This window comes from Flavobacteriales bacterium, from assembly GCA_025210295.1.
GTDB lineage: Bacteria > Bacteroidota > Bacteroidia > Flavobacteriales_D > Parvicellaceae > S010-51.
Map to the genome: position 1 here is coordinate 1 of JAOASC010000020.1, position 57,671 is coordinate 57,671.

Annotated in this window: 49 protein-coding genes (1 of these 49 running past the window's edge); 27 read left to right on the forward strand and 22 right to left on the reverse strand. The window is 32.7% G+C overall.

Going from position 1 to position 57,671, the window contains the following annotated elements:
* Positions 1 to 644 precede the first annotated feature (644 nt).
* The 3 genes from N4A35_06000 to N4A35_06010 form a co-directional block, all read right to left on the reverse strand.
* Positions 645 to 4,172, reverse strand: coding sequence for a hypothetical protein (locus N4A35_06000; protein ID MCT4580952.1), 3,528 nt, complete (start codon positions 4,170 to 4,172; stop codon positions 645 to 647).
* A 73-nt stretch (positions 4,173 to 4,245) separates the two neighbouring features.
* Complete coding sequence (locus N4A35_06005) at positions 4,246 to 4,842, reverse strand: hypothetical protein (protein ID MCT4580953.1); 597 nt, start codon at positions 4,840 to 4,842, stop codon at positions 4,246 to 4,248.
* 23 nt (positions 4,843 to 4,865) lie between these two features.
* Entirely contained in the window at positions 4,866 to 5,534 is a 669-nt protein-coding gene (locus N4A35_06010) for a hypothetical protein (GenBank protein MCT4580954.1), read from the reverse strand.
* Positions 5,535 to 5,744: 210 nt separating this feature from the next.
* On the opposite strand from N4A35_06010, the gene N4A35_06015 reads away from it, so the two are divergent.
* The 3 genes from N4A35_06015 (at position 5,745) to N4A35_06025 (ending at position 8,614) form a co-directional block, all read left to right on the forward strand.
* Positions 5,745 to 6,542, forward strand: a complete 798-nt coding sequence (locus N4A35_06015; protein MCT4580955.1) for a hypothetical protein — start codon at positions 5,745 to 5,747, stop codon at positions 6,540 to 6,542.
* A 4-nt stretch (positions 6,543 to 6,546) separates the two neighbouring features.
* Positions 6,547 to 7,725, forward strand: a complete 1,179-nt coding sequence (locus N4A35_06020; GenBank protein ID MCT4580956.1) for a toxin-antitoxin system YwqK family antitoxin — start codon at positions 6,547 to 6,549, stop codon at positions 7,723 to 7,725.
* 82 nt (positions 7,726 to 7,807) lie between these two features.
* Positions 7,808 to 8,614: a universal stress protein gene (locus N4A35_06025; GenBank protein MCT4580957.1), complete on the forward strand. Its 807-nt coding sequence runs from the start codon at positions 7,808 to 7,810 to the stop codon at positions 8,612 to 8,614.
* A 48-nt stretch (positions 8,615 to 8,662) separates the two neighbouring features.
* Here the strand turns inward: N4A35_06025 and N4A35_06030 are convergent, their stop codons facing one another.
* The 6 genes from N4A35_06030 to N4A35_06055 all read right to left on the reverse strand — a co-directional run bounded on the left by N4A35_06030 (position 8,663) and on the right by N4A35_06055 (position 14,120).
* Positions 8,663 to 9,805, reverse strand: coding sequence for a cytochrome-c peroxidase (locus N4A35_06030; GenBank protein MCT4580958.1), 1,143 nt, complete (start codon positions 9,803 to 9,805; stop codon positions 8,663 to 8,665).
* Between the two features lie 67 nt (positions 9,806 to 9,872).
* Positions 9,873 to 10,733: a hypothetical protein gene (locus N4A35_06035; GenBank protein MCT4580959.1), complete on the reverse strand. Its 861-nt coding sequence runs from the start codon at positions 10,731 to 10,733 to the stop codon at positions 9,873 to 9,875.
* 10 nt (positions 10,734 to 10,743) lie between these two features.
* Positions 10,744 to 11,676: a transporter gene (locus N4A35_06040; protein MCT4580960.1), complete on the reverse strand. Its 933-nt coding sequence runs from the start codon at positions 11,674 to 11,676 to the stop codon at positions 10,744 to 10,746.
* Between the two features lie 62 nt (positions 11,677 to 11,738).
* The gene (locus N4A35_06045) at positions 11,739 to 12,029 is read right to left on the reverse strand and encodes a hypothetical protein (GenBank protein ID MCT4580961.1); all 291 of its coding nucleotides are present in this window, start codon (positions 12,027 to 12,029) and stop codon (positions 11,739 to 11,741) included.
* Positions 12,030 to 12,175: 146 nt separating this feature from the next.
* Complete coding sequence (locus N4A35_06050; protein MCT4580962.1) at positions 12,176 to 13,129, reverse strand: phosphoribosylaminoimidazolesuccinocarboxamide synthase; 954 nt, start codon at positions 13,127 to 13,129, stop codon at positions 12,176 to 12,178.
* A 28-nt stretch (positions 13,130 to 13,157) separates the two neighbouring features.
* Entirely contained in the window at positions 13,158 to 14,120 is a 963-nt protein-coding gene (locus tag N4A35_06055) for a PhoH family protein (GenBank protein ID MCT4580963.1), read from the reverse strand.
* 194 nt (positions 14,121 to 14,314) lie between these two features.
* Here N4A35_06055 and N4A35_06060 point away from each other — a divergent pair, with 194 nt between their 5' ends.
* The 5 genes from N4A35_06060 to dinB all read left to right on the forward strand — a co-directional run bounded on the left by N4A35_06060 (position 14,315) and on the right by dinB (position 18,698).
* Complete coding sequence (locus tag N4A35_06060; GenBank protein MCT4580964.1) at positions 14,315 to 15,151, forward strand: SAM-dependent chlorinase/fluorinase; 837 nt, start codon at positions 14,315 to 14,317, stop codon at positions 15,149 to 15,151.
* Positions 15,152 to 15,175: 24 nt separating this feature from the next.
* Positions 15,176 to 15,952: a hypothetical protein gene (locus N4A35_06065; protein MCT4580965.1), complete on the forward strand. Its 777-nt coding sequence runs from the start codon at positions 15,176 to 15,178 to the stop codon at positions 15,950 to 15,952.
* 107 nt (positions 15,953 to 16,059) lie between these two features.
* The gene (locus N4A35_06070) at positions 16,060 to 16,452 is read left to right on the forward strand and encodes an energy transducer TonB (GenBank protein ID MCT4580966.1); all 393 of its coding nucleotides are present in this window, start codon (positions 16,060 to 16,062) and stop codon (positions 16,450 to 16,452) included.
* Between the two features lie 71 nt (positions 16,453 to 16,523).
* The gene (locus N4A35_06075; protein ID MCT4580967.1) at positions 16,524 to 17,597 is read left to right on the forward strand and encodes a tetratricopeptide repeat protein; all 1,074 of its coding nucleotides are present in this window, start codon (positions 16,524 to 16,526) and stop codon (positions 17,595 to 17,597) included.
* 3 nt (positions 17,598 to 17,600) lie between these two features.
* Complete coding sequence (gene dinB / locus N4A35_06080; GenBank protein MCT4580968.1) at positions 17,601 to 18,698, forward strand: DNA polymerase IV; 1,098 nt, start codon at positions 17,601 to 17,603, stop codon at positions 18,696 to 18,698.
* Here dinB and N4A35_06085 read toward each other — a convergent pair.
* Complete coding sequence (locus N4A35_06085; GenBank protein MCT4580969.1) at positions 18,695 to 20,461, reverse strand: ABC transporter ATP-binding protein/permease; 1,767 nt, start codon at positions 20,459 to 20,461, stop codon at positions 18,695 to 18,697. The genes dinB and N4A35_06085 overlap by 4 nt on opposite strands.
* A gap of 215 nt (positions 20,462 to 20,676) precedes the next feature.
* On the opposite strand from N4A35_06085, the gene N4A35_06090 reads away from it, so the two are divergent.
* From N4A35_06090 to coaE, 5 genes are read left to right on the forward strand one after another with little or no spacing between them, the layout of a single operon-like run.
* Positions 20,677 to 21,714: a leucine dehydrogenase gene (locus N4A35_06090; GenBank protein MCT4580970.1), complete on the forward strand. Its 1,038-nt coding sequence runs from the start codon at positions 20,677 to 20,679 to the stop codon at positions 21,712 to 21,714.
* A 25-nt stretch (positions 21,715 to 21,739) separates the two neighbouring features.
* Entirely contained in the window at positions 21,740 to 22,687 is a 948-nt protein-coding gene (locus N4A35_06095) for an antitermination protein NusB (GenBank protein MCT4580971.1), read from the forward strand.
* A gap of 52 nt (positions 22,688 to 22,739) precedes the next feature.
* Entirely contained in the window at positions 22,740 to 23,177 is a 438-nt protein-coding gene (locus N4A35_06100) for a DUF1573 domain-containing protein (GenBank protein ID MCT4580972.1), read from the forward strand.
* Positions 23,178 to 23,196: 19 nt separating this feature from the next.
* Positions 23,197 to 23,508 (forward strand): preprotein translocase subunit YajC, encoded by a 312-nt coding sequence (gene yajC / locus N4A35_06105; GenBank protein MCT4580973.1) that lies wholly within the window; start codon positions 23,197 to 23,199, stop codon positions 23,506 to 23,508.
* On the forward strand, positions 23,495 to 24,097 hold the full coding sequence (coaE, locus tag N4A35_06110) for a dephospho-CoA kinase (GenBank protein MCT4580974.1): 603 nt from the start codon (positions 23,495 to 23,497) through the stop codon (positions 24,095 to 24,097). The genes yajC and coaE overlap by 14 nt, the downstream gene beginning before the upstream one ends.
* An 11-nt stretch (positions 24,098 to 24,108) precedes the next feature.
* Here coaE and N4A35_06115 read toward each other — a convergent pair whose 3' ends face one another.
* On the reverse strand, positions 24,109 to 24,552 hold the full coding sequence (locus tag N4A35_06115) for a hypothetical protein (GenBank protein ID MCT4580975.1): 444 nt from the start codon (positions 24,550 to 24,552) through the stop codon (positions 24,109 to 24,111).
* A gap of 239 nt (positions 24,553 to 24,791) precedes the next feature.
* Here N4A35_06115 and ccsA point away from each other — a divergent pair, with 239 nt between their 5' ends.
* The 8 genes from ccsA (at position 24,792) to N4A35_06155 (ending at position 37,199) form a co-directional block, all read left to right on the forward strand.
* Positions 24,792 to 27,941 carry a cytochrome c biogenesis protein CcsA gene (gene ccsA, locus N4A35_06120; protein ID MCT4580976.1) on the forward strand — a complete coding sequence of 1,050 codons (3,150 nt, stop codon included), beginning with the start codon at positions 24,792 to 24,794 and terminating at the stop codon, positions 27,939 to 27,941.
* An 88-nt stretch (positions 27,942 to 28,029) separates the two neighbouring features.
* Positions 28,030 to 28,611: a hypothetical protein gene (locus N4A35_06125; GenBank protein ID MCT4580977.1), complete on the forward strand. Its 582-nt coding sequence runs from the start codon at positions 28,030 to 28,032 to the stop codon at positions 28,609 to 28,611.
* A 15-nt stretch (positions 28,612 to 28,626) separates the two neighbouring features.
* Positions 28,627 to 29,634: a hypothetical protein gene (locus N4A35_06130; GenBank protein ID MCT4580978.1), complete on the forward strand. Its 1,008-nt coding sequence runs from the start codon at positions 28,627 to 28,629 to the stop codon at positions 29,632 to 29,634.
* Positions 29,635 to 29,637: 3 nt separating this feature from the next.
* Positions 29,638 to 31,908 carry a M48 family metallopeptidase gene (locus N4A35_06135; GenBank protein ID MCT4580979.1) on the forward strand — a complete coding sequence of 757 codons (2,271 nt, stop codon included), beginning with the start codon at positions 29,638 to 29,640 and terminating at the stop codon, positions 31,906 to 31,908.
* 1 nt (position 31,909) lies between these two features.
* Positions 31,910 to 32,761: a hypothetical protein gene (locus tag N4A35_06140; protein ID MCT4580980.1), complete on the forward strand. Its 852-nt coding sequence runs from the start codon at positions 31,910 to 31,912 to the stop codon at positions 32,759 to 32,761.
* 89 nt (positions 32,762 to 32,850) lie between these two features.
* The gene (locus N4A35_06145; GenBank protein ID MCT4580981.1) at positions 32,851 to 35,124 is read left to right on the forward strand and encodes a M48 family metalloprotease; all 2,274 of its coding nucleotides are present in this window, start codon (positions 32,851 to 32,853) and stop codon (positions 35,122 to 35,124) included.
* Entirely contained in the window at positions 35,121 to 35,912 is a 792-nt protein-coding gene (locus tag N4A35_06150; GenBank protein ID MCT4580982.1) for a hypothetical protein, read from the forward strand. The genes N4A35_06145 and N4A35_06150 overlap by 4 nt, the downstream gene beginning before the upstream one ends.
* A gap of 99 nt (positions 35,913 to 36,011) precedes the next feature.
* Positions 36,012 to 37,199, forward strand: a complete 1,188-nt coding sequence (locus tag N4A35_06155; protein ID MCT4580983.1) for a phosphoglycerate kinase — start codon at positions 36,012 to 36,014, stop codon at positions 37,197 to 37,199.
* A gap of 65 nt (positions 37,200 to 37,264) precedes the next feature.
* Here the strand turns inward: N4A35_06155 and N4A35_06160 are convergent, their stop codons facing one another.
* The 3 genes from N4A35_06160 to N4A35_06170 all read right to left on the reverse strand — a co-directional run bounded on the left by N4A35_06160 (position 37,265) and on the right by N4A35_06170 (position 42,129).
* The gene (locus N4A35_06160) at positions 37,265 to 41,089 is read right to left on the reverse strand and encodes a M48 family metallopeptidase (protein ID MCT4580984.1); all 3,825 of its coding nucleotides are present in this window, start codon (positions 41,087 to 41,089) and stop codon (positions 37,265 to 37,267) included.
* A gap of 231 nt (positions 41,090 to 41,320) precedes the next feature.
* On the reverse strand, positions 41,321 to 41,893 hold the full coding sequence (locus N4A35_06165) for a DUF2911 domain-containing protein (GenBank protein MCT4580985.1): 573 nt from the start codon (positions 41,891 to 41,893) through the stop codon (positions 41,321 to 41,323).
* 14 nt (positions 41,894 to 41,907) lie between these two features.
* The gene (locus N4A35_06170; protein ID MCT4580986.1) at positions 41,908 to 42,129 is read right to left on the reverse strand and encodes a VF530 family protein; all 222 of its coding nucleotides are present in this window, start codon (positions 42,127 to 42,129) and stop codon (positions 41,908 to 41,910) included.
* A gap of 158 nt (positions 42,130 to 42,287) precedes the next feature.
* On the opposite strand from N4A35_06170, the gene N4A35_06175 reads away from it, so the two are divergent.
* Together N4A35_06175 and N4A35_06180 are read left to right on the forward strand one after the other, a co-directional pair.
* Positions 42,288 to 43,448: an iron-containing alcohol dehydrogenase gene (locus tag N4A35_06175; protein ID MCT4580987.1), complete on the forward strand. Its 1,161-nt coding sequence runs from the start codon at positions 42,288 to 42,290 to the stop codon at positions 43,446 to 43,448.
* A gap of 517 nt (positions 43,449 to 43,965) precedes the next feature.
* The gene (locus N4A35_06180) at positions 43,966 to 45,174 is read left to right on the forward strand and encodes a Fic family protein (GenBank protein ID MCT4580988.1); all 1,209 of its coding nucleotides are present in this window, start codon (positions 43,966 to 43,968) and stop codon (positions 45,172 to 45,174) included.
* A 109-nt stretch (positions 45,175 to 45,283) separates the two neighbouring features.
* On the opposite strand, the gene N4A35_06185 is transcribed toward N4A35_06180, so the two are convergent.
* A complete protein-coding gene (locus tag N4A35_06185) occupies positions 45,284 to 47,767 on the reverse strand; it encodes a T9SS type A sorting domain-containing protein (GenBank protein MCT4580989.1) in 2,484 nt (827 codons plus the stop codon).
* A gap of 11 nt (positions 47,768 to 47,778) precedes the next feature.
* A complete protein-coding gene (locus N4A35_06190; protein ID MCT4580990.1) occupies positions 47,779 to 47,967 on the reverse strand; it encodes a helix-turn-helix transcriptional regulator in 189 nt (62 codons plus the stop codon).
* Between the two features lie 220 nt (positions 47,968 to 48,187).
* On the opposite strand from N4A35_06190, the gene N4A35_06195 reads away from it, so the two are divergent.
* Genes N4A35_06195 through N4A35_06205 form a run of 3 tightly spaced genes read left to right on the forward strand, consistent with a single transcriptional unit; the run spans position 48,188 to position 51,420 of the window.
* Positions 48,188 to 49,747 (forward strand): tetratricopeptide repeat protein, encoded by a 1,560-nt coding sequence (locus N4A35_06195; GenBank protein MCT4580991.1) that lies wholly within the window; start codon positions 48,188 to 48,190, stop codon positions 49,745 to 49,747.
* 15 nt (positions 49,748 to 49,762) lie between these two features.
* Entirely contained in the window at positions 49,763 to 50,170 is a 408-nt protein-coding gene (locus tag N4A35_06200; protein ID MCT4580992.1) for a hypothetical protein, read from the forward strand.
* Positions 50,171 to 50,220: 50 nt separating this feature from the next.
* Positions 50,221 to 51,420: a DEAD/DEAH box helicase gene (locus tag N4A35_06205; GenBank protein MCT4580993.1), complete on the forward strand. Its 1,200-nt coding sequence runs from the start codon at positions 50,221 to 50,223 to the stop codon at positions 51,418 to 51,420.
* A 14-nt stretch (positions 51,421 to 51,434) separates the two neighbouring features.
* Here the strand turns inward: N4A35_06205 and N4A35_06210 are convergent, their stop codons facing one another.
* Genes N4A35_06210 through N4A35_06235 form a run of 6 tightly spaced genes read right to left on the reverse strand, consistent with a single transcriptional unit; the run spans position 51,435 to position 56,897 of the window.
* Positions 51,435 to 51,818, reverse strand: a complete 384-nt coding sequence (locus N4A35_06210; protein MCT4580994.1) for a hypothetical protein — start codon at positions 51,816 to 51,818, stop codon at positions 51,435 to 51,437.
* Positions 51,819 to 51,851: 33 nt separating this feature from the next.
* On the reverse strand, positions 51,852 to 53,033 hold the full coding sequence (locus tag N4A35_06215; GenBank protein MCT4580995.1) for a hypothetical protein: 1,182 nt from the start codon (positions 53,031 to 53,033) through the stop codon (positions 51,852 to 51,854).
* On the reverse strand, positions 53,034 to 53,720 hold the full coding sequence (locus tag N4A35_06220) for an ABC transporter ATP-binding protein (GenBank protein MCT4580996.1): 687 nt from the start codon (positions 53,718 to 53,720) through the stop codon (positions 53,034 to 53,036).
* 3 nt (positions 53,721 to 53,723) lie between these two features.
* Positions 53,724 to 54,935: an FtsX-like permease family protein gene (locus N4A35_06225; GenBank protein MCT4580997.1), complete on the reverse strand. Its 1,212-nt coding sequence runs from the start codon at positions 54,933 to 54,935 to the stop codon at positions 53,724 to 53,726.
* Positions 54,935 to 56,149, reverse strand: coding sequence for an ABC transporter permease (locus tag N4A35_06230; protein MCT4580998.1), 1,215 nt, complete (start codon positions 56,147 to 56,149; stop codon positions 54,935 to 54,937). The genes N4A35_06225 and N4A35_06230 overlap by 1 nt, the downstream gene beginning before the upstream one ends.
* Positions 56,150 to 56,153: 4 nt before the next feature.
* Positions 56,154 to 56,897 carry an outer membrane lipoprotein-sorting protein gene (locus tag N4A35_06235; GenBank protein MCT4580999.1) on the reverse strand — a complete coding sequence of 248 codons (744 nt, stop codon included), beginning with the start codon at positions 56,895 to 56,897 and terminating at the stop codon, positions 56,154 to 56,156.
* A 293-nt stretch (positions 56,898 to 57,190) separates the two neighbouring features.
* On the opposite strand from N4A35_06235, the gene N4A35_06240 reads away from it, so the two are divergent.
* Positions 57,191 to 57,671: the start of an FAD-binding oxidoreductase gene (locus N4A35_06240; protein ID MCT4581000.1), read on the forward strand. The gene runs 584 nt beyond the window's last position; only the first 481 of its 1,065 coding nucleotides appear in the window; it begins with the start codon at positions 57,191 to 57,193; its stop codon lies off the right edge, out of view.

Consider the following 57,671-nt stretch of genomic DNA (forward strand, 5'->3'; position numbering starts at 1 on the left):
CTCCGCCGGTGGTTTTGGATTTGGATCCGTCAAATAACGGTGAGCTATACGCGCCTTGTCCCTCATAGGTGAATGACTCACTTAATAGGGTTTGCCCATAAGACTCTCCTAAAAAAATTAACCCTAAGAATAGTATTATTATCGTTGTCGATTTGTGCATTGGAATAGGTGCTTTTTTATGATAGCGTTTCAAATTAATTATTATGTTTTAGAGCACCTTTATTCATTAGAAGTAATAACTTCGTACAAGACTAGGTACTATAATTAATGATAACTAAGTTTAAAATATTAGGGTATATAACTATCTTTTTTTCTATTAAACGGTCGTTTTTTAACGATTTTTGTGCAGTTCAACTACATTTGCAAAGTTAGATTACTCATTATAAATAATCCAAATTCCTTATCAACAAACAACCAGTTAACTATAATATATCTAACTGATATTAAGCATAGTAGTGTTAATAAATCAAAAGTGCTATAATAATATTACTTAGGTCTTTTAGACTAGAGACAAACACCAAAAATTAATCTTAAATTTCAGAGACTGATTCCAAACATTGAACAAAAATTGATGGTAATAATATAATTGAGCTAAACAATAAAAAAAGGAGATCAATTAATGAGCTTCATCGGAAAATAACTACTTATTCATTAATCTCTTTTCTTAACACTTTACCTTGGTAAGAAATTGCTATCACACCTTCTGTGAACCCAACTCTTATTAGTTCATTTAATAAGTTTTCAGCATCCTGTAATGTTTCCAAAACAGGAGATGCATAAATCACGATCCCATTAACTTTTATTGGTGTAGCATTAAGCTGTAACGCTTTAAGTTTTTGAGTATAGTCAGGAGACATATTAGCTTCTATCATTCCAATTTCAACGATATACTTAATATTTGTTTCAACGATATCAGTTATCTGTTTTTCATTTTCTGTTGAAATACGCTTTATTTCTTCTGCTAAAGCCTCTTTCGGTTGCATTGCATTTAAAGCCACTTCAATTGCTTCTATTTCAGCATTATCATTTTGATTACTTTGTCTATCAGGGTTATCTTCAGTAGCTCCTGTATTTTCATCATCATTAGATGAATTACCTTGAGTTTCAGTTAAACTTTTAAAGTTAAAGAATTGTTGGCCATCTCCAAAATTGACTTCTTTTTTCCCTTCGTAGAAAGTAAAATCTACGGTATAATGTTTAAACCCATCAAACTGAATCAAGAATTTATCCTTATCTATTTCAAACCCTTCTCCAAATACGTTTGTTACTTTTACTGTAAAATATCCAGCTTGCGGAACGTTTAATGTATAATACCCTTTCAAATCTGTTAGAGCGGCAAAAGTTTCTCCTTTTTCATTCACAGCCTCTACCCTAACCCCGTTTACATTAATCAATCCTTTATCGCTGAATTCATCTCTAATTAATGAAACTTTTCCATTAACTTGGAAACTTTCAACATAAGGGATATATAAATCCATATCCTGAGTAATTTCAATGCTTTGGTTATCTCCTTTTGCATTGTATAAATTTCCTAAATTAAACAGCGGTTCAAAATCCCCTAAATAAGAACCTTCTGGAATATCCTTTAAAAGGATTTCTCCTTGGGTATTTGAGACCAACTCTTGCTCTCCAAACCTAATGAAATCATCCACATTCTTTTCCCGATCTCTTGATAATTTTAATTTAATATTTGATAATAATGGTTCATCTTCTCCTCTAATCCCATCACCATCTAAATCATTAAAACAAATAGCTGTTACATCATAATACTTTATTCTAGGTTGTGGAATATCAAAAGATTTTTTTACACCAATGTTCATACTAAAGTTTCTATGAGTAATTACACCTGCTGTCTCTTCATCTACACTATTGGTAAAGATATTAGCACGCATATTCGCTGACCACCTATAAGGTAATTTAAAATCTAACATGGTACTCAAAACAAAATTTTGTCTATTAGATGGCAGTCTTAAGAAATACGTCAAATAATTTCCCCAGGTAATGTTTTTTTCATAAAACTTTCTAGTATGATGTAACCTGGCTTGAACTGTTTCATAATTAATAGGTTCATCATTTTCAAAAAATGCCTCACTGACAAAGAAATTGGGCCCATAAATATAATTAGCACTAGCTCCCATATTTCTGTTGACGTAACTCAATCCTAAATTAATCGCTGGTAACTCTCTTATGGTAACATCAGGTTGTAAACGGTTTCTAAAATAAGTATACCCGGCAGACAAACTTGGAGTTAACATTTGAAATTCATCCATTTTTATTCTAGATAAAATAAATAAACCTCCAAAATAATTAGTGAAATTCTCAGCTGTTGTATCACTTTGAATCAACAAGCGATTCAACTCTCTCATCATAGGTCCAGCCTCTAATACTAGACTATTGGACAATCGGTTTAAGTAGGTGGCTCTATAAATTGCCTGTCTATTATATGATCCATTATAAAAAGGGCTATACACATATCCTGAAGTACTAACTGAATTGTAGTTAGCAATTAAGTTTATACGACTTTTTGCATTAATCATATACCTAAAGTATCCATTAATTTTATTTGATGGTCTAACTCTAATGAAGTTAAATTGATCATTTCTTGTTGTTCCACCAAACCTAAACTTTTTCCATACTCCACTATAACTAGCCATATACGAAAAACCTAAAACAGTAGAATCAGCGGGTACTCCAACGCCTTGATTATTATCAAAAACCGCATTGGTTCCCATTAAACCTATTCTCAATGTATGGTTTTTATAGGGAGAGAAAGCAGCTCCAACTTCAGGTGATAAGGCACGGTAATGCAAATATTGATTATCTTCATAAGTAGCTCCCCCCCATACTCTTAAGTTATTAATTTTTCTTTTGTATAGAACAGATGAACTCCAATTAGGAAAGAACTTCCCTATTATGTAACTAGCATTAACTTCATCATTATCAGTTATCTTATAGGAAGCTTTAACACCCCAACCTCTTAATGAATGCATCGTATTGTTAAATATCTCCCCTATTTCAGCGACCAAATCATCTGACCATCTATAGACAATTCTAAACGTATAATTATTTGGGTTTTCAAAATAGTTTAACGTTCCCGATTGTCGGTAAAATAAGTTTCTAGCTTGAAAAATATAGTTTAAATCATGCTCTCCTTTAAACTGTAAATGTCCATAAGCTCCTAAATTCAATTTAGGTTGATTAGATGATAACAGGTTGAAAACATTTGCTTCAACATTAAGCGGAGAATATTTTTCTTGTCTATTATGAATGTAGGCATTATCCAAGTCTCTTACCCAAAGCATGTCTCTTCTGGACTTATTCGTGCTCCCTGAAATTCCTTTAACCTTAATGGTTGATTCGTCCCAAATTTGGGTGTAAAATTGACGTTTATCTTCTGTCAATTGAGCTCTCGTTACCGTATATGTATATACTGTATCAGTTAAAGGTGGTACTTTAACAAAGTAATCTTTTTTGTTTTCGTTAACTTCAAGAATATCTAGTAATTTACCTACTTCAAACTGAAGATTTATTAACTCTGGGGCATTCCCCTTATTTTTCACATGCAAATCAAATTGGACAGTTTCAAAGTATTCATTGAAATAAATAGTACTATGTTCTAAATACATATCCCACTTGGTTTTCAGGGGTATTTTAACATAAGCAGCACCAGAATAATATCCATTTTTTGCTTCAAAAGATGCATCAATTACATAAGCCATTCCACCAACTGCATTTCTAGGTATAGATAGACGAACAGGCAGACTTATTGAATCATTAGCTTCTAGCGTTATTTCCATTGAGGGGTTTGCGATTAAATGCCACCCATTGGGTACATTAATCCTAATCTTACCACTAATAGGACTATTAGTAGTATTCGTAAATTTGCAGACATTAAAATAAATTGAGTCAGCCGACTGTTCGACCTTTTGCTTTATAAATTCAATTTCAATATCTCTAATAATTTTTTTAACAGTATCCTCAGCGATAAAAGCATCAACAATTGAGGAAGTGTCCGTAACATTAGGGTTAATGGCAGTATCCTTAACCGATGTTATATCTGTTGTATCCACATCAGGTAATGCAACAGAATTAGTGTCTACATTAATAGAATCTGTGATAGACACAATCGAATCTTGATTTTGAGCATAATTAGCACCTGCTAACAATAGCATTACAATAATATATAGGTTATGTCTTATCAAGATTATAAAGTAATAAGTAGTATTCTTAATCAAAACTATGGGGTTAAAAGTCTGGGATTAAAATAACTTCAACTTCTATGGTATAATAATCAGCTGTACTTCCTAACAAACTTCCATTAGCAATTCCACACTCATAAGTTAAGTTAATTTGGTGGGTATTTGCATCAGCAGGTATATGAGCTGGATCTATAGTGTTCATTAGTTCATTTCCTGGAGCTATTGCTAAATCTTGCAATCCATTAAAAGTTGCAGTACCCAAATTTCCACTTGCATCTGTTGCTTCAATTTGGATAGTATTAAGTGGTAAAGTATTCCCTCCTCCTCCATCGATAGTTGGTTGAGAAAGAAAAGATTGAAAATCGAGATGCCATCCAGTTAATGTTCCGCCTGTTAAATCTTCCATTGAAACACCTAAAGTTGTTCCATCTGTAATCCTAATTCCATTTCTATATTTATCGATAGAATTAAAATTAAATTCAATGTGAGAACCAATAAGTGTTGTAAGGCGAGCAGTATTATCTTGAGCAAGAATTAGTGTATTAAACACTCCTGTAAAAAAAATAACAAAGCATATAAATGGGGACTTTCTCATATTACCATTGAATACAACAATAGGTTGATACCCTACAAAGAATACCAACCTATTATTCGATTTATCCTTTATTATAAAGAAGCTAATTCAAACAACACATTTACGATATATCTATCTGGTGTTGGACTTGGATTTTGCTCTAATAACACAGTTGGGTTCATTGTTGATGGAGCTCCACCAACTTCAGCAGTACCACATCTCCAAGTAATTGTAAAATCATTATCTGTAACATCTCCTGCACTTGAAGCAATATTTCCGTTATCAGTAATTAATACAATTGGAAATTGTTCTAATGCTGAGACTTGTGCTCCATCAACTGTTGGTGCAGAAGTAACTTCAGTACCTAAAGTATGAGTTCCATTAGAAGTTAGAGAAAAACCTACGTTATCCAATGTTAAGGTATTAGCTGGATTATCAGTACCAATAAATGTAGCTTCTTCTGCTCCATAGCTCAATTCCCATCTAGTAGATGATGCTATAGTAAAATTAGAAACATACATTGGATCTGAAGTATTTGGATTTGCTGAACCAGAAGTTGCTGCATCACCAGATATACCAAAACGATAGTCATCAATAGAGTTAAAAGTAAACTCAATATTACCACCATCAGTAATTGTCATTCTTAACACTTCATTCAAATTCACGGCTAAAGGAATTACATTTCTGTCTCTCACCGCTTGAGCATACGTAGTTGCTCCCCACAATAGTAATCCCGAAACAAGGATAGATAACTTTTTCATAATAATTTATTTTTTAGTTCATCACAATGTTAACGATTATGAAAACCAAAAAAAAATATTTACAGAGTTATTTTATCGAAATATTTAATTATTTGATGAGCATATTATTTTCAATGATAAGAGAATTAACAGTTTTTTAATTCTTAATTTTTCTTCTTTTTGTATTAAATAATTCTGTATTATTGCGTTGTTATTTATGAAAATAAACTTATGAAAAATCTTATTATTTTATCACTATTCCTATTTAACATTCACATAATCAAAGCACAAGATTTTGAGGTTGCTCCTGTTGTTATGAATTTTGAAGCTAATCCTGGACAAATTCAAAAGAAACAAATGACTATCAGAAATCATGCTAACATCAAACAATCTTTTACATTTAATTTTGGAGATTATGAAATTGATGAAAGCGGTAAAAAAGTTCGTAAAGCTGCTGGGACCTCAAAAAGATCATGTGCGAGTTGGATTACTGTTACTCCAAACTTATTAGAACTAAACCCTAATGAAGAAAGAACAGTAACTGTATTAATGACCGTACCTAAAGATGGTTATGCTACCAAATGGGGAATGATATATGTACAAGCAAGTACTGAACAAAGTGGAAATGATGTAGACAAACAATTGGCTACAGGAATTAGAGTCACTCCTAGAATTGCTGTATTAGTGAGTCAATCTCCAAAAACCAATCAAAATTATAAAGGGAAAATCTATAACCTTAAAGAAGTTACCTCTCAAAAAGACTCTGTTAAAACGTTCCATGTTGTCGTTGAGAATATTGGAGATAAAATCTTCGAAGGGAGCGTACAATTATTACTTGCTGATATGACTACAGCGCAAGAGACCAAATATAAACCGAAAAAGAATAGAGTCTTTCCTGGAGAAAAAAGAACTTTTGAGCTAACGCTTCCTAATAATATTACACCTGGTAAATATGTACTTGCTGCAATTCTAAACTACGGTCATGGAAAAGCTCTAGAAGGAACACAATTATTAGTTGAAATAAAATAACTTTATGAGACCCCTATTCTATTTGGTATTGCTTTTATGGACTCCACAACTAATGGGACAAGACACCATTAGAACTTATTACAATGATTCTATTAAAACGGTGAAAGAAATCTATCTTGTAAATACCAATGGAGACAAGGAGGGTTTGTATCAAATATTTCACCCCAATCAAACCTTATGGCAAATTGGTCATTATAAAAACAATCAATTAGAAGGAGAATGGTTAGATTACTATACTACAGGACAATTAAAGCAAAAGTTATTTTTTATTGCAGGTAAGTTAGAGGGAAAATCAACCACTTATTACCCTTATGGTGAAACCTACCAAATCATGAATTACAAAAATGACATCCTCCATGGAGAATTGATCATTTACCATGAAAATGGTCAACTTAAAGAAGTTTCTAACTATATAAATGGTAGTCCTCATGGTCCTTTCAAAGGCTACTACCAAAATGGTAAACTGAGGTACCAAACAACAATGGTTAATGGTTTAGCAAGTGGTAATTGGACTGCTTATTTTGACAATGGTTACATTCAGGAAAAAGGCTATAAGAACAGAGGCATCTTTCAGGGTGAGTTTATTGGTTACTACAAAGATTACGAAGGTATTATTCAAAAAAAATGCCACTACAACAACGGTTTATTAGATGGAGATTTTAAGGGCTTTTACCCTTCAGGAAACCTTATGAATAAGTATTTTTATAAAAAAAATAAAATAGAAGGAGAATACCAAGAATTTTTTGACTCAACGAAAAGTTTAATATTTATTCAAGGAAACTATATCAATGATAAAAAAGAAGGGGTTTGGACAACATACTATGCCAACCAACAAATATATTATACGGGTATTTATACCAATTCGATAAAAGAAGGTGAATGGAAAGTGTTTTATGATTCAGGAAATCAAAAACAAATTGGAACCTATAAAAACGGTGTAGAAATTGGAAAATGGAAATTCTATACATTGTTAGGTCAACTCTCTCATACAGGACAATATGAAAACGGTGATCGAACTGGGACATGGAATTATTACTACCCAAGTGGCCAATTAAAAGTTGAGCATAATTACCACAAGGGACTTAGAAACGGAATTGGTACAGCCTACGATGAAAAAGGAATTATTGTTGAGAAGGCACTATATAAAGATGATCAGTTGATTCAGAACTTAATGAACAATTAACTTTTGAAATAAATTCACTTTAAACACGTTAAAAAATAATAATTACATTAAATTTACCTCTAACAATTTAACAGAAACTACTATGAGACGATCTACACTCCTTGTTCCTTATGATTTTACTCCTGTCGCAGAATCTGCTGTAAAAGATGCTATTACAATTGCAAAGCAGACTAGAGCTGATGTTTTACTTTTACATGTAGTTAAAAACACTAAAGACATGCAAGCTGCGAATACTAAGCTTGAAGCTGTAATAAAAACTTTAGATCAAACAGAAGTAGGTGTTAGCCATCGAATTGAAGTCGGTAGTATTTTCGATGATATTGGCAAAGTAGCTGAAGAAGTTAAAGCTTCTGTTATTGTTATGGGAACACATGGAGCAAAAGGTATGCAAAAACTGTTTGGAAGTTTTGCAATTAAGGTTATTACCAGTACCAATGTTCCTTTTATGGTCGTTCAAGAGAAATTAATTAGTAGAGACATCAATAAAATTGTACTACCTGTTACTGCTTCTAAAGAAAGTTTACAGATTTTGAACTCAACAGCTAATTTAGCAAAAGCATTAGGAGCTACTGTCAATGTTGTTTACGAAACTAAAAGTGAAGCAGCCATGCAGAGAAAGATTAAAAACTATGCACAAATAGCACTTCAACAGTTAGCTGAACAAGGAATCAATGATGCTAAAGCTTTTAAATTACAAGGAAAAGGAGCTTATCAAGAACAGATATTAGATTTTAGCAAAAGACATGGAGCTGACTTAATTTCTGTAGCTTATTATACTGAAAAAGTTTTTGCTCAATTCGACACTTTTGCCCAAGACTTAATTACTAATAAAGATCAAATACCAACATTAATTATCAAAACAGTTGATTCAACTGTAGGGTATTTCTAAGGCTTTAATATATAAAATAGAAAAGGGAACTGATTAAAGTTCCCTTTTTTAGTTTGGATCAGAAAACTTTGGATTATTTACAAAGTCTTCATCTGTTAATGTTAATAAGAAAGCTTTTAGATCTAATCGGTCTTGTGGATTTAATTGAACCCCACCTACTCCAATATTTTTCATTAATGGATCCAGTGTTGGTGAATATTGTAACCCTACACTATAATGGTTAATGACATCATCAATGGTTTGAAATCTCCCATCGTGCATATATGGAGCCGTATAAATTAAGTTCCTTAATGATGGAGTTTTAAATTTCCCCTTATCTGCGGGATCTCCTGTTACTGCTTCACGACCTATATCCGTAAAAGTAGCATCTAAACCATTGTTATGATATAAATTATCGGTCCATAAAGGGTTATATGGATCTCCATGACAATGAAAACAATCCCCACCAGATTCATCCATAAAAATATTATACCCACTCAGTTCTGATGGTGTTAGCTGTGCTTCACCTCTTAAATATTTATCAAATTTAGAATTTCCAGAAACAAGCGTTCTCTCGAACTGAGCGATTGCCTTAACAACCATAATAGAATCTATCTGATCAGTTCCAAAAACTTGTTTAAACAGTTTTGGATACTCGGCATCTGCCTGCAATTTTGAAACGACATTAGGCCAGATTTCATGCATTTCTATAGGATTAACAACTGGATCATGTGCTTGCCCTTCAATAGTCGCTGTTCTTCCATCCCAAAAATACTCGTCATTATAATTCCATGCCATATTAAATAAAGGCATTGCATTCCTATTTCCTTGAATACCATCTATCCCTGTACTGAATTGATCAGGGTCTGTGAAAGCATTTTCTTGTTTATGACAACTGGCGCAGTTTTGCGAATTATCTCCTGACAATTTCTTCTCATAAAATAACTTCCGTCCTAGTTCGACTCCTTCTTCTGTTAATGGGTTATCCTCTGGTAAGTTTGGGGCTGGTAAGTATTGGTTTAAGGTATAAGGCACTTCTAATGAATAAGCTGTCGGATTATAAATTTCATATTCGCATGATCCATCATCCTTAACAGCCTCTACATCATAATTCAATGCAGAATCATCAGTACACCCCTTAGGCTTTCTACAACTTGTAAAAACTATTGAAACCCCAACAAGTGCCCATCCTATTTTATAAAATATACGCATTACTCAATTTACAAAAAAAGCCTAGCCTACACAAGAGACTAGGCTTTATAATTAATATTCCACTTGATTATTGTGTTACTGAACCAAAACTAAATACTGTACGTCCATTTTGATTCATCAAAATTTGTGCATTATAGTTAGGCATTAACATCGCGTGCATTGCATCTAAATCCCATTGATTAGGGTTTTTAAACCATTCAGCAAAATTCATATCTATATTAATCGAAGCATCATTTGATAAATTAAATGACTGATTTAATTTTACATAGAAATGATTCGCTTCATGTGTTCCATTATTTGAAGCCGTTCCATTATGAAATGCAAAAGCAGTAGTATCATTATTAGATTCAATAAATTTCCCTTCAAACTTCAAAAAGTGATATCCTCCACCAATCATTGCAGGCCATGACCAACTTGCTGCGTTTAAATCTGCATAAGCTCCATCAGTATTATCAGCTTCATCAAATCCCCAAGTAAATCCTATTCCTGTATAATCTCCATAAGGAACATGAACATCATCAGGAAAAGAATAAGCAAATGAATTGGTATTATCAAAATCTACAAAATTATATCCTTCAACAACTATACTGTCCCCGTCAGCTTTATACAAAACAAAATCAGAAACTAAATACTGAATTTTAGTGATGCTATGCGTTGTTCCCATATCATTCGTATACTTCAAGTCATTGAAATCGGATGGCATTATTGTAGCTCCATCATATTTATGATTCATTTTAATCATCACATGACTTCCATCATGTCCATCTCCTGATGTTGTATCAAACTCACATGAACCATCATCTTTTTTAGCATTAGCATCATAATTTGTTGCTGCTGAATCTGTACATCCTTTCTTTTTACAAGATGTAGTACCTAAAGCTAAACTTACCCCTAAAATTCCTGCTATTAATATTTTTGTATTTTTCATTGTATTTTTTTTAAAAATTGTAATTTAATCCTACAGACGTTCTGTAGGTTGTAAATAATTGTGTATCTCCATTTAATTGAGTAGCATACACATGTTGGTATTGAGCACTTAAGCTCCAATTGTTTTTATATAATTTAAGACCAATATTCCCAAAAAAGGTTGCTCCACCTGAATCATTAATGATCGCCTGTTCATAATCTTTCTCAAACTTTTCGACATAAGATCCCAAAAATGGCATCAATACTAGTCCTTTTACTTCTTTAATGTAAAAGATATTAGCATTAAGGTTTAAGGTGTTTCCATATCTAAAATTATCTTGATTATAGGTATTAAACTTAATATTAAGATTCGTTGAAAACCCTAGACTTTTATACCTAAAAGCATAAGTCGTCAAGAACAAAAAATCCCAACTTCCTGAACCTGGCTGCAAATCTAAATTTGGCGTTCCAAAAGCATATGATTTAGAAATACTTCCTAATGGTAATTTTACCCCTCCTCCAATAGTAACTCTATGAGTTATATTTTGAGTTGTATCTGAAGTTTGCTTAGTATTATACAATTGATAGGTTTGAATCAATAATGGATCTCCTAATCCTTTGATCCTATATTTTGCTAATCCGTCAATCTTTTCAGTATTATCTACTATAGGTAAGGTAAACATTGTCTTCCACCTATCTTTCAGATAAAAAGTACCTCTTAATTCATACGTTTTATAGATGTCTATTACTTCTTTATTTAATAATTGGCTGGTTTCTACTCCTCCGTGTTTTAATAATACTTGACCTAATTCATTATACTTTCCATACATAAATCTTGAATGATGGTAAAATCCAAATGAATTTCGATAATCATTAGGTGATATATTTAAATATACATTACAATTATCACACGAATAAGCAACAAACGAACGAATTATTAATAAAATAAGAATTGTTTTCTTCATTTATTTAATCTTTAAGTAACCAAAGGTTACGAATTCGTTAGTTTTACTAGAATTGTAATTGATTAAATAAAAATTGGAGGTCTGAAGATAGGAGATAAATATTGGTTATTCGTATACGAAGCGATTAAATAAGAGGGAGACTGTTCTTCTTGTTTATCTAAAGCTAATTCTACCTCTTGAATTTGTTGAAAAGCAAGTACAGACACTACAACAGAGAATACTTCTTCTGTACTGTGCGCAGGGATATTATTTGTCAACTGTAGTTGTTCAGATAAATGACATGATCCTAAACAGTTGAGCTCAGGTTTGGTTTTATTTTCACAATACTTCTCTGCGTATTCTTTTTGATTCATGTGATAATCAACCAGCATACATGTCTGAATCATTACTGATAAAAACAATGAAGTAATAAAAAATACAATTATACTATTTAGATATAGCTTATTCACTTAGAACAAAGGTACTCATTAATTCAATATAAAACATGATATTCGTTAGTTTACCTTATGTATTTCTCAAAATATGCTTTTACATTCTTCTCTATTCTCTGAAGTGCATCCTCCGAGGTTTCCTTCGTAAACTTTTCTCCTGATACTTGCTCATAAAGCTCTATATAGCGTTCTGAAACAGAAGCAACAAATTCATCCGTCATTTCCGGAACTTGTTGTCCCTCTTTTCCCTGAAAGCCGTTTTCCATCAACCACTCCCTCACAAATTCTTTTGATAATTGCTTTTGAGGCTCGTCATTTGCCAACCGCTCATGATAACCTTCAGCATAAAAATATCTAGAAGAATCAGGGGTATGGATTTCATCAATAAGATAAATTTTTCCATCTTTTTTACCAAATTCATACTTGGTATCAACTAATATCAGACCTTGCTTAGCTGCCATTTCAGTACCTCTGGCAAACAATTCTCTAGTATATTTTTCGAGCAATACATAATCTTCTTCACTCACAATTCCTTTTGCGATAATATCCTCTCTAGCAATATCCACATCATGCTCTCCAAAATCTGCTTTAGTAGATGGTGTAATAATTGGCTCTGGAAATTGCTGATGTTCTTTCATTCCTTCTGGCATTGTTACCCCACATAATACTCTTTCTCCAGATTTGTAGGTTCGCCATGCATGTCCTGTCAAGTAGCCTCTTATCACCATCTCTACCTTAAATGGTTGGCATAAATGACCTACAGTTACATTAGGGTCTGGTGTAGCAATGCTCCAATTATCAACGATATCTTCAGTAGCTTTTAAAAACTTTGCTGCTAATTGATTTAATACCTGTCCTTTAAAAGGGATTCCTTTGGGTAGAACAACATCAAAAGCAGAAATCCGATCACTAACTGACATGACTAAGAAGTCATTATTTATGTTGTAAACGTCTCTTACTTTACCTTTGTAAACACTGACTTGATTAGGGAATTTAAAATCTGTTTGTGTAATCGCTTTCATCTCAATTTAGTGATTTGGTTTATTCGTTTTATTTGCTCTCCTTTTTCTGTTGAGCACTACTTTTAAATGCTTTAATAATATGTTTAACTAAACGATGTCGAACAACATCTTGCTCATTTAATTCTACAATTGCAATTCCTTTGATATCTTTTAAAATAGTGGTTGCTATCCTTAATCCTGACTTCTGATTATACGGTAAATCAACTTGTGTCGGGTCTCCAGTTACAATAAATTTAGCAGACTCCCCCATTCTCGTTAAAAACATCTTAATTTGGCTCTCTGTAGCATTCTGCCCTTCATCTAAAATCACAAATGCTTTATCCAATGTACGCCCTCTCATATAGGCTAAAGGAGCAATTTGAATCACGTTGTGCTCTATATACTCTTCTAGTTTTTCTGGAGTAATCATATCTCTTAAAGCGTCGTACAAAGGCTGTAAATAAGGATCTAACTTATCTTTTAAGTCTCCAGGTAAAAAACCTAAATTTTCACCTGCTTCTACAGCTGGACGAGTTAAAATAATTTTTCTTACTTCCTTATTCTTAAGCGCTCTTACAGCCAATGCTACAGCTGTATATGTTTTTCCCGAACCAGCAGGCCCAACCGCAAACAACATGTCATTGTCTGCTATAGCCTCTACCATTTTTCTTTGATTAGGAGTTCTTGCTGAAACTTTTAAGCCCTTGTTTCCAAATACCAAAACATCGTTCTTCTTACGATCATCTTCATGCACTCTACTCTTAGCGTTCAGAATATTTTCAATATTACTTTGTGTGATATTGTTATAACGTTCAAAATGACGAATAATTAATTGAATTGCTTCTTCAAATAATTTGGTGTCTTCATCATTTCCTAAAACTTTCAAAAAATTACCTCTATTGATAATTTTCAAACGTGAAAAATGAGCTTGAAGTTGCTTTAAATTAGCATTATTAGCTCCAAGGATATCTACAGGATTTATTCCTTTTATTTCGATGATTTTTTCGTGCAAATTCTTGTTTTTTTACTTCAGCCCAAAGTATCTCTTCAATGGTTGCTGATTTTTTATTTTTATTGCTTATTTTTGAGCTTCAAAATTAATCATACCAATTTATATTTACGACATAATTATTGGTTTTATTTGAATATATTTAGTAATTCTATACAACTGTTGAAAAGTCGCAATAAAAGCGTATTTTTGGAAAAATGAGAATAATCACATTAACAACCGACATGGGGCTGAAAGATTACTATGTAGCAGCTGTTAAAGGCGCTATTATCAGTCAATTGCCCGACGTTCGAATTGTTGATATTAGTCATCAAATAGCCCCTTTTGATATCGCTCAAGCTTCATTTGTTCTTCGTAATTGTTTTAATGAATTTCCAAAAGGTACGATACATATAATTGGAATTAACCCTTTTGAAAAAGGAGAAACGAAACATGTATTAATTGAATATAACAATCATTATTTTATTGGTGCCGATAATGGTATCTTTTCTTTATTATTTTCAAGAAAACCAGATAAAGTTTTTGAATTAAATATTATTGAAGATACTTTTAATCAATCTTTTCCGACCAAAAATGTTTTTGTAAAAGCTGCTTGTCACATCGCCAGAGGAGGAACTCCAGAAGTTATTGGAAAACAAGTTGAAGACATTAAAAAGCGTCAGTTATTTAGAGCTACAGCAGAAAGTAATGTAATTAAAGGAACCGTTATTTATATTGATTCTTATGGTAATGTGATTACCAATATTTCTCAAAAGCTATTCTACGAAATCAAACAAGAGCGTGATTTCAAAATCTATTTAACACGCGCTGGTTACACTATTTCTAAAATTAGAAAGAATTATAATGAGGTTCCAGAAGGAGAAAAAGTGGCATTGTTTAGCAGTTCTGGCTATCTAGAAATTGCCATCAACAAAGGTGTTGAAGGTTCTGGAGGTGGTGCCAATAAACTCTTTGGACTTAAAATTACCGATACCATTACTATTGAATTTGAAGAAAAGAAACCGGAACCTGAAGAGGATTTTTTCATGCAGTAACTCCCCTATTAAAGTCTCCTTATTATGAAAAGAATTCACTTATTTGAACTTGAAGATTTTAATTGGTTCCCAAATTGGATTCGAGTTCGACTAACAAGAATGCTTAATTTTATGCATAAGTTAGTCAAGACTGAAGATAAATTAATTGAATTATTAACCCCTTTAATAAAAGAAAGTCAAAACTTACACATTACTGATTTATGTTCTGGTTCTGGAGGTCCAATGATACCTGTAGTCGAAAGACTTCAACAACAAGAACAGTTTAAAAATTTAAGCCTTACGTTAACAGATTTGTATCCACATCATGAAATTGTCAAGCGCTATGAGTCAAACCCGCTCATCAGTTACAGTTCTCAACCTGTAGATGTAACCAAAGTAAATGCAGACTATAAAGGTTTAAAGACAATGATTTGCAGTTTTCATCACATGACACCAGACAATGCTAAGGCAATCTTAAAAGCCGCTAGAGATAATAGAGATACCATTTGCATCTATGAAATGAGTGACAACAGACATCCGCTCATCGCTAATGTTTTTACTTTTATCTTTAATTTTATCAACAGCCTTTTTATTACTCCATTTGTTCGCCCAATGAGCTGGCAACAACTTGTTTTTACCTATATAATACCTATTCTACCTTTAGGTTTTGCTTGGGATGGAGCTGTTTCTAATGCACGAACCTATACATTAAGCGATATTGATGAGTTGCTTGAGGGGCTTGAGCAAGATGATTATCAATGGGAAAAAGGTATTATTGCGGGGAAGCTTCCTAGTATGTATTTGATTGGAAAGCCTGTTTAATGATTAATTATATTTAGAATTAGGTTGTTATTTTCCTTTACTACATTTACCCCAACCGATCATACTTCTACTTGATATTTAAAACTAAAAATACTTAGTTTTATACTGTGCTTAAGTTTTTGTGTTTAAATTATATCCTATCTATTAGTATTATACTATTAGGGCAAGACAGCTCATCTGTATTTATAACCCCTGAAATACCTGCCCAATATAAAATTGGAAGCCAACAATTATTAAATGACATTTACAAAAATTTAAAATCCCCAAGCACTCAAGCTGATATAACTGGTAGAGTTTATGTTTCTTTTACTGTTGATACCACAGGGAAAATAACCAACCCAAAAATAAAAAGAGGCATTAATGAACTCTTTGACAAAGAAGCATTAAGAATTATAAGCTTGCTAGGAGAATGGACTCCTGGGAAATTATATGGCAAAAAAATTAATACAAAAATGATCATTCCCATAACCTTTAATTGCAATAGAAGTCCATCTCAATAAAATTTTACCATGATTAAATCTTTAGAACTATTCAAATCACTATTTTTGTTGTCGCAATAAGCATTTTGAAAATGAAAACTATATCAATACTAATATTCCTTTCTATTCTCTTTTTACAATGTAAGACAGGAAACCGCGAAGCCAAAGAAATTCTTGTTAATCAAGAACATAAAGCCAATGAACAAGAAGACACCTCTAATTCATTAGAAGAAATAGAACAACAAATAATCGAAAACCCAGAAAGTCCGAACGGTTATACCAAACGTTCCTACTATTATGCTAAACAAGGAGACTTCAAACGTGCTTTGGAAGACATCAGTAGAGCATTAACAATTACACCCGAAGAACCTTCTTTAAACTTCACTAAGGCTGAGTTGCTATTTAATCAAGCTGGGATGACGCTTAATGCCTTACTTTATGATCAATCAGAAATCTATTTGAATAACACGATAAAACTAGATTCTAGTTATGTAGATGCCTACATACTAAAAGCAAAAATATACATCGGTAGAAAAAATGCTGAAGAAGCTATTGGTAACCTAAGTGAAGCCATTAAAATTTCACCTACTTTATCAGAGCCGTATGCACTAAAAGGGTTTGTTTATCAGCGTTTAGGAAACACTCAACTGGCTCAATCTTCCTATCAAACAGCACTAGAAATGGACGCTAATAATTACGATGCCAATACAGGTTTAGGATACATTTATTATTTAGATACCAATGCTAATGGGCTCATCTATTTTGATGCAGCTATGCGTTTAGACTCCAATGCTATTGAGCCAGTTAGAAATAAAGGTTTATTATTGAAAAACTTAGGCCGAATTGAGGCTGCAAAAACAGCATTCAACCACGTTCTTCAAATTGATTCTTTATTTGAAGAAGCCTATTATAATCTTGGTGTTTGCGAAATTGATTCTTACGACGATAATTTTGAAGAAAAAACTAAGGACTCTATTGTCAACAATGCGATTCATTATTTTCAACAAGCGGTAAATATTAACCCTGAATATGTTCAGGCGCTCTATAACCTTGGATACAGTTATGAATTTAAAGGTGATAAAAAAAGTGCCTTAAAATACTATAAACAAGCCATAGAAATCGCACCTGACTATGAATTGGTTAATGAAGCTCTAAGACGGTTCTAAATAATGGAAAGTGACTTTCCTACTCGAAAAATAATTCATGTTGACATGGATGCTTTTTACGCATCTGTTGAACAACTAGATCATCCTGAATTAAGAGGAAAGCCTATAGCAGTTGGCGGTGGTGGGGAAAGAGGAGTTGTAGCTGCAGCAAGTTATGAAGCAAGAAAGTTTAATGTTAAATCCGCTTTATCTGGAAAAATAGCTAGAGAAAGATGTCCTCACCTAATCTTTGTAAAACCTCGATTTGAACGTTATAAAGAGGTCTCTGCCATGATTCGTGAAATCTTTTACGAATACACCGATTTAGTAGAACCTTTATCTTTAGACGAAGCTTTTTTAGACGTCACAGAAAACAAAAAAAATAATCCGTCCGCAGGTTTAATTGCTCAGGAAATTCGAGAAAAAATCTATCAAAAAACGGGGTTAACTGCATCTGCTGGAATTTCCATCAATAAATTTTTAGCTAAAGTTGCTTCTGACATCAATAAACCAAATGGACAAAAAACGATCAAGCCTCAAGAAGTTTTAAGTTTTCTTGAGGAACTACCCGTAGCTAAATTCTTTGGTGTTGGAAAAGTTACCGCTCAGAAGATGTATAAACTGGGCATTTTTAAAGGCCAAGATTTAAAACGAAAATCTTTAGAAGAGCTACAACTTCATTTTGGAAAATCTGGCCAACATTATTACAATATTGTAAGGGGGATACAGCATAGCAACGTTTCTCCTAACCGCATTCGAAAATCAATAGCAGCTGAAAGAACGTTTACGAATGACTTAACTTCTAAAGAAGAGATCATTGAAAAACTCTCAAAAATCGGAGATGAACTTGAAAAACGTTTAAAGAAAAGCAATACCAAAGGGAAAACAATAACGCTAAAAATAAAATACTTAGATTTTATTGTTCATACTAGAAGTAAAACCCTAGCTTATTATATTGACAATAAAAAGGACTTTTTTGAAATTGTCATCCAATTACTTTTACAAGAACAACTCATCAAACCAGTCCGTCTACTGGGCATATCTATCAGTAACCTTGATAATCAAAAGACCATTGATAAATGGATTCAATTAACATTTAATTTTGACTCCCAATCCAATTAACCTTTACGTTCAACTTTTTGTTTTTGATAAAGTTCAGCATAATTTCCTCCTAAATTAACCAATTCATTATGACTCCCTTTTTCTAACAGGTGTCCATTATCAAACAACAGAATTTGATCGGCATTTTTTAACGTAGAAATACGATGGCCTATTAGCACTGCTGTTTTTCCATTCATAATTCTATTTAAATTCGATAAAATTTGTTCTTCTGTTTTAGTATCTACAGCAGATAAACAATCATCAAAAATCATAAATGGAGGTTCTTTAATAATTGCTCTGGCAATAGACAAACGCTGCTTTTGACCACCTGATAAAGTCACGCCTTTCTCTCCTATTTCTGTTTCAAATCCTTTTTCAAACCCTATAATATTTTGATAAACAGCAGCATCTTTAGCAGCTTGAATAATAGCAGCTTCAGAAACTGCTTTCTGTTTCATTCCAAATGCTATATTATTGGCAACAGTATCAGAGAATAAAAACACTTCTTGGGGAACATAACCAAAAGCTGTTCTAAGTGCCGAAATACTATATTGCTTGATGTTCGTTCCATTAATCAAAACCTCTCCCTCAGTCACGTCATACAATCGACACAATAAATTAGCGATTGTTGATTTTCCGCACCCAGTTCTTCCAGTTACTCCAACCGTTGCGCCTTCAGGTATAACAAAACTCACATTATCCAATGCCACGATTCCGCTTTCAGGATAAATAAAACTAACATTTTTAAATTCTATCGCGCCTTTTATTATTGTTATAGGGTTTTCCACTTCAGTAATTTCACTTTCAACCTCTAAAAATTCGTTTAATCTTGTTTGAGAAGCAGCAGCTCTTTGCACCAATGAAGTCACCCACCCTACTGAAGCAAAAGGCCAAGTTAACATGTTTACATACATGATAAACTGTAAAATAATACCTGTATCAATGGTTCCCTCAATAGCCTTAACTCCTCCAATATAAATCGTAATAATGGTACTTAAACCAATTAGCAATACAATTACAGGCATAAAGAAAGCATTTGTTCTCGCCAAACTCAAGCTTGCTACTTGATAATTGTAGGTTTCTTCTTCAAATTTATTAACAAAGTGTTTTCCTCGATTATAAGCTTTTAACACTCGAATTCCTGATAGCTTTTCCTGTACAAATGATGATAACCCCGATTGTGTTCGTTGAACCAATTCACTCCTTTTATTAATGACGCTACTTACCTTATATACCAAGTAAGACATTATTGGTAATGGCACTAATGAATACAATGTTAATTCAACATTGATACGTAGCATAAAACTAACAATTAGAATAAAGAGTACGATAAGGTTTATGGTATACATAATAGCAGGCCCCAAATACATTCTTACCCGACTAACATCCTCACTTATCCTATTCATTATATCCCCAGTTCGGTTCTTTTTGTAAAACGACATGTCCAGTTCTTGATACTTATTATAGATTTCATTTTTTAAATCATATTCTATCAAACGAGACATAATAATAATCGTTTGGCGAGTAAAAAATAAAAACACGCCTTTCATAAAAGAAAGAAAAACATATACTCCTGCCAGATATATGGCTAATTTGGTAATTTCTTGATAAGAAAAATCATCAGTACTTTGATTGGCAAAATCAACAATTTGATTGGTTGCATTCTTAACCACTTCAGGCATGTATACTCCAAACAAGTTAGAAGCCACAATAAATAGGGTTCCCAGGAGTAATCTCCACTTATATTTTATTAAGTATTTGTTTAAATAAAATAATGACTTCACTTATTCCAATTTAGTTTATTTGAATTGATCAATTTAATCCTCAATAAAGTTGATAATTTTTAACAAAATTACAGAGTTACTTATCTACTTTATGTTATTTTTGCACTCAGGTATTAATGAATACAAAAGTAATTAACATTCTTACAAATCAATTAAAAATGGAAGTTAAAAATATTTCTGAAGTTAAAAACGATGAATTAGGAGTTTTGGCTCAAATGACAGACATGGGACATGAACAAGTTTTATTCTGCCAAGATAAACAAGCCGGACTAAAAGCAATTATAGCTGTTCACAATACTGTTTGTGGGCCAGCATTGGGAGGGACAAGAATGTGGAATTACAATACAGAAGCTGAAGCTTTAAAAGATGTATTGAGACTTTCGAGAGGAATGACCTATAAAAATGCCATTTCTGGTCTAAATCTAGGTGGAGGAAAAGCTGTAATTATTGGAAATTCTAGAACAGACAAATCTGAAGCTCTTTTTAGAAGATTTGGACAATTTGTTGACAGTTTAGCAGGAAAATACATTACTGCTGAAGATGTAGGGATTTCGCCTCAAGATATGAATTGGGTCTCAATGGAAACTAAACACGTAGCTGGTTTACCAGGTAAAAGTGGTGATCCATCTCCCGTTACTGCATTTGGAGTATACATGGGGATGAAAGCTGCTGCAAAAATACAATTTGGCTCAGACTCACTAGAAGGTAAAAAAGTTGCCGTTCAAGGAGTAGGACATGTTGGAGAGTATTTGGTTCAAAATCTTCAAAAAGAAGGAGCTGATATATACATTACTGACATTCATGAGGAGACGTTAAAACATGTTGCTAATAAATATGGTGCTAAAGTCGTTGGTTTAGACGAAATTTATGACATTGATATGGACATTTATGCTCCATGTGCTCTTGGAGCAACTGTGAATGATGCTACCTTAGAGCGTTTAAAGTGCAGTATTATTGCAGGTGCAGCCAACAATCAATTAGAAAATGAAAATAAACACGGCGAAATTGTTAGAGAAAAAGGGATTATTTACGCTCCTGACTTCTTAATCAATGCCGGAGGAGTAATGAATTGTTATGGAGAAGTTTATGACATTCCTTCTAACAGAATTATGGGAATGGCCGAAGATATTTATAACACCACTTTAAACATCATCAAAAAATCTAGAGAAGAAGGAATACCTACTTATCTAGCTGCCAATAGAATGGCTGAAGAAAGAATTCAACAATTAGCCAACATCAAACAATACTTCTAAAACGTTAGAAGTTAACTCAATAAATATGCTTAATAGAAGACATTTAAGAATTAAAGTATTACAAACATTATATGCTTTTACGCAATCTAATAATACCAATTTAGTTGCAGGGGAGAAAGAATTATTGCATGGGGTAGAAAAAATGTACGATTTGTATATTTATTACTTAACGATGTTTGATAGTTTTACACACTTTGCCGAATTAAAAATTGAAGAAGCAAAACGTAAAATATTTACAAGTGAAGAAGATTTAAATCCGAATTTAAAGTTTGTAAACAATCGCTTTTTAGCACTTCTAAAAAACAACAAAGCCATTAAAGATGCTTCATTAACAACTAAAATAAACTGGAGCAACGATGTTGAACAAGATGTTTTAACAAAACTATTTAACTCATTCACTAAGAACGACATATATAATGAGTATATGGAGAAAGAAAGCAGTTCTTTTGAAGAGGATAAGAAGTTTATCGTCAAACTTTTCAAAAAAGAGATTTGTAATTTTGAATTGCTTTTACATTTCTTTGAAGAGAAAAGTGTTTATTGGCAAGATGATATCGATTTAGTTTGTTCTATGGTTATTAAAACCTTAAAATCATTCAAATCACCTGATGATATTCATGCTCCGATTTTACCTTTGTATAAAGATGATGAGGAAAGTTTTATCAAAGCGTTATTTAGAAAAGGCTTAAACAACTTAGAAGATAACTATGCTATAATTTCTAAATACACTAAAAACTGGGAATCTGATCGAATAGCCTTAATGGATCGTTTGTTAATGAACTTAGCCATTACTGAAGCTAAAGCCTTTGAGTATATCCCTACAAAAGTAACCTTGAATGAGTATATAGAAATTTCAAAGTTTTACAGCACACCAAAAAGTAATACTTTTATTAATGGTGTTTTGGATAAAATATTTGATGACTTAAAAAAAGAGGGTGCAATAAAAAAAGTAGGAAGAGGGCTTCTCAATTAGAGCATTAGATCAATTATCATCTAATAGTTAACTTATCAAAAGATTTAAAACAATGAAACGAATAATAATTGCTGGATTTATAGGTGCTAGTTTACTGTCAAGTTGTAAAATAACTGATAAAAACGATGGCAAAGCTGTAACATCAGAAATGCTCAATACCGATGCAGAGAACGCTCCTGTTATGGAATTTGAAAATGAAACTTTTGAATTTGATAATATTGCTATTGGATCAACGGTTAAGCACAGTTTTAAATTCAAAAATACTGGTCAATCTGCGCTCTTATTATTTGATGTTAAAGCTTCATGCGGTTGTACTGTTTTAAAAGGGTGGCCAAAAGAACCAATTGCTCCTGGAGAAACTGCTGAAATTCCAATTGAATTTACCCCAAATGTGACGGGACAAAATGAAAAATCTGTTTCTATTGTAGCCAATACTATTCCCTCTGTGAAAAAATTAGCCATTAGAGGAACTGTGGTAGGAACAAACTAAAATATACAAAATAAAAACTATGAAATTAACACTTTTACAAGCTGCAGGAGGAGATGCTGGAATGATGAACATCATTATGATTGTAGCCATGTTTGCGGTCTTTTATTTCTTTATGATCAGACCACAGCAAAAAAAGAAAAAAGAACTAGAAAAATACATTTCTGAAATCAAGCAAGGAGATGCAGTACTAACACTTGGAGGTATTCATGGAAAAGTTACTGCTGTCAACGACACAACAGTAAACATTGTTTCTGATGGAGGGGCTAAATTAAAGATTGAAAAAAGTGCTATTGTTGCTGATGCTTCAGCCATAGCAAATGGACCAAGATAATATGCTTAAAATTGGATTAACTGGAGGAATTGGAAGTGGAAAAACCACAGTGGCTTCTATTTTCAATTCTTTTGGTATTCCTATATACAACTCTGATATACGAGCCAAGTATATCATGAACCATGATGTTGAGTTGATCAAAGCTATTCAACATCTTCTCGGGGACGAAGCTTATCTAAACGGAAAAATTAATCGTCCTTATATTTCAAAAAAAGTATTCTCTACCCCTGCTCTACTTCAACAACTCAACCAATTAGTACACCCAAAAGTCGCTGAAGACTTTGATCATTGGTGCAACGAAAACAGTCATGCTCCATTTATTATTAAAGAAGCCGCTATTTTAATCGAAAGTAAAGCTTATTTATCCTTAGATAAGATTATTGTGGTCAATGCACCTGAAGCAATTAGAATAACTCGCGTAATGCAGCGTGACCACACACCGCTTGAAGCAGTAAAAGCAAGAATAAAAAATCAAATTTCTGAAGAAGAGCGCAACCAATACGCTGATTTTATAGTCAATAATGACGGAAAAACAGCATTGATAAAACAAGTAAAAGCTATTATTAAAGCATTAAAAGCTCTTCAATAATTCTTTACTTCTTATTTAAAACTCAGATATAAAAAAAGAATTAAAGACGCCGTCTGGAAAGAGTTTTCATCAACAGGTGCTATCGTAATCCCCGTATTTTCTTCTCCTTTCATAAACACTCCATCGTTGGACCACTGAATATACATACCTGATCCATTATCAATCTTTCCTGTTTTATCAATTTTTACAAGCGCTTTCCCAGTTGCATCAGCTAAAATTCCATCAGGCGAAATACTAGCAATAAGTTGCCCATCTTTACTCGTTAGCTTTCCATCTTTATGCACTATACCAATCAACTCCCCTCCCATTTTTATTACACCTTTATTATTCACTTTTATCTGAGTTTTCTTCCCCTCATATTTAAGTTTAAAGCTTGAAAAAGTTAAAAGGTTAGCTTGAAGACTCCAAGAAATCGATAATGTTGCTATAACAAATAAGTAAAAAAATCTTTTCATAACACTACAATATTACTGATTTTATTCAAAAAGAATAGGTTTTATTAAAATAGTTTTATTCATAAGATTATTAAAGAGATTCCGCTATATTTTTTTCATTTTGGGCAAGCTTATAAGCGATTATTATTGCAACCAACTACATTAGGGATTTTTAACATATCAACAGTCAAATTAATGTAACATTTGCTATCAAGAAGAAAATATAAAAGCTTATTTTTGCCCATTGAATATATTATACAATGGAAAAAATAACCAAATCAATTATCTCTACCAGAATGATGGCTTTTCTACTCTTAGTTTTTGCTATCGCTATTGGTACAGCCACCTTTATTGAAAACAGTTACGACACTATTACAGCGCGACTTGTAATCTATAACACCAGATGGTTTTCTTTAATCATGCTATTATTAGTGATCAATTTCATTGGAAATATAGACCGTTATCAACTTTTGAAAAAAGAAAAATTTACCATTTTACTCGTTCACATAGGATTAATCATCACCATTGTGGGCGCTGGTGTTACCCGTTATATTGGTTTTGAAGGAATTATGCCAATCAAAGAGGGAGAAAACTCCAATGTGATGTACAGTGCAGAGCCTTATTTACAGCTGTATATTACCGATGAAATCAAACAATACAAATCAGAGAAAAAAATCTATTTTTCAGAGCTATACACTAATACGAATCGCCCTTTTTATAGTAACTATTTTACGATTCCAGTAGATTTCCCTAATAAAGGACATTTTGATATTTCATTTAAAAACTACATAAAAAATGCCGAAGAAATAACCTTAGAAGATCAACCAGATGGTAAAAACATACTAGAATTAGTCGTTGCTGGACAAGCTGGACGGGAAACACATTTAGTCGCTGAAGGAGAAATCAAAAAAATTGGAACTGTTCTTATTTCATACAACAACAATGAAGACCCAACAGCGATTAGAATCAATGACCTTGCCGAACAACTAACTGTTATAACACCATACATGATTCAAAGAACAGCAATGCCACAAATGATTGTCGATACCCTTTGGGCAGATACAGTTCAAGAGTTTAAACCCATGCATTTACACAATATTTTAGGGACTCAGTTTGTATTCAAAAAGCACTATAAAAAAGCCATTAAAAAACTTCAGCAAAGCGAAGATGATAAAGCAGGAAATTTAGATGCCTTGATGTTAACACTTAATTATAATGGAATTGAAAAAGATTTTACTGTAATGGGTGGACCTAATCGAATGGCCAACTATTTAAAATTTGAAGAAAATGGACTGTTATTTAACATCGCCTATGGAGCGAAGCCAATATTCTTACCATTTTCTATCTATTTGAATGACTTTATTTTAGATCGTTATCCAGGTTCAACAAGTCCTTCTTCATTCAAAAGTATTGTCACATTACACGATACAACAGTAAACCTTCATGAAGAACAAGAAATATTTATGAATAATGTAATGGACTATAAAGGTTATCGCTTTTTCCAATCATCTTATGAGCCAGATGAATCAGGAACTATATTATCTGTAAACAATGATTATTGGGGAACACTCATTACTTATATTGGCTATTTATTGTTATCTATAGGATTTGGTCTTAGCCTTTTAAATAAAAAATCTCGATTTGTTGAACTCAGTAAACGTATGAAAAAAATTAGAGACAAAAGAAAAGTAGCATTACTCGCTCTTCCACTTCTGCTTTTTTCTTTAGGAAATCTAAATGCTCAAACAGAAAAAACACCCCCTATTATCTCAGAAGAAAAGGCCAACGAATTTGGAAAGTTATTAGTACAGACTTTTGAGGGGAGAATACAACCTGTTCATACTTTAGCTTATGACATTTTGCATAAGATCTCAAAACAAAACTACATTGAAATTGAGGGTCAGAAATACACTGCGATGCAAGTCTATATGGATATGCATGTTCATCAACGTTTTTGGGCGCATCAACCGCTTATAAATATTAGAAGAAATACAGGAGTAAGAGAACTGTTAGGAATCGAAGGTTCCAAAGCCAGTTTAGCAGATTTTTATAACGAAGATAATCAATATAAAATCATTAATGAAGTAATGAAAAGCCGTCAGAAAAAGGCAGTAGAGCAAAATGTTTTTGATAAAGAATTATTAAAAGTAGATGAACGCTTTAATATTGCAAGAATGGTTTTGGAATACCAATTTCTAAATATCTTCCCTGTTAAAGATGACCCTTCTAATAAATGGGTTAACCCTTTAGATTCTGCGATCAACTTTAAAGCTGTAGACCCCTCTGTTCCTTTTTTAACCTATCCTATGCTATTGAATATGTATTTTGACTCCTTACCCAATGCGGTCGAACAAAATCAATACAAAACTACAGATGGAATTGTTAAACAGTTGTCTAAATTTCAAAAAGAAAATGCTGATCCAACATTGCTTCCAACAGATAGCGCGATTGAATTAGAGATGTATTATAACGACAAGAATATTTTTGGAAAGCTTAAAAATTACTATGCTATAGCAGGTTTAATCTTACTCATTCTAGGTATGATTTTTAATCTTTCAGTCGCTCCTCCTAAGTGGATGAAACACCTTAACAATATTCTTGCTGGTTTTATTATTCTGCTCTTTGCCTATCATACTTATGGTATGGGAATTCGTTGGTATTTAACTGGCCATGCTCCTTGGAGTAATGGTTATGAAGCATTAGTTTTAATTGCTTGGGGAGGTGTCTTTGCAGGTTTATTCTTTATTCGATCTTCAAAAGTAATTTTAGCCGCAACAGCTTGGCTTGCTTTCTTTGTTTTAATGACGGCAGGACATAGTAATTTTGACCCTCAGTTAACCAATCTACAACCTGTATTAAAATCTTACTGGCTAAATATTCATGTAGCAGCCATCACCATCAGTTATGGGTTCTTTGGATTAGGCTTTATCTTAGGGTTGATCAACATGGTTATCTACCTACTAAAAACTCCAAAAAACAAAAAACACTACGACTTAAACATCTCAGAGTTGACCTATACGAGTGAAATGACGTTAACCATTGGACTTGTATTAGCAACTATTGGAACTTTCTTAGGAGGTGTTTGGGCTAACGAATCTTGGGGACGTTATTGGGGATGGGATGCTAAAGAAACTTGGGCCTTAGTTATTGTTTTGGTATACGCTTTTATTTTACACATGCGTCTTGTTCCAGGGTTGAGAGGAAAATTTGCTTTCAATGTAGCTAGTATTCTAGGCTTTAGTACTGTATTGATGACATTTATTGGAGTAAATTATTACCTAACCAAAGGTTTACATAGCTATGCCCGAGGAGGAGCTCCAGCATTTCCTATTTGGGCTTGGCTTACTATTGCAGGTATTTTTCTACTCATTTATTTAGCTCACCTAAAGAACAAAAAAGCACAAAACTAACCGTTTTTTAACCGTTTATCCAAAACTACTACCCAGTCCACTAAAAGTTCATTGATATCATTTACTTTCGCGGTCTTAAATTATAGATATGAAAATAACTTTTGTGTACATTTTAGCTTTTGCACTTTTATTAATAGGCTGCAAAAAAAATGATAGAGCATTTGTAAGTGAAAATGATCAACTTATACCGTATGATGAAACACCTGCTCATTGTTACAACAATACTTTAGACGACGGAGAACTAGACATAGACTGTGGAGGAGAATGCCCTGTATGTAATGAAGCCACTCCTACTTGTACCTTAGATCTTAATACAGCTTTAGTTAGTAATAACCCCAAACAAATTACCAACATTAGTAAAACTCAACTACCTGGAGGTACTATTCAAATTTCGTTTAATACGGGATCCATGCCTTGCAAAATAAAAATCAATCCTGATTATACTAAACTATCACCTTTTAACCTTGTTACGGGTGGTTATGTTGCTATAGATCAAATGAGCCTAGAACTATTAAATCCTGTATATAACTACATCGTGCTAAGCACCTACACAGAAAACGGTGAAGGATTTATTAACACTAGTACTAATGGACAAAATGAACTCATCATTTGTAATTCAACTTATGCTAGTGGCAACTATTCAATCAGCTTACGTCTATTAATCCCATAAGAAAAGATATAAATTATGAAACGTACGATATTTACAACATTATTTGCTTATCTTTTCTTTACTTCTTTTGCCCAAAAAGAAAATAAAGCTGTTGAGATTTATAAAAAAGAAATAGACAATCCTAACGTAGAATTTATGGGGATTGGAGGACATATACTATCATTACAGTTTGATCAATTTAATGCTCCCATCAAGGTTGGCGTTGAAGCCTATGCTAAAATAGGTGAACTATTTGTCAATACTAAGGGAATGTTTGGAGAAGCTTTAATTGATGTTTATTCAGAAAGATCATCAACTATTTATTCTGCTTATGAAGGTGGTAATGCTTTTTCCAATTATGAAGCAACCATTTCCTACGGTTTAACTTCCAAAAATATCATAGAAAAAACACAAGTTAATTTATTTAGAAGTGGTAATACTATTTATTATGTAGATGTACCTACCACCATTAAAAAAACAATAGGAGTTGAAGCTGCTTTAGATCGTGGTTTTATAAGTTTCTCGGGCAGAGCAAACAGAATGGAAGGTAAACCTGTACTTCCAGAGAGTTATGAAGGAACGGTAAACTTAGGAGATACTTTTGGTCAAAAATTTATGTCTACCAACTACCAATATCAAGTTTTAAGTGTTGGAGTTAACCAAACCAAGACCTCTTATGTTTTGGTCAATGCTAAAAAATATGGAACGCACTCAGCATCTAGTTACCTGAGATACTATGGTAGGCTTTCGTTTTTAGTTGGTTATGAACTGGATGATGTTATTGCCCCTGGTCCAGATGATGATTCTCCTGGTGGTTCTAATCCCGTTGGTTATTATAAGTTTAGCTTAAAAGGAAATACACCGATGCACAAAATTGGCTTTAATGCTGGAGTTCAATTAATCTCTCCACAAGGGGTCTCAGGAATCTTCTTTGCCGAAGCTGGTGTACTACCTGGACCTCAATCGGGAATATTAGGAAGAGCTTATATCAACTTTGGAGGAGGTTTCTCATTATCTAAATTATTATTCAAAGACAAATTATAAAATATGAAGTATATTTTAGCACCCCTACTATTCATCAATTGTTGGGTTTCAATTGCACAAGATTTTAACAACTATGAACCTATTATGTGTGCTGGTCCACTCCCTAAAGATTTTACAGATCGAACGAGTGATAAGGTCTTAAAGGATATTGAAAAAAATACCGATAAAACAGAAAACCATATAGAAGCAAAATCTAAAAATAATTTTATTTTAAAGTCAAATTATATGCTAGACGAGCTCTTAATGAGTGGTCGTGTATTATTTGGTGACCCTGTTTCTGAATATGTAAATACAGTTGCTGATAAATTATTAAAAGACGAACCTAAACTAAGAAAAGAGCTTCGCTTTTATTGTATTAAATCTAATATTACCAATGCATTCTCTACCAATCAAGGGATGATTTTTGTCACCTTAGGTTTAATTGCTCAATTAGAAAATGAAGCTCAACTTGCTCAAGTTTTATCTCATGAAATTGTGCACTACACTAAAAAGCACGTCATTAATACTTTTTTAGAATCTTCTAAAATTTCTAAAGGTAATGGGAAATACAAATACAGTAGTTATGATGATAATATTATTAAATTAAGTAATTACTCTAAAACTTTAGAGTTTGAAGCCGATTCTTTAGGTTTTTTCCGTTTAAAAAATGCAGGATATGCTATACAAGAAGCTTTAAGTGTATTCGATGTTTTACAATTCTCTTACCTCCCCTTTGATGAACGACCATTTCAATACGATTTTTTTGAAACTGAAACAGTAAAAATTCCTGAGGCATTTCGTTTAGATACAATTTTACCAATTCGATTTGAAGATGATTATGATGATTCTAAAAGTACCCACCCTAACATTAGAAAAAGAAGGGATCAAATCATTCGATTAATTGAAAATGAAAAAGGAGGCCAGCTTTTTATTCAAAAAGAAGAACTCTTTCATAAAATTCAAACCATCTGTCGTTTTGAAGGTGTTCGTCTAAATACTAAAAACGCTGCTTATGTTAAATCCATTTATAATGCTCAATTATTATTAGCCGATTATCCCAACAGTATTTTCCTTAAAAAGAATATTCTCAAAGCTTTATATGGAATTTCAAAATATAAAAATCAAGAGAAGTACTATATGATTACCAATGATTATGATGAATATGAAGGGGAAATCAGTGCCGCATATTACTTTTTTGAAAAATTAAGCAGTGAACAAGTTACTTCTATTACTTTGGAAAAAATCAACGCTTTTTATTTAGAACATAATAAGAATAAACGCAGTCAACAACAAATCGCAAGCCTTATAGATGATTTAGTTGATGATGACTTTAAATTTGAAAACTACCACGAAAGAATAATAGCTGATACACTTACAGTTAAAGAAACTACACCAAAAGTAGATACAACAACAACCAAAAGATCTGGTAAATATGCTAAGTTAAGAGCTAAAAAGGAACAACAAGAACAAGAAGAAAAAATAGTAAAAAGTGAAGATTTAACGCAAGAATTTCACTTACAATATCTTTATAACGCTCCTAATGTCAAAGAATTAAATAAGTGGTTTGAGGTTGCCAAAGTTGCCAAAGAAAAAAGAGATGCAATAGCCGACTCCATAGATCAGTTAACATACTATCAAAAAAGAACAGCTGAAAGAAAAGCAGCTAAAATTTATGATAAGGTAGCCTATAAAAATGCCAATATTAAAACAAACAAAATTGTTTTTGTAGATCCTGATTATTTTATTGTAGATGAGCGTAAAGGACAGAAATTGGAAAATGCAGAAGAAAAAAGATATGATTTTTATCAACAAGTAGATATGGTAGCCCATAAAGCTGGGATTGAATACGAAATATTATCTCCAAAAGTATTTAATGCTAATGATACTGATAAATACAATGATTTAGCTAGAATGAATGACTGGGTTGGTGAAAAGATGATGCATGAAGACTTTAAGGAAGAATGGAACATTATACCTTCTGAATCGGAATATGTAAGTTACCTTAAAGATGAATACAATACAGATATTTTCTTATATACAGGTATTTTACAATACAAAGAGAAAAGAAAAAACGTTGGATCAGTTTTAACAACCACAATATTATTTTACCCACTTCTACCCTATGGAATCTACTATGCCGCTACCCCTATAAACTATACTTACTATTACAATTTGTTTTATGATATCTCTGAGGATAAAAAATTACTTGATAAAGTTAAAGTTCTAAAAGTAAAATCTAGTCAAGGAGTGATTAACTCTTCAATGTATGATATGTTAACTCAGATAAAAAAATAATATGAAAAACCTTATATACATCCTATTACTAAGTGCTTGTACTACTTCAGTATTTGCTCAAATTCCTGGATACCTTGGTAAAAGAATTTCTGTTGAAGGAGATCTAAACCTGATGCCTAGTTTTAATTTTGGAAATTCCCCAAGACCATACTTTAGTTCCAAAAATGAGATTGATTATGTTTATAACCCCAATACAAACACCAATGAGCCAATAACTGTCGCAAAATATAATAGAGACGACATACCTGTTCGTAACAACTTACGATGGTTTTTTAAACCATCTTTAGCTGTTAATTTTACACTTTCAAGAAAAATGGATTTATCCTTACGCTTCAATAAAATTTATGGCAATTTAATGTATGACATACACCGTTACAATGGTTTAGATAATACGATTTTTTTTAAAGAAAATTTAAAATATCGTTCCTCTGAAATTGATTTAAACTTTAAATTTTATAACCGAAATTTCATTGCTCCTGTAGGTAAATACTTATTACTTGGTATAGGTTACTCTAAAGTAAATTTAAAAGAGTCCACAGGCACATTACTCAACCTTACTGGTTATTATAACGATATAGGAATGGAAGACGCTGAAAAAGAAGTTACAGTAAATTATAGTGCAACTTACCTTAAATTTATTTTAGGTATAGGCAATAAAATAATGTTAAAAGAAAGACTATACCTAATGTATACTTTAGAATGTAATTATTATCATTATATGAATAATGACTCAAGCGATACTGATGGCTTTTTTATATACAGATTTAGAGAAAACATTAGTCAAAGTTTATCTACAAACCTAAGGAATAGTAATATGTTCTCCGCTAAACTTGGAATAGGAATCATGTTATAAACCTTTTATATTATTTCTAAATAAATAGAGCTGCATTTGCTTTCAAAAACTATACACTAAATTTAGCAACATCACATTCTAATATCAATATGAGAACAATAATCGTATGTTTAATCTTAATGGGCTTCCTCCCCTTTTTTAGTGCTCAAGACTTTAATAATTACACTCCTTTAGTTTCTTCAGGCACGATTCCTAAAGATTTCACCGAAAATATTAGTGAAAGAGCCACCTTAGACATTAAAGAAAATGTCGACTTTACTCAAAGTTATCAGGCAAGAAAAGATCAGAGTGACTTTCTATTAAAAACCAACTATATGATCGATGAACTTTTAATGAGTGGTCGTGTTCTTTTTGGTGACCCTGTTTCACAATACGTCAATACTGTTGCTGATAAACTGTTAAAAAACGATCCAGAGTTAAGAAAAGAACTAAGGTTTTACTGTTTAAAATCAAATGTTACGAATGCATTCTCTACCAATCAAGGGATGATTTTTGTAACACTAGGTTTAATTGCTCAATTAGAAAATGAAGCTCAACTGGCTCAAGTTTTATCTCATGAAATTGTGCACTACACTAAAAAACATGTCATCAATACTTTTATAGAATCTTCTAGAATCTCACAAGGTAAAGGGCAATATAAATACAACTCTTATGATGATAACATTATTCAGCTTAGTAATTATTCCAAAACCTTAGAGTTTGAAGCGGATTCAATTGGTTTTTTCCGTTTAAAAAATGCGGGATATGCCATTGAAGAGGCATTGAGCGTATTTGATATTTTACAGTTTTCTTATTTACCTTTTGATGAAGAACCATTCGACTATAGACAATTTGAAACCGAAAAAGTTAAGATTCCAGAAGTCTATAAACTAGATTCTATTTTACCTATTCGCTTTGAAGATGATTACGATGATTCGAAGAGTAGTCATCCCAACATTAAGAAAAGAAGAGAAAAAATTATTGAATTAATACAAAATCAAAGTGGTGGAAAACTTTACATTCAATCTGAAGAACTGTTTAAAAAAATACAAACGATCTCTCGCTTTGAGGGTGTACGTCTCAACAATAAAAATGCAAACTATGTTAAGGCCATATATAATGCTCAATTATTACTTAAAGACTACCCCAACAATGATTTCTTAGAAAGAAACGTTATTAAAGCACTCTATGGTATTTCAAAATATAAAATGCAGGATAAAACCTACACCATTTTGGGAGACTATGATAGTTATGAGGGCGAAATTAGTGCTGCCTACTATTTCTTTGAACAATTAAGCAATGAACAAGTCGCTTCAATTGCATTAGAAAAAATCAACACTTATTATCTCAACAATAATCAAGATGAGAACAGTAAAAAAATCATGCAAAATTTGATTTTGGATTTAGTTGATAATGGAGTTGGAATAAAAGATTATTATGAGCTAAAAAAAGAAGACACTACAGCAACAAAAGATACAACAGTCAATAACGATAAAGCTGTGACTGCTAATACAACAAGTAAGTATGCTAAACTAAGAGCCATAAAGAAAAAACAAGAGCAAGCAGCTGGAACTATTAAGACAGAAGATGATCGTTCTCGATTATTCCACCACGAATACCTCTACTCCTCTCCTAATATTACTGAACTGGAAGCCTTTTTTAAAGAAGCTAAAAATCAGTTATCCAATGATGAAGAACCCACAACATCTTATGTGGGGATGCCTCCTTATGAAGTTAGAAGAGCAGTAAGAAGAGAGAAAAAAGCCGCAAAAAACCAAGATTATCATGAAAAAATTCAAACCAATAAAATTGTATTTGTTGATCCAGATTATCTCATCATTGACGAACGAAAAGGACAAAAATTAGAAAACGCTGAAAAAAAGAAATACGATTTTTACCAACAACTTGAATTAACCACTCAAAAAATTGGTTTAGAATATGAAATTTTATCCCCAAAAGTTTTTACCGAAAACGATGTAGAAAAATATAATGACTTGGCCAGAATAAATGATTGGGTTGGTGAAAAAATGATGCATGATGATAACATCAAAAAAACAGTATTTATATCGGCTGAACACGAAAATGTAAAAGAACTCTATACTAAATACAATACTGAACACTTTGTATACACAGGAGTACTGCAATACAAAGAAAAAAAGCGAGACTTAGGTTATGTTTTACCAATGACGATTATTTTTTGGCCAGCACTCCCCTATGGAATTTATTATGCAGCTACTCCCCTAAACTTTACATACTATTATAATATATGGTATAACATTAATGAAGATAAAGAAACCTTAAGAAACTTAAGAGTTTTAAAAACCAAAGCTAATAAAGGAAATATCAATTCCATCATGTATCACACGTTAAACAAAGTAAAATGAGAAGAATAGTTTTAATCATCATACTCAGCGCATTTTCCTCTCCATTTATTGCTCAAACTTCAGGATATATGGGGAAACGCCTTTCTGTTGAGGGAAGCTTTAATATTATGCCTGAGGTTTTTAAGACCATCTTAGGAAAAGATCGAGTAACTTATAAATATGAATCAACATATTATAATTCTCAAGATTTAGTTGTCGCTACAGATTATGACAACACGTATTTAAGGCTTGAAATGGACTTTAAAACAGATTTTAAAATCAATTACTGCTTAAATAACAAGACTGAGGTCTCCTTAGGCATTAATTATATTAGAAACACATTTCATTTCAACAATTATAACAACAGTGATTATTATGTTCTTGCCAATCCTAAAGTCGGTTATAATGCTTTGGAATATGGAGTGAATTTTAAATTCTATCGCAATAATTTTATCGCTCCAGTAGGCAAATTCCTTACAGTTGGAATAGGCCAGACAAAAGCTTCAACTCAAAATAACGAAACGATCACTGTTAGTTATTTAGGAGACTATAACGTCCCTCAATATGAAGAAACCCTTAACAAAGCTAAATTCATTAAGTTTAATGTAGGGATAGGAAATAATAAAATAATGGCTGGTAATTTTTATTTTAAATATTTAGCTGAACTCAACTTTTATCGAAATAGATATAAATTATCATTTCCTTCTTCTGAAAACGGAGTTCGGAATTTATTTGGCTACAATGTAGGGCGTAATTTGGCCTACTCTAACCTCTTTAACCTAAAAATTGGATTTGGAATTATTTTATGATACAGCAGAAAACACTTGCCTCTTTTTTACCTCCTGTTTTAATTTTAAAATTGGTTTAGGACTTCTTCTATAAAACGTTATTTTTCATAAATTTGCGCCATGCAAATAGATAACCTAAACTTCGAAAATAAAAAAGTTATTATCAGAGTTGATTTTAACGTTCCTTTAGATAAAAATTTTAATGTAACGGATGATACTAGAATCAGAGCTGCTCTTCCTACCATTCAAAAAGTATTAAATGATGGGGGAACTGCTATTTTGATGTCACACCTAGGGCGACCAAAAGGAAAAGATGATCAATTTTCTTTAAAACATATTGTCTCTGCTGTAGAAAAAAACATCCAACAAGAAGTCCTTTTTATCAACGATTGTGTGGGTGAAAAAGTTAAAACAACAATAGACAGTAGCTCTAATGGAAGTGTCATTTTATTAGAGAACTTACGTTTTTATAGTGAAGAAAAAGCTGGTGATGAACACTTTGCGCAACAATTAAGTGAATTGGCTGATTTTTATATTAACGACGCTTTTGGTACAGCGCATAGAGCACATGCTTCAACCGCAGTGATTGCAAAATTCTTCCCTAATGACAAATGCTTTGGGTATCTTATCGAAAAAGAAATTATTAGTGTTGATAAGGTCTTAAATAGCGATCAAAAACCATTAACAGCTATCGTTGGTGGAGCTAAAGTTTCTTCTAAAATTACTATAATTGAACGCTTATTGGATGTTGTAGATCATTTAATTATTGGTGGAGGAATGGCTTATACATTTATTAAAGCACAAGGTGGTCAAATTGGAAAATCGCTGGTCGAAAACGATTATTTAGAACTGGCTTTAAATATCATCGCTAAAGCTAAAGAAAATAATGTGCGCTTATTATTACCTATCGATACTATTATTGCTGACGATTTTAGCAACAATGCTAACACTCAATTAGTAGAAATCTCTTCAATTCCTGATGGTTGGATGGGCTTAGATATCGGTGAAAAATCAAGTGCGTTATTCAAAGAAACCATCTTAAATTCTAAACTTATTTTGTGGAATGGTCCTATGGGAGTTTTTGAAATGGAAGCATTTCAAAAAGGTACAATTGACATTGCTTTAACATTAGCTCAAGCAACTGAAAATGGAGCATTCTCACTTGTAGGAGGTGGTGATAGTGTTGCAGCTATTAATAAATTTAATTTAGGAACTAAAGTTAGCCATGTTAGTACTGGTGGAGGAGCAATGTTAGAATACCTAGAAGGTAAACAACTTCCTGGGATAGCAGCTATTTTAGGAAAATAGTCACGTTCTTGATAACATGATATATATAGAAAAGGCATCAAAAAATTTGATGCCTTTTCTTTGGATTAATGTTTCATTTTCAAATAGGGCTTTTCGGTAATAAAAATAGCCTTTTCAACTACTGTTCTCCATTTTAATGGAGTTTTATCTTTCAACAAAATAGTAGCAATTAATTCATAGCCTCGTTTCTCTTCAAAACTAGTAACTTTATTTAGTAATTGATTGGCTAAATTAAGTTTTCCTTTTTTTACATTTTTAATAAATTTTTCCAAATTATCGAAGTCAACTCTTGTTTCAGGAAATTTGGTTTTTACAAAATCTAGATATTCAGAAAGGTTTAAATTTTCTTTTGCAATAAGTGCAAAAACAGTCCACATATTATTACTATTTACACTCTCCTCTATTGGATAATTAAGCACTTTATCAATAAATTCTTTAGGACAATTATCGGAAGCAGCTATAAACCAATTGCTATACATCATTTCTTTAAGGTCAAAATACTCAGATACTTTAATAGCATCGGTAACATTTCCTTGTGATAAATGATAAAACAATTCATCAACATTATCCATTAGTACCTCATCATTTCCTCGTTCTAAGCTGTAATAATAATTTAACCAATCATTATACCTTCCCAAGATATGATCGGAATCTTTCACCATTCTTGTTATCCTTTCAAAATCTGGTGCTATCGAATTAGAAATCTGTGGCATTTTAACAATCACTTTATCATAACATTCATAAGCTTTTTCCCAATTCTCTTGACTAGCAAAAACATAACCAGAAGCATAAGCTAACCATCCATGATCACTCCACTTCTTATAACCTGCTATAAACATACTGTCTTTAGTGCTTTCTTTAGCGATACATCTTGTCGATAAATAATACAAATCCGGATTATTTGAATCAGCTTCTGAAAAAGTGCGGCATTCATTACACACTTTTTCTCTATTGTTGGAATAATCTTGCAACAATCGATACGAATACACTTCATAAGGATTTCTCTTTAATCTTTCTGAGATAAAAGATAATGTTGTATCAATACTAGAAGCCAAGGATCCCCAGTATAATATATAAGCACTTGTATCAAGATCCCATATTGCATGAGAAAGCACCATCTCCTCTATTTTAATAGCTTGATCCAGTTCATATAAATAATATGGATTAGCATTGGGATATACTGTCAAAACTTCTTTAACAACTCCTGAGCTGTTTGATGAACCCGATATACTTTGAGGGGCCTCTTCTAAAACATAATCTGCTTCTGTGGAAAACCATCTACTTACCCCTAAATTACGATTAGGTAAATCGATCTCAAAACCATAAGAAACACTATATTCTACAAAATAAGCACTGTTGGCAATATTATAGATATAGTGACCAGAAGGCGTATCCATTTTTTTATAAAAGCTTTCAATGGTATCGCCCAATAATGTTTGGGTTAAAACATGAAATTTATCAGAATAATTGACATTAATTTCATGATGGTCATTGGATGCTACCTCATAGACCTCTCCATTTATTGAAACAGTTACTCCTCTATTCAATCCATTATACAAATGTAGCGTTACCTCTTGAGAAATATTTCCTACATACAAAGCTCCACCAATTAATAATAAAGAGACTGCAAATTTAGCTATGGACGGAATTAATCCATCTCCTAAATGAAACCTGTTCCAAAAATTTAATTGATGTGCTATCGTTCGTTCCTGTCCTGGCGTTAATCGCTCATAATCGCTAGGCAAAGAAATCGAAGCCGTTTCAATTTCAAACGAACAATCACTTAAATAACATTTCTTTACTTCCTCTTCTTTATTTAATAATTCTTCTAGCGCTGCATTCCTTAATTTGTTTAAAACGTCTAAAGCAGAAACAACCCATCCTTCAACCACATTCACCCAGTCCTGAATATTATGTTTATTAGCTTTTTCTAATTTAAAAGCTTCATGTAATTCGGCATAAGTTTTACCTATTCTTTCTTGAATGCATGCTCCTACGCTAATCGTTGAACGATCTTCGTAAATTGATTCCAAAATTGAATGTAGTTCATTGGATGCTTTTAACAATTGAGTCATCTCTGAAGAGCTTACTCTACCATCTGCTAAAACAGTATGGAGAACATTACTAAATTTCCCCATCATATCATTTAAGTTGGCCAATGTATGCTCGCTGTAATGAACTAAACCACCAAGATGCTTTAAGTATTCTCCTACTTTAGGGTTTAATATGTTTGCTGTAATATAACTAACACTTCTACATTTAACATCATGCGTTACTAATAGATTTCTCAACCCTAGTTCTTCCTTTTCCAATTCTTTTATAATCTGAGGAATATTTCGCTTTTTTATCGCTCTTCCTCTATGCATGATTTTTCTCTTCTCCATGGTAAGAGATTCATTCAATACATTTTTAAGAGCTGCCAATTCTTCACGAACTTCTTTATGTGATTCCAAGTTTAATTTTAGCGAATCAGGATATAGCATGTTTAACTCCTCAACAATATTGGAATCAACTTTATACGCATAAAATTCATCGATACTTTCGAATGCAATGAATGAACTTCTGAATAAGAAGTTTCCTTTGTATACAGGATTAAGGAAGGACCAATTATAATCAAAAGCATTCATACATTCAATGCTTTCTTCCTCAGCTAATATAGAAGTTTCAAGATTAGCTGTTCGAATTAATTGCGCTGTTTCATTTTTTCTTATTGATTGAGGATCTTTAAATAACTCCCAGGATGAACGTGGATCAATTGGATGAGATACATATATCTTTTTAGCATTTTCTTCCCGTTCATTATCAGCTGGGTGAGTAGCCCACATTTCAGGAGGAGCAATCCCCCTTTTTGAAAAAACACGTGCTTTTTCTCCTTTAATTTCTGGTGAAGCCCCGTAAAGTGGATTAGCTAAAATCCATTGCATTTTTTTTATAAAATTGGTCTGTAGTGAAAATAGATCTTCTACAGCTTTTTTTTCTTTTAGTTGTGTATTGATAGCTTCTATTGAGGCATGATAACCTTCATCTGCTGCTTTCAATTTATGCAATCCATGAACTAAGGCATCACTACCTGTTACAGATACCGCTACCAAATCAGCCTGAAATTCCATCTCCCTTGATAAAGCCCTTTCAGCAATAACTACAACACTAAATAACGTTTGGATTAAAGCTCTAACCGCCCAAACCATTATGGATAGTATCCATCCTACCCAAGCTATTCTTATATCTACACTTGATAACCCTGCCAAAAATTGATCCAATATATCGCGTTTATTAACAACTCTAACTGCTATTTGTTGAGCAGTATAAACATATCTTCCCAACAGCATTGACTTTTGAGCAAAATGGCCAAACTCATGTGCTAAAACCGCTTTTAATTCTCCTACATTTAAAACATTGATTAACCCTAATCCAATTTCTAGGTTTTTCTTTGTTGGAAATAATAAATTAATAATGGATAAGTCATAAAAAACACAAGCATTTACTCTCGTAGATAAAAAAACTTTATAAGGTCTTGGAGCTCCTACCTCATCAGCAATAGCATATATGAATTGAAATAATTCAGGTTCATCGTCTTCAGTAATCCTACCCGTTAATTCCTCTTTCTTTTTATTAAAGATAAATAAAGACTTAAACATAAATAAGCTTAGAAATGCTAAACCAACAAAGGTGATGAATACAAAAAAAGCATTTTCTACTCCAATTCTTAAAGCAACAAAAGAGTTATACGCTAATACCCCAAACCATATCATTAACCCTAAATAAACTAGAATAAATGACAATAAACCAACCATAGCTATGGCTACATGTTTTTTAAACGATTGAGTTGGTGTTATTAGTTTTCTTTTTAATTCTTCAGAAATTACATTCTTATCATCCTTTGCTTTCATCACATCTAGTTTAATAGCTGTGAAGATAGCAGTTTCTTTTTTAACAAGAGCATTTGTTTCTTGTCTATACTATATATGTTTTCAACTATATAAAAAATTAATTAACAGATAATTCAAACAATAGTAATTGGACTAAAATTTTCCTTAATTAAGCCTATAGATTTATAAATTTTGTAAAAACAATTAAATCCAATATTTTATCTATACAACTTCTTCTAAACTTCTATTTTTTTAATAGTGAACAGGTACTTCAACAATTGTTTTATCCCAACCAATTTTAATTAAAAACGTATTGGCATCCTTTTCATACATTACAATTGATAAAGCTTCAATAACATCTTTAGCTTCCTGAGTCGAAACCGTTACACTTGCAATGTCTTTTTTAACATCATTTGCATAAATCCCCCATTGGTCAGTTATTGCATTGATTTTTATTTCCCAAGTATCTTTATTAGGTATTGCATAGAGCATATACCTTCCGGCTTTTAACTTTTTATCTCCAAACTTTACAGGTACAAAAAATGTAATTTCTGTTGATTCGTTTGCTCCAACTCTCCACGTTTCACCGTAACTAACTAGATTTCCAAAAATAACTCTATCCTTTTTTTGAGGACGTGAATACAAAACTCTAGCTATTGGTTTCAAAGCTTTTTTCTCTTCCTCTGTTTTTACAAATAATCTTTTCGTAGCGTTTGCTGGAAAATAAGCCATATCTAACGGGCTTTTATCTAATTTTTTAAATTCCTGTCCTGTGGATAATAGACTCACGAATAAAAAAGGGATGAATAATACTATAACTCTCATATTTTTATTTTTTCTTATTTACCTATTGATTTTAAATACAATGCTTCTACTTTGTTCCTCGCCCAACGTTCTTTCCTTAGAAACTTAAGACTCGAATTCATTGTAGGATTAGACTTAAAGCAATTAATATTAATTCTTCTCCCCAATTCTTCCCAACCATACTCATCAACCAAATAGATTAAAACATCCTTTAATTTTACTCCATGCATCGGGTTATTGGGTTGTTCTTGCAACATTGTTATGCTTTTTTATTTCTATTGTTTTCTTGTGTTAAAATTAATTAAAATATCATTACTAATTGTCTTCTTATACGAAAATGACATTTTTAATACTTAATTTTATAAACAGTAACATACAGCCCATTAAGCACAACATATTATATACACATAATCAAATGAATAACTTTAATTTTCAAAACCCAACAAAAATTATTTTTGGAAAAGGAGAAATAGCCCAACTCTCTAATGAAATTCCATCCAACGCTAAAGTATTATTATTATATGGAGGTGGAAGCATCAAAAAAAATGGGATATATGATCAAGTCATCAATGCCCTAGAAAAACATGAAGTCATAGAATTTGGAGGTATTCCTCCCAATCCAGAATATACCATTCTAATGGAAGCCCTAACCATTATTCAAAGAGAAAACATTGATTTTTTACTAGCTGTAGGTGGTGGTTCAGTTATTGATGGAACTAAATTTTTATCATCAGCAGCTTTATTTGATGGAACTGATCCTTGGGAAATCTTAACAGGTAGAAAACCTACACAAAAAGGAATGCCTTTTGGAACAGTACTGACGTTACCTGCTACAGGATCAGAAATGAACTCTGGAGCTGTAATTACAAGAGCTGAAACACAAGAAAAATTAGCGATGGGAGGCCCTGGCTTATTTCCTCAATTTTCTATTTTAGATCCTCAAGTAGTCCAATCAATTCCTAAAAGACAAATAGCCAATGGCTTGGCGGATGCTTTTACACATGTATTAGAACAATACGTCACCTATCCTACTGAAGCCTACATACAAGATCGTTTTGCTGAAGGAATTCTCCTTTCACTTCTTGAAGTTGCTCCTAAGATTACTGAGAATACGAACAATTACGAAGCAGCAGCCAATTTTATGTGGAGTTGTACCATGGCATTAAACGGTTTAATCCAAAAAGGTGTCCCAACTGACTGGGCTATTCATGCAATTGGACATGAATTAACTGCTTTATATGGTATTGATCACGCTAGAACTTTGGCAATTATTACCGAAAGTCATTACACCTTTAATTTTGAGACCAAGAAAGAGAAATTAGCCCAACTAGCGGAACGTGTATTTAAGATAGAAAAAGGTAATACAGATGAAAAAGCGAAAGGAGCAATTAAAGCTATTACAGACTTCTTTCAATCTATTGGTATCGATACAAAGCTATCGGATTATACTCCGAATTATAAAGGTACAGCTCAAGAAATCGAACAACGTTTTAACACTAGAGGATGGATGGGTATTGGTGAACATGGAAAGTTAACTCCTACTGACGTCAAGACAATAGTTGAAATGAGTTATTGATTAACTATCAACGTAATCAGCTAGGCATGAAAAATAAATATCTAATACATTTACTAAAAGCTATTACGATATATATACTTCTTTTTATGCTGTTCTCTATATTTAGTTTTTCTAGCCCTGGGGGGCCTTGCTCCCCAGGATTAGGAACGCTATTTTTACTAATTGCACTCCCATTTATCGTATTGTTTTTATTAATTTACAGCGCTTCGAAAATAAAAAAAGAAAAGGCCTATATTCTTTCCTTTTGTATACACCTTTTAGCAGCTATAATAGTTTTAATTAAATTACCTGCCCTTTTTTAAGGGTAGCATTCTATTACAGCATCTGATATTAATCAGATCTATAAAGTGAATTATACATTTGTTTTATTTGAAAGGTCATGAAGCCCTATCAATACATTTAAAATAGCAATCAACTTCAGTAACAAAAAACTATTACAGTCTCCCCTAATTTAGATAGGAAAACTCTAGTGTTTTAGCATTACTTTTCTAACCAATATATAGTACTTCCCCCCTAAATGCAACGAATAAAACCTTTATTCGTTGCAAATTACGCAACAAATAGTTTTATTCGCAACAAAAAAGACGTATATTCGTTGCATAATATGCGTCAATTAACCAAATATCTACATGAATTAAAGCTATGGCCAAAGTTTACCTGGAAAACAGATGAATTTATACTACTCTTAAGTGAAGCTAGAAACCTACAAGGCAAACTGCATGGAAAAATGGAAACTTTAGGTTTTGATTTAAGAGGGGAAACATTATTAAGAACACTTACACTTGATGTCATTAAATCATCAGAAATTGAAGGTGAACACTTAAATTTTAATCAAGTTCGATCATCTGTTGCGCGTAAATTGGGTTTGGATATAGCTGGAACAGTAGCATCAGACAGAAATGTAGACGGAGTAGTCGAAATGTTAATGGATGCGACCCAAATTTATTATGATGCACTTACAGTTGAACGTATTTTTGATTGGCATGCAGCACTTTTTCCAACAGGAAGAAATGGTATGAGGAAAATAACTGTTGGAAATTGGCGTGAAGATATTACAGGTCCAATGCAAGTAATTTCGGGTCCAATGGGGAAAGAAAAAGTCCATTTTCAAGCCCCAGATTCAACATTATTAGCAAAAGAAATGTTTCACTTTTTAAATTGGTTTAATAATGAAAAAGAAATAGAGCCACTAATCAAAGCAGCAGTAGCCCATTTATGGTTTCTAACAATACATCCTTTTGATGATGGTAATGGCAGAATAGCAAGGGCTTTAACTGATATGCTTTTGGCTCAAGCTGACAATAGTAACCAACGTTTTTATAGTATGTCTGCTCAAATCAGACTTGAAAGAAAAGAATATTATGAAATACTTGAAAAAACACAAAAAGGAACACTTGATATTACCCAATGGATTACTTGGTTTTTAAACTGTTTAGTTAACGCCTTAAAAGCCACAGATGATACCTTAACAAAGGTATTATTTAAAGCTAACTTTTGGCAAACACATTTTGAAACAACTCTAAATGAAAGACAAAAAAAGCTATTGAATAAGCTAATGGATGGCTTTGAAGGGAAACTTACCTCTTCTAAATGGGCTAAAATTGCTAAATGCTCTAAAGATTCAGCCATCAGGGATATCAACGATTTAATCGCCAAAGGAATCTTAAAAAAAGAAGCTGCTGGTGGAAGAAGCACCAATTATGAATTAATCAAAAAAGCTCAATAACTAGTATTATTGAGCTTTTCTATAAAAGTTTTGTTAGAAAATCTAAATTCAAAATAATCCCTCCCTCCATGTTCTATGACATAGAAGAAGGGAACTATATAGCTGGGGGTTATTCCTTAATCAATTTATATTGCTGTGTTTTTCCAGCGGCATTTAGTTCTAGAATATAACATCCTGGAGCACTATTTAGTTCCAACTGATGAAGTGGAGTCGTAATATTTGTTGCTTGATAAACAATTTCTCCAGTTAAAGTATAAAGCGTAACCGAAACAGCTGCTAAATTTCCAAAAGAAAGCATTACATTTCCTTTTGTAGGGTTAGGATAAATAGTAACCTGATCAGTAAATACCATATCCTCTACTCCTACTGAAGTGACTGTTATACAAGAAGAAGTATCTACACAACCATTCATTGATATAATTACAGCGTAATTCCCATTTTCAGTTGCTGTATAATCAGCATTAGTTGCCCCTACAAGTTCACTGTTACCATTATCACAATCAACCCATTGATACGTAGCTCCTTGTTGATTGGCACTCAAAGTACTTCCAACTGTGTTAGTAGATACATCAATTGTATTTACAACTATGGCTATCTGAGCTGTATGAACACAATTACCATCTGTCCCCGTAACAGTATAGGTCGTTGTAGATGGGCTAAATGCTACTCCATCAATTACACCATTATCCCAAATATAATTTGTTGCTGTACCAGTTCCAAAAAGTGTAATCTCCTCATTTTCGCAAACACTAGTATTAGAAGCATTAGCGTTTACAGTTGGTAAAGGGTTTACAGTAATTGTTACCTGAGCATCAGCTGAACAAAACATATTTGTTCCACTAACGGTATAAGTTGTTGAGGAATTCGGTACAACAGCCACTCCATCTACTACTCCATTATCCCAACTGTATGAAGTAGCATCACCTGAAGCCGTTAAAACTACACTATCTCCTGCACACAATACAGCGTTAGAAGCATTAGCATTAACTACAGGTAAGGAGTTGACCGTTATAATAAGCTCATCAGTTGCTGAACAAAAAGAATTGGTTCCTGTAACGGTGTAAGTTGTTGTTGATGTTGGACCAAAAGCAGTCCCGTCTACTACTCCATTGTTCCAGATATAATTCGTAGCATCTCCAGTTCCAAAGAGCGTTACTTGATCTCCCTGACAAATCGAACTGTTAGAAGCATTCGCATTAACAATTGGCAACTCATTAACCGTAACCGTAACATCATCAGTCGCAGAACAAAATGCATTTGAACCAGTAACACTATAGGTTGTTGTGGCATTGATTCCAAAAGCTAAACCATCAGTCACCCCATTACTCCAAGTATAAGTTATGGCATTACCTGTTGCTGTTAGTACAATACTATCTCCTGCGCAGACTGTTGCAGCTGATGAATTTGCTGTTACATTAGGTCGTGTGTTTACTGTAATCTGAACTTGATCAGTTGCTGTACATCCGTTGGTTGTTCCTGTTACCGTATAGGTTGTTGTGCCATTTGGAGCGAATAAAGTATTATGTATCCCTCCATTATCCCAAGTATAGGTTGTGGCTCCAGTTGCATTTAATAAAATAGAATCTCCTGAACATATCACATTATCTGAAACAGATGCAGTTACTGTAAATGCAGGAGTAACATTAATTGCCACAGCTGCACAGTTTCCATTATTAGCACAACCACCCGCTCCTCTTGCGTAGTATGTCGTATTCGTTGTTGGTGTTACGTAAATGGAATCTCCTGTTCCCAATAACGTTCCTCCACAAGAGGCTGAATACCATTCCCAAGCTTCATTATCATTCAATGTTCCTCCTGTAATCGATAACTTGGTACTATCTCCTTCACATAAACTTGTTGCCATTGCTGAAATTGTAGGAACTGTAGCAGAAGTTCCTAACGAAGCGCTAATTGTCGTTGCTCCATCATGTCCCAATAAATCATAGTTGTTAGTTGTAGCATCTAAAAAGTTTATTTGACCTGCTGCTTCATTAAAATGATAAAGCGCTTTTGTATTCGCATCTACCGAAAATTCAGTTGTTGGAGGTGTAAAATTTGTACTATAACGAACGACATCAGAAATACGCATTTCATCAATGTTAACTTTTAAATATCCTGATGTTGTGTAATCCATTCTTCCAATAAAAAACCTGCTCGATGGATTGTATCCTGTTACAGGTGAGGTATCCACTAAAACTCCATTGATATATAAACTCAAAGTAGCTGCAGTACTATTATTGACTACTGCCACATGTCTCCAGGCTGTAGTTGGAGTAGAACTATATGAAACACTTCCTCCAGTTGGATGTCCGCCTCTGACTTGTGCAGATAAACCTCCACCATTGTGGCTGTAGTTCATTTCAAATCCCGATCCAGCTGTTGAGCCTCCAGCATCAATTAGTTTATATCCCATTTGTTCACACGAATAAACCCAAAACTCTACTGTAAAATCGCCACTTGGCATATTGCTTCCTGTAAAGTCATCTTGAACATAGTCGTCTAAACCATCTAGATTTAAATAGTTATTAAAAGGCTGAGAAAAGGCGAAAATTCCCCAACTCAATGTCATTAAAGTTGTAATTATTTTTTTCATAGGTTGTTGTTTTATTTATTCTGATTGGTTATTAATTGTATTCTATTTGAAGCTGATTTTTTAGCTAAAATTTTAGCAACATGTGTTTTAACTGTATTAATACTTATGAAAAGTTCATCTGCTATTTTTTGATTAGACTTTCCCATAAGAATCAACTTATAAATTTCATGTTCCCTTTTGGTTAATTTAATTGTAGCCATACGTATTGTTTTGATGACACAAAAATGGGTGATTACAGCGCATTCAATGTCATCCTTTAGAATGATTTTTGTAATCCTTTAGGACTACAAAAACAACTTAAAAACCTCAAAAACAACGACTTAATAAAACCAAAAATGATTTACTATTTTTTAGAATTTTATACTCTGTAGAAATGCACTATATTCGCCAAAATCAAATAAAGAACCACTCAATAACCTTATGATTCAACTATACTTTATAAAAGTTATAGCAGTAATTGCATTGCTACTTTGTTATTTTCAACCTAAAGCACAGACTAATATTCAGGTGGATTCTATCATTGCATTGTATGATACTATTCCAGATGATAATAAAAGAATTATAGCGATCTGTAGAAATGTACAAAGCATGGTTGGAGAAAACATGGAACTTAGTGTTTTAGTTACCAACAAAACCATTGAAATAGCTAAAGAGAAAAAGGCGTTAGAAGGGCTAAAAATGAGTTATATGACATTAGGAGGTATCTCCTATTTTAAAGCAGATTATGATCGTGCCATTGAATATTTTTATAAGGCTATAGACAGTACTTCCAGCGATCAAAAACTAACGGCTAAAGATGCAAAGATATTAGGGAATATTGGGGTAATCTATAAAAAACAAGGAAACCTCCCAAAAGCTTTGAGTGTTCAAAAAAGAGCTTTAAAAGTTTTTGAAAACGAACAAGATTCTTTAAGAATCTCTATTTCACTTACAAATATTGGTGAAATTTACCGTGTTCAAAAGGATTATGAGCAAGCTTTAATTGCATATCAACAATCAGCTCTAATTAAACAAACTATAGGACATCAAGCTGGATTAGGTATAGTTTATAATAATATGGGGCTTTGTTACAGTGAACAAAAAGACTTTAAACAAGCTGAATATTATTTAAGCCAAGCTTACCTAATTGAAAAAAAGATTGGAAATAAAGTTAGAATTACTGAAACTCAACTCGACCTTGCTAATCATTATTTCCTCTCTAATCAACACCTCAAGTCTATTGGAATTGCTGACACTGCATTAATCGCATCCAAAGAGCTTGGATTAAAAAGAAACCTCTCTGATTTATACCATGTTCTCTCTCAAAATTATGAAGCCTTAAGCCAACACAAAGAAGCCCTTTATTATCATCAATTGTTTTTTGAACAACGAGAAGCCCTCTTAAATGAAGATATTAATGAGAAGATTGCGGAAATGGATGTTAAATATGAAACTGCTCAACGTGAAAAAGAAATTGAACGGCAACATTTTGCATTAAAAACACAAGAGGCAGAATTGGAAAAAAATAAGCTACTTAGAAATACCTTTGCAATCGTTTTATTACTTTCATTAATCATTGTCTATTTTCTTTACAGAGCCAATCGTCAGAATAAACAAATTGCAAATTTGATGAAAGGACAGAATTTATTAATTGAAAAACGAAACGTAGCTTTAGAAACTATTAATAACAACACTAGTATAGAACTAGAAAAACTACAAATTGCGTTAGAAGACAAAGAAAAAATCCTAACCAATATTTTTGAGACTAAGCAAGCGGTAGAGATGCCACCTGAGCTTTTAAAACTCTCCAAGAGAGAAATGGAGGTACTCTCCTATCTTGCTTTAGGATGGAGTGATCAAGAAATTTCTGATAAACTCTTTATCTCCAAATCCACAACCAAAACTCACCTGAGAAGAATTTACAGTAAACTGCTTGTAAAAAGCCGTACTGAAGCTGTAAACATTGCTCATAAATATGACTTAATTGGAAGTAGTGTATAAGTTAATAATTAAATCATGAAAACAGTACTACTGCTGCTAGTATTATTCTATGTGCCTAGATTTTACAGTCAAAACCCTGAAAACAAAGTACAAACTAATCAGTCTATCTCTGCTTCTGAATACCAACAAGTTGACAGCTCTTTTTTAAATAAACCTGTAAAAAACATACTAAAAAGGCTATATATTGATAAAGAAAATTTAATCACCATATATGAACCTCAACTTATATGTAGGGGATTTGAGCTTGAACTAAAAGATAGTAGTTCTATTTTTTTATTTATTGAACGAACTCCTTCTATTAAAAGCTCTAAATTATTAAAACAAAAAATAGTGGGCTATGGAGTTGCTCCAATGAATAAACAACCTTTCTATATTGGCGAGGGAAAACCACTAATGTTTAACATTATAAATAAATATCATTAAAAGTAAATGACTTCTTATTACTATCTTTGCGTCAAAGTAGTATAATCATTATGGGAAGTAAATCATCAAAGAGTAAACACAGAGGGGGAAAATCAGTAAAAAAGAAAAAGAACAATACTCATTATCATCCTAGAAAATCGTCTTTAAAACCTAATTTATTAGTTCAAAAAGCGACCATTAGCACTGATGACCTCTATCATTCTGACAGGACTTATCAAGACTTTCCTTTAGATGAAAGATTTAAAACCAACCTTCTTAAAAAAGGATATATTCGGCCTACTGAAATTCAAGACAAAACATTTGATGCTTTAATAGAAAAAAAAGATGTGGTAGGTGTTGCTCAAACTGGAACTGGAAAAACTGGTGCTTATTTAATTCCTATTATTGAACGTTCTCTTCGTTTAAAAAGAAAACCATTTGCTTTAATCGTCGTTCCTACAAGGGAATTGGCATTGCAAATTGATAATGAATTCAGAAGTATTACTAAAGGACTTAAGCTATACAGTTCTTGTTTTATTGGTGGTACCAACATTAACAAAGATATCCAAGCCTTAAGGAGACCTGCTCATGTCATGATTGGTACTCCTCGAAGAATTCTTGAATTAATTAAACATAGAGAACTAGACATTCGAGAGACCAATACATTGGTTTTAGATGAATTTGACAAAATGCTTTCTTTAGGCTTTTTAAAAGAAGTAGAACACATTACTGGAGCCATGCATCGCCGTCAACATACCTTATTATTTTCGGCAACTGTAAATGCTAAAATTCAACCGCTAATTGATGAGATTTTGTACCAACCTTTGGTTGTTAAATTAAAGAAGCAAAATGCAGCAATCAATCACATTGAACAAGATGTAATTGAGTTGACACCTGAACAAAACCAATTTGACATCTTAACACAGCTACTTGAAAAAGAACAAGGTCAAAAAGTTTTAATATTTGATGAAACTAAAGCTGGAGTGGAAGCTCTTGCTGAACAGCTAGTTAATAAAGCCTACAATGTTAGTTATTTACATGGAGATTTAGATCAAAAAAACAGGACTACTCAGATCAAGAATTTTGCTCAAAACAACACCAATATACTGATTGCTACAGATATTGCAGCTAGAGGTATTGACATTTCAGAAATTAGCTTAGTCATTAACTACCAAATCCCTCAAAATTTCGAACAATATACTCATAGAATTGGGCGTACGGGAAGAGCAGGTAAACAAGGAAAAGCTTATACCTTTATCAAAAAAAAATGAAACGGTATAACTAACTAGTTACATTCATAGGTTGTTTCATATTGAAACTCTTCTCCATCGATGTATAAGCGGTTATTGTAAAAAACAACTTTATAATAAACGATATCTCCATCATTAAATTGAACGGTAACAGTTGCTTCAGCTGTAACTGGTTTATCTTCAACCATCCAAACACCCTCAAATTCGGACTTGGAATAATTATCGATAACAGATAGATAAAAATAACCATTGGCACAAAGATAAACTTGAGATGACGTTGAATAATCGCTACTTAGTGTATTTTCACTTGAAATACGACTCAAATGCATATTAGACAATCCCTCTTTCCATTGAAGGTCTTGTCCATAAAACAATATTGTAGCTGAAATTAGGAATAGAAAAGTTAAATATTTTTTCATTTTGATTTTTTTTACGAAAGTAAAAATAAGTTATTAAAAGCTATATTGAAACCTTAAAAAAACAGCATTACTAGTATTTCTAAATTGGTTTTGCAACTCAGAGTATAAAATTTGCCCTACCAAATTAACATCCCAACTTTCATTTATAACATATGCTATTGATGGCATAGCAAACAATACGTTTATCCCTTGTAAATAGATGAACGATAAACTACCACTCAAAGCAGGATTAAATGCTCCACTTGTTTGAACAAAATAAGAGTATCTTGAAGGCATAATACTCTTTACAGACAACTCTTGAGTTGAAGAGAATAAACCTGTTGAATTGATTCCAGAAAGGCTATTAATTCCATTGGTATTGTATAACACACCAACATTAAAATATAAAGAGTTCGCAAAAGCATAATCTAAACTTATTGCAGCATTCATAACTCCTGCTGAATCCAAAAAATTAACTTGCGGGTGAAAATATGTAGCCTCCCCTTTTAGTCCTATATTTTTTATATTTCCTGCCCATCCTCCACCTAAAGACCAATCTTTCTCGTAAATACCTCCTAACACTTGAAAATCATAGTTCTTTTTATTGAATTTATATAACAAAGCTCCTACCCATTTATCTTGATCTCTACTAGGTTTAATTGCTAAATCAAAACTTGATAGGGCTGATTTATAGTATTGTATACGTAGCGCATCTGCTCCAGGTCGTTCCGTATAATCAAAATCAGCAAAATTATACACGTTAAACAAATCGTTTGGATTCCATGCTAAATTCACCCCCCAGTTGATTCGTTGCCGCCCCAAATTAACATCCCACTTTCCTTTGCTGTATGCTAAATTTAAACGATCAATTGTTGAATGTAATATGAATGATTTCTCATTAACTAATAACCAAGACAGATCCACTATTCCATGATCTTGTCCCAACAAGTCTCCATAAAAAGGCTGCTGTAATTTAATTAACTCACCATAAAAAGCTCGGTTACGCATTTCTGCAATCAATGTCAATTCATCAGATATAAATGCCTTAATATTTAATCGATTATGAATTAAATGATCAGTATAAATAGTATCTAAATTTAAAAATGTATTGGTTTGCATTTCCTTTACATAACCATCTAAACTGTAAAAGTCCTTTAATCGCTTAGTTGAATCTTTCTGCCCCCAAACAGAGAAAATCCCTATAAAAAACAAGAAAAAAAATACCCCTAGCCGCATCTATTTTCGAATATCTGAAACAATTTTACCATCTTCAAGCGTTATCACTCTTTTAGCCCTATCAATAACACGTTGATCATGGGTAGAAAAAATAAAAGTTACTCCCTCTTCTTCATTCAATTTAGCCATAATATCTAATAAATTTGTAGCACTTTTTGAATCTAAATTTGCCGTTGGTTCATCTGCCAAAACAAAATCAGGCTTTGAAGCCAAAGCCCTTGCTACTGCGACACGTTGCTGCTGGCCACCAGACAGTTGAGTAGGCTTATTATCCATCTTATCTCCTAGTCCTACTTGAGTTAATAATGAAGTTACTCGTTCTTCTCGTCTCTTCTTATCAACTCCCTGCATAAGCATAATAAACTCCGTATTTTCTTTAGCTGAAAGTACTGGAATAAGATTATAGCTTTGAAAAACAAAACCTATATGTTTCAAACGAAAATCAATTAATTCATTATCCGATTTTTTTGAGATTTCTGTACCATTAACAACAACACTTCCTTTTGAAGCTCTATCTAACCCTCCGATAATATTGAGCAATGTTGTCTTTCCTGAACCAGAAGGTCCTACAATGGCCGTAAATTCATTATCTTCTATCTGAAGATTTACACCATCTACAGCTCTTACATTCACTACACCTTTGTAGATTTTGTATAAATCTTTGGTTTCAATAACTAATTTGCTCATAACTTATTTTCTTATTGCTTCAACAGGGTTTAATGACAATGCTTTAATCGCTGGATATATTGCTGCAAATACAGCCATAAAAAAGACCATTACCAAAATATTGATATAACTTTTAAAATCTAAAAAAGGATAAATTACTGTAGCAAAACCAACATCTTCGTATGCTGCTCCTGCCAGATCTATTCCTACTTCTCCAAAATGAGTAATTAATAGGTAAGAAATTAATAGTCCTACAGGTGCTCCTATAAAAGATAAAAACACTGTTTCTAACATCACCATCCCAAATATTTTTTGCTTTTTCATTCCTACTGCCATTAACATTCCAATTTCTTTAACACGTTCTAAAACAGCCATTAACATCGTATTAATGATACTAAACAGTAATGCAACTAAAATAATACCTACCAAAATATAAGTATACATACCAGTAGCCTCTACCATATAACGCATACCCGATGCTAAATCTAACCAGGGTAAAACCTCTAATTCAGAATATTTCTCCTGATATTCTTCTGCCAAAACCTCTGCTTCTTCATCTTTCTCAATTAAAACACCTATTTCATGAAGTTGTAGTGCATCCATATTAACTACTCGTCTTAAATCTGACTTTCTAACAAATACATTTAATTTATCATACATTTTGTTCTTTGAATCAAAAATACCAACAACTTTAAATGATTCTGCAACCATTTCACCAGTTATATCTTGGAGTGTTAACACAACTTTTGAACGAATCTTGATCTTATATTTATCAGCCATAACTTGACTGATAAAGATGGGATTCCTTTTTACTCCCTCAAAATATTTCCCCTCAACTAAACGACCCGCTAAACCAGTTGTTAATGCTTCATTTTTGGGATCAATCCCTACTACTTTTACTGAACCAGAATAATTGGCTGAACCAAGCATAGCTGTTGAAATAACTCTCCCAGAAGCAATCTTGATTCGATCGTCTGCAATAATATCCCCCATAATATCTTCACCTTTTTCAAGTACAGCTTTAACGCTCATTTCCTTTCGAAATAAGGTGTCATGAATCTGAAAATGTGACAATTCCATTTTCACCACACTATCGATCTTTTGAACCATCATTCCATTGACAAATGCTGAGGCAAAAATCCCTGCCATTAAACCTATTGCAATAGCCGAAATAACGACAAAGCTTCTGACCTTATGTCTCCAAATATTTTTCCAAGCAATCTTTACTAACATCATTAACTTCTCATGGCTTTAATTACATTTAATCGCGTAATATTTATAAAAGGGTAAATCGCAATCACACTCCCTATAATCAACACAATAGTTGCTTGCGAAATAAAAATAGAAGGATCTACAGATGTTTGAATTACAGCTTCCATACCATAATCTTCCATCATCTCTTGCACATCTTCTCCTAACTTTATTGGGTTTTTATAAAAGAAATACGCTATTGGGAAAGCTGCTAACATCCCCAATATAGCTCCCATCAAGTTGATTGTCAAGATCTCTATCCATACTACTATTGCTAAACGAATACGCTTCATCCCTATTGAAACTAACACTCCAAATTCATGCTTTCGTTCAGATAACATCATCAATACTGTTCCGAAAATTCCAAATGAAATGACCATATAAAGAATAAACATAAAAACATATCCCTCAACTCTATCTGTTTCAATCATACTGACTAAATCAGGAGATAATGCTGTCCAATCCATCACTTCATATTCACTTCCTAATTTTTCAGCCAAATTACTGGTTACTTTAGCAGCAGCTTCATTTTCATAAAAGTGCAATATTAAACTTGTAAATTGGTTTTCTAATCCAAAGAAAAGTTGAGCTTGTTTTGCTTCTAAAATAGCTAGTTGATTACTTAATTCAGGCGACCCAAATCGAACAATTCCTCTAATGGGATACTTTCCTGCAGCTGTAGAACCGTGATACCCCTGCCCTATTAATACAATGGTATCTCCTACTGTTAAATGCAAAGATTTAGCTAATCCTTTACCTAATAATATTCCTTTATCATTTTGCTCAAGATAAGCTCCCTCAATAACCTGTTGGTTTAACTGAGAATGAGCCAATTCTAACTCTGTATCAATTCCTAAGACCATAGCTCCTTTTGTTTGGTCTTCAGATGAGGATAATGCAAATCCCTCTATTCTCGGAGTATAACCTTTAACCTCACTTTCATTCTTCAGTTTTTGCGCTAAATCTTCTGTAAACTCAAAACAATTATCTATGATGGGTTCATCCCAATAACCTTTAGTGTGTACTTGTCCATAACCAGTATATGCCCCAACCATAGAGTCTATCATTCCAACATATACCCCCTCTTTCATACTCATCATCAAAGTAGAAAGAAGTACAGCCAATAATACAGCAGCCATTGTAATAAATGTTCGCGCCTTATTACGCCATAAGTTTCTCCAAGCTAACTTTAAATACATGTGATCATTTTAAGCGTTTCATATTTTGGACAGAAAAAAACTGCTCCTCTATTGGTTGATCAAATTGAATTTTAGAATATTCTAAGATGGTTTTATGTCCCGCTTTATCTTCAGGAATCATTTCCATTTTAGTAGCCAATAGCTTCCCTCCCATTTCTTTGATGTTAGATGCTTTCATTGTGTTGACTAAATAACCATCCTCATCATACATTTCTGTACGTAATTGTATATAATCAACCTTATCGATATAAACAATGACTTTTCCCCAAACGACCGCCGTTTCTTCATAAGGAATCAGTTCTATTTTCCATACTTTCCTACCTGCTACAATTTCATCTTTTAAAATATTATGTTTATAATCCCTTACATTAGAAGACTCTTGAATCATATCTTCGTTGGTAAAGTCTGTTCCCATCCAAGATTGAGACATCATAGAAGGTGGCAGCTTTATCGAACGCTGTATAGAGGGCACCCAGTTCCAAGCTTCCTTATAACGTTTTAAAAAGACTGTCCCTTTTTCCTTTGCAGGAGCTGTAATTAATACAATTGAGAAATCAGTTCCTTTTGACCAAGTTTTCATTGACATTGTTCTACTCCATTTTGGTCGAACTGTTGTAATAGACATCTCAGCATATAAACTTCCACTCCTCATCTTATCTTCAGCCTTTTGAATAATTTCTTGTGCTGTTTGAGCATACAGTGGACTATAAAATACTATTGAAAGAAATATTATATTTAATAATTTCATAAAAAATCGTTTTTACAGTACTAATTTAGTGATAAATAGACTTTTCTCACAGTTTGATTATATGACAAATATCAGTTAACAAACTTTAACTCAAAAAAATCAACACGATAGCCCTTTCCTCAAAAAAAATATAGCACTCATTTACAGACACTTACTTAAAACACACCATAATCTTATACATATAGAAGCTCTACTTCTTTCTAAATATCTTGTATTGAACACTTGTTCGCTTCTTTTTTTTATCTTTGTAGCTATTAAATATTTTTTTTAAACACTACATAGCACGTTATACAATGAGTCAGTTTCATACTTTATCAGTTTCAAAAATTACAAGTCAAACTTCAGATACTGTTTCAGTAGCATTTGAAATCCCTACTGAATTAAAACAAGAATTTGAATATACCTCTGGTCAGTATTTAACATTAAAATTCAACATTAATGGTAAAGAAGAAAGAAGAGCTTATTCTCTTTGTTCATCTCCTTTTACTGATGATTTGCATGAAGTAGCTGTTAAAAAGGTAGAAAACGGTATTGTTTCAACCTATATCAATGATGTATTAAAAAGAGGAGATGTTATCGAAGTAATGCCTCCACAAGGAGGGTTTGTTATAAAGCCTTCTACTTCCAACAATAAACATTATGTTGGATTTGCTGCAGGTAGTGGTATCACCCCTATCATCTCGATGATTAAAACCGTATTGAGTGAAGAGCCAAATAGTAAATTCACACTTGTATATGGTAATAAAACAAAAGACAGCACTATTTTTAGAAAAG

Excerpts from the sequence above, each read along its gene's own strand:
- N4A35_06000 (MCT4580952.1), bottom strand. The coding sequence starts at position 4,172 with ATGCTATTGTTAGCAGGTGCTAATTATGCTCAAAATCAAGATTCGATT.
- N4A35_06010 (MCT4580954.1), bottom strand. The coding sequence starts at position 5,534 with ATGAAAAAGTTATCTATCCTTGTTTCGGGATTACTATTGTGGGGAGCA.
- N4A35_06015 (MCT4580955.1), top strand. The coding sequence starts at position 5,745 with ATGAAAAATCTTATTATTTTATCACTATTCCTATTTAACATTCACATA.
- N4A35_06020 (MCT4580956.1), top strand. The coding sequence starts at position 6,547 with ATGAGACCCCTATTCTATTTGGTATTGCTTTTATGGACTCCACAACTA.
- N4A35_06025 (MCT4580957.1), top strand. The coding sequence starts at position 7,808 with ATGAGACGATCTACACTCCTTGTTCCTTATGATTTTACTCCTGTCGCA.
- N4A35_06030 (MCT4580958.1), bottom strand. The coding sequence starts at position 9,805 with ATGCGTATATTTTATAAAATAGGATGGGCACTTGTTGGGGTTTCAATA.
- N4A35_06035 (MCT4580959.1), bottom strand. The coding sequence starts at position 10,733 with ATGAAAAATACAAAAATATTAATAGCAGGAATTTTAGGGGTAAGTTTA.
- N4A35_06040 (MCT4580960.1), bottom strand. The coding sequence starts at position 11,676 with ATGAAGAAAACAATTCTTATTTTATTAATAATTCGTTCGTTTGTTGCT.
- N4A35_06045 (MCT4580961.1), bottom strand. The coding sequence starts at position 12,029 with ATGAATCAAAAAGAATACGCAGAGAAGTATTGTGAAAATAAAACCAAA.
- N4A35_06050 (MCT4580962.1), bottom strand. The coding sequence starts at position 13,129 with ATGAAAGCGATTACACAAACAGATTTTAAATTCCCTAATCAAGTCAGT.
- N4A35_06060 (MCT4580964.1), top strand. The coding sequence starts at position 14,315 with ATGAGAATAATCACATTAACAACCGACATGGGGCTGAAAGATTACTAT.
- N4A35_06065 (MCT4580965.1), top strand. The coding sequence starts at position 15,176 with ATGAAAAGAATTCACTTATTTGAACTTGAAGATTTTAATTGGTTCCCA.
- N4A35_06075 (MCT4580967.1), top strand. The coding sequence starts at position 16,524 with ATGAAAACTATATCAATACTAATATTCCTTTCTATTCTCTTTTTACAA.
- dinB (MCT4580968.1), top strand. The coding sequence starts at position 17,601 with ATGGAAAGTGACTTTCCTACTCGAAAAATAATTCATGTTGACATGGAT.
- N4A35_06090 (MCT4580970.1), top strand. The coding sequence starts at position 20,677 with ATGACAGACATGGGACATGAACAAGTTTTATTCTGCCAAGATAAACAA.
- N4A35_06095 (MCT4580971.1), top strand. The coding sequence starts at position 21,740 with ATGCTTAATAGAAGACATTTAAGAATTAAAGTATTACAAACATTATAT.
- N4A35_06100 (MCT4580972.1), top strand. The coding sequence starts at position 22,740 with ATGAAACGAATAATAATTGCTGGATTTATAGGTGCTAGTTTACTGTCA.
- yajC (MCT4580973.1), top strand. The coding sequence starts at position 23,197 with ATGAAATTAACACTTTTACAAGCTGCAGGAGGAGATGCTGGAATGATG.
- coaE (MCT4580974.1), top strand. The coding sequence starts at position 23,495 with ATGGACCAAGATAATATGCTTAAAATTGGATTAACTGGAGGAATTGGA.
- N4A35_06115 (MCT4580975.1), bottom strand. The coding sequence starts at position 24,552 with ATGAAAAGATTTTTTTACTTATTTGTTATAGCAACATTATCGATTTCT.
- ccsA (MCT4580976.1), top strand. The coding sequence starts at position 24,792 with ATGGAAAAAATAACCAAATCAATTATCTCTACCAGAATGATGGCTTTT.
- N4A35_06125 (MCT4580977.1), top strand. The coding sequence starts at position 28,030 with ATGAAAATAACTTTTGTGTACATTTTAGCTTTTGCACTTTTATTAATA.
- N4A35_06130 (MCT4580978.1), top strand. The coding sequence starts at position 28,627 with ATGAAACGTACGATATTTACAACATTATTTGCTTATCTTTTCTTTACT.
- N4A35_06135 (MCT4580979.1), top strand. The coding sequence starts at position 29,638 with ATGAAGTATATTTTAGCACCCCTACTATTCATCAATTGTTGGGTTTCA.
- N4A35_06140 (MCT4580980.1), top strand. The coding sequence starts at position 31,910 with ATGAAAAACCTTATATACATCCTATTACTAAGTGCTTGTACTACTTCA.
- N4A35_06145 (MCT4580981.1), top strand. The coding sequence starts at position 32,851 with ATGAGAACAATAATCGTATGTTTAATCTTAATGGGCTTCCTCCCCTTT.
- N4A35_06150 (MCT4580982.1), top strand. The coding sequence starts at position 35,121 with ATGAGAAGAATAGTTTTAATCATCATACTCAGCGCATTTTCCTCTCCA.
- N4A35_06155 (MCT4580983.1), top strand. The coding sequence starts at position 36,012 with ATGCAAATAGATAACCTAAACTTCGAAAATAAAAAAGTTATTATCAGA.
- N4A35_06160 (MCT4580984.1), bottom strand. The coding sequence starts at position 41,089 with ATGAAAGCAAAGGATGATAAGAATGTAATTTCTGAAGAATTAAAAAGA.
- N4A35_06165 (MCT4580985.1), bottom strand. The coding sequence starts at position 41,893 with ATGAGAGTTATAGTATTATTCATCCCTTTTTTATTCGTGAGTCTATTA.
- N4A35_06170 (MCT4580986.1), bottom strand. The coding sequence starts at position 42,129 with ATGTTGCAAGAACAACCCAATAACCCGATGCATGGAGTAAAATTAAAG.
- N4A35_06175 (MCT4580987.1), top strand. The coding sequence starts at position 42,288 with ATGAATAACTTTAATTTTCAAAACCCAACAAAAATTATTTTTGGAAAA.
- N4A35_06180 (MCT4580988.1), top strand. The coding sequence starts at position 43,966 with ATGCAACGAATAAAACCTTTATTCGTTGCAAATTACGCAACAAATAGT.
- N4A35_06185 (MCT4580989.1), bottom strand. The coding sequence starts at position 47,767 with ATGAAAAAAATAATTACAACTTTAATGACATTGAGTTGGGGAATTTTC.
- N4A35_06190 (MCT4580990.1), bottom strand. The coding sequence starts at position 47,967 with ATGGCTACAATTAAATTAACCAAAAGGGAACATGAAATTTATAAGTTG.
- N4A35_06195 (MCT4580991.1), top strand. The coding sequence starts at position 48,188 with ATGATTCAACTATACTTTATAAAAGTTATAGCAGTAATTGCATTGCTA.
- N4A35_06200 (MCT4580992.1), top strand. The coding sequence starts at position 49,763 with ATGAAAACAGTACTACTGCTGCTAGTATTATTCTATGTGCCTAGATTT.
- N4A35_06205 (MCT4580993.1), top strand. The coding sequence starts at position 50,221 with ATGGGAAGTAAATCATCAAAGAGTAAACACAGAGGGGGAAAATCAGTA.
- N4A35_06210 (MCT4580994.1), bottom strand. The coding sequence starts at position 51,818 with ATGAAAAAATATTTAACTTTTCTATTCCTAATTTCAGCTACAATATTG.
- N4A35_06215 (MCT4580995.1), bottom strand. The coding sequence starts at position 53,033 with ATGCGGCTAGGGGTATTTTTTTTCTTGTTTTTTATAGGGATTTTCTCT.
- N4A35_06220 (MCT4580996.1), bottom strand. The coding sequence starts at position 53,720 with ATGAGCAAATTAGTTATTGAAACCAAAGATTTATACAAAATCTACAAA.
- N4A35_06225 (MCT4580997.1), bottom strand. The coding sequence starts at position 54,935 with ATGATGTTAGTAAAGATTGCTTGGAAAAATATTTGGAGACATAAGGTC.
- N4A35_06230 (MCT4580998.1), bottom strand. The coding sequence starts at position 56,149 with ATGTATTTAAAGTTAGCTTGGAGAAACTTATGGCGTAATAAGGCGCGA.
- N4A35_06235 (MCT4580999.1), bottom strand. The coding sequence starts at position 56,897 with ATGAAATTATTAAATATAATATTTCTTTCAATAGTATTTTATAGTCCA.